This is a genomic window from Rhizobium sp. EC-SD404, assembly GCF_902498825.1.
In the GTDB taxonomy this organism is placed as follows: Bacteria; Pseudomonadota; Alphaproteobacteria; order Rhizobiales; family Rhizobiaceae; genus Georhizobium.
Map to the genome: position 1 here is coordinate 3,869,134 of NZ_LR701459.1, position 57,671 is coordinate 3,926,804.

Annotated in this window: 47 protein-coding genes, 1 tRNA gene and 1 riboswitch (1 of these 49 running past the window's edge); of the genes, 25 read left to right on the top strand and 23 right to left on the bottom strand. The window is 63.0% G+C overall.

What is annotated here, in order from left to right; genetic code table 11:
• A protein-coding gene (gene mscL, locus GC125_RS19480) for a large conductance mechanosensitive channel protein MscL (RefSeq protein ID WP_151987279.1) crosses the window boundary here: on the bottom strand, positions 1-69 show its 5' portion. Its footprint begins 345 nt before the window's first position; only the first 69 of its 414 coding nucleotides appear in the window; its start codon is at positions 67-69; its stop codon lies off the left edge, out of view.
• 230 nt (positions 70-299) lie between these two features.
• Between mscL and GC125_RS19485 the strand changes: the two genes are divergently transcribed.
• Positions 300-3,806 carry a PAS domain-containing hybrid sensor histidine kinase/response regulator gene (locus GC125_RS19485; RefSeq protein ID WP_151987281.1) on the top strand — a complete coding sequence of 1,169 codons (3,507 nt, stop codon included), beginning with the start codon at positions 300-302 and terminating at the stop codon, positions 3,804-3,806.
• A 4-nt stretch (positions 3,807-3,810) separates the two neighbouring features.
• Here the strand turns inward: GC125_RS19485 and GC125_RS19490 are convergent, their stop codons facing one another.
• Both GC125_RS19490 and GC125_RS19495 read right to left on the bottom strand, forming a co-directional pair.
• Entirely contained in the window at positions 3,811-4,488 is a 678-nt protein-coding gene (locus GC125_RS19490; RefSeq protein WP_151987283.1) for a response regulator transcription factor, read from the bottom strand.
• An 83-nt stretch (positions 4,489-4,571) separates the two neighbouring features.
• A complete protein-coding gene (locus tag GC125_RS19495; RefSeq protein WP_151987285.1) occupies positions 4,572-4,907 on the bottom strand; it encodes a hypothetical protein in 336 nt (111 codons plus the stop codon).
• A gap of 95 nt (positions 4,908-5,002) precedes the next feature.
• On the opposite strand from GC125_RS19495, the gene GC125_RS19500 reads away from it, so the two are divergent.
• Positions 5,003-5,989, top strand: a complete 987-nt coding sequence (locus tag GC125_RS19500; protein ID WP_151987287.1) for an alpha/beta hydrolase — start codon at positions 5,003-5,005, stop codon at positions 5,987-5,989.
• Positions 5,990-5,993: 4 nt separating this feature from the next.
• On the opposite strand, the gene GC125_RS19505 is transcribed toward GC125_RS19500, so the two are convergent.
• Entirely contained in the window at positions 5,994-6,398 is a 405-nt protein-coding gene (locus GC125_RS19505) for a hypothetical protein (protein ID WP_151987289.1), read from the bottom strand.
• Between the two features lie 91 nt (positions 6,399-6,489).
• Here GC125_RS19505 and GC125_RS19510 point away from each other — a divergent pair, with 91 nt between their 5' ends.
• Together GC125_RS19510 and GC125_RS19515 are read left to right on the top strand one after the other, a co-directional pair.
• Complete coding sequence (locus GC125_RS19510) at positions 6,490-6,837, top strand: DUF952 domain-containing protein (protein WP_151987291.1); 348 nt, start codon at positions 6,490-6,492, stop codon at positions 6,835-6,837.
• Positions 6,837-7,931, top strand: a complete 1,095-nt coding sequence (locus GC125_RS19515) for a quinone-dependent dihydroorotate dehydrogenase (protein WP_151987293.1) — start codon at positions 6,837-6,839, stop codon at positions 7,929-7,931. Before GC125_RS19510 ends, GC125_RS19515 begins: the two co-directional genes overlap by 1 nt.
• On the opposite strand, the gene GC125_RS19520 is transcribed toward GC125_RS19515, so the two are convergent.
• The gene (locus GC125_RS19520; RefSeq protein WP_151988101.1) at positions 7,921-9,186 is read right to left on the bottom strand and encodes an MATE family efflux transporter; all 1,266 of its coding nucleotides are present in this window, start codon (positions 9,184-9,186) and stop codon (positions 7,921-7,923) included. The two genes, GC125_RS19515 and GC125_RS19520, sit on opposite strands and share 11 nt — an antisense overlap.
• Before the next feature lie 235 nt (positions 9,187-9,421).
• On the opposite strand from GC125_RS19520, the gene GC125_RS19525 reads away from it, so the two are divergent.
• Both GC125_RS19525 and GC125_RS19530 read left to right on the top strand, forming a co-directional pair.
• A complete protein-coding gene (locus GC125_RS19525; RefSeq protein ID WP_151987295.1) occupies positions 9,422-10,321 on the top strand; it encodes a histone deacetylase family protein in 900 nt (299 codons plus the stop codon).
• 23 nt (positions 10,322-10,344) lie between these two features.
• The gene (locus tag GC125_RS19530; protein ID WP_151987297.1) at positions 10,345-11,619 is read left to right on the top strand and encodes a hypothetical protein; all 1,275 of its coding nucleotides are present in this window, start codon (positions 10,345-10,347) and stop codon (positions 11,617-11,619) included.
• A gap of 15 nt (positions 11,620-11,634) precedes the next feature.
• Here GC125_RS19530 and GC125_RS19535 read toward each other — a convergent pair whose 3' ends face one another.
• The 5 genes from GC125_RS19535 to GC125_RS19555 form a co-directional block, all read right to left on the bottom strand.
• Positions 11,635-12,120, bottom strand: a complete 486-nt coding sequence (locus GC125_RS19535) for a CAP domain-containing protein (protein WP_151987299.1) — start codon at positions 12,118-12,120, stop codon at positions 11,635-11,637.
• A 7-nt stretch (positions 12,121-12,127) separates the two neighbouring features.
• Complete coding sequence (locus GC125_RS19540) at positions 12,128-12,394, bottom strand: DUF6460 domain-containing protein (RefSeq protein WP_151987301.1); 267 nt, start codon at positions 12,392-12,394, stop codon at positions 12,128-12,130.
• 78 nt (positions 12,395-12,472) lie between these two features.
• Positions 12,473-14,107: a cisplatin damage response ATP-dependent DNA ligase gene (locus tag GC125_RS19545; protein ID WP_151987303.1), complete on the bottom strand. Its 1,635-nt coding sequence runs from the start codon at positions 14,105-14,107 to the stop codon at positions 12,473-12,475.
• Between the two features lie 4 nt (positions 14,108-14,111).
• Positions 14,112-14,978: a hypothetical protein gene (locus tag GC125_RS19550; protein ID WP_151987305.1), complete on the bottom strand. Its 867-nt coding sequence runs from the start codon at positions 14,976-14,978 to the stop codon at positions 14,112-14,114.
• Entirely contained in the window at positions 14,978-15,988 is a 1,011-nt protein-coding gene (locus GC125_RS19555) for a ligase-associated DNA damage response exonuclease (protein ID WP_151987307.1), read from the bottom strand. The genes GC125_RS19550 and GC125_RS19555 overlap by 1 nt, the downstream gene beginning before the upstream one ends.
• A gap of 100 nt (positions 15,989-16,088) precedes the next feature.
• Here GC125_RS19555 and GC125_RS19560 point away from each other — a divergent pair, with 100 nt between their 5' ends.
• From GC125_RS19560 to pdeM, 3 genes are read left to right on the top strand one after another with little or no spacing between them, the layout of a single operon-like run.
• Complete coding sequence (locus GC125_RS19560; protein WP_151987309.1) at positions 16,089-17,102, top strand: class I SAM-dependent DNA methyltransferase; 1,014 nt, start codon at positions 16,089-16,091, stop codon at positions 17,100-17,102.
• A 48-nt stretch (positions 17,103-17,150) separates the two neighbouring features.
• Entirely contained in the window at positions 17,151-19,712 is a 2,562-nt protein-coding gene (locus tag GC125_RS19565; protein ID WP_151987311.1) for a ligase-associated DNA damage response DEXH box helicase, read from the top strand.
• Positions 19,713-19,742: 30 nt separating this feature from the next.
• Positions 19,743-20,480 (top strand): ligase-associated DNA damage response endonuclease PdeM, encoded by a 738-nt coding sequence (gene pdeM, locus GC125_RS19570; RefSeq protein WP_199864656.1) that lies wholly within the window; start codon positions 19,743-19,745, stop codon positions 20,478-20,480.
• 62 nt (positions 20,481-20,542) lie between these two features.
• Here pdeM and GC125_RS19575 read toward each other — a convergent pair whose 3' ends face one another.
• From GC125_RS19575 to GC125_RS19585, 3 genes are all read right to left on the bottom strand, one after another.
• Entirely contained in the window at positions 20,543-21,328 is a 786-nt protein-coding gene (locus GC125_RS19575; RefSeq protein ID WP_151987313.1) for a TIGR02186 family protein, read from the bottom strand.
• The gene (locus GC125_RS19580; RefSeq protein ID WP_151987315.1) at positions 21,329-22,255 is read right to left on the bottom strand and encodes a sulfite exporter TauE/SafE family protein; all 927 of its coding nucleotides are present in this window, start codon (positions 22,253-22,255) and stop codon (positions 21,329-21,331) included.
• Positions 22,256-22,576: 321 nt separating this feature from the next.
• Positions 22,577-26,380, bottom strand: a complete 3,804-nt coding sequence (locus GC125_RS19585; protein ID WP_151987317.1) for a peptidoglycan-binding protein — start codon at positions 26,378-26,380, stop codon at positions 22,577-22,579.
• A 352-nt stretch (positions 26,381-26,732) separates the two neighbouring features.
• On the opposite strand from GC125_RS19585, the gene GC125_RS19590 reads away from it, so the two are divergent.
• The 9 genes from GC125_RS19590 to GC125_RS19630 all read left to right on the top strand — a co-directional run bounded on the left by GC125_RS19590 (position 26,733) and on the right by GC125_RS19630 (position 36,580).
• Positions 26,733-27,197, top strand: a complete 465-nt coding sequence (locus GC125_RS19590; protein ID WP_502706078.1) for a MerR family transcriptional regulator — start codon at positions 26,733-26,735, stop codon at positions 27,195-27,197.
• 121 nt (positions 27,198-27,318) lie between these two features.
• Positions 27,319-29,115: an acyl-CoA dehydrogenase C-terminal domain-containing protein gene (locus GC125_RS19595; RefSeq protein WP_151987319.1), complete on the top strand. Its 1,797-nt coding sequence runs from the start codon at positions 27,319-27,321 to the stop codon at positions 29,113-29,115.
• 91 nt (positions 29,116-29,206) lie between these two features.
• Complete coding sequence (locus GC125_RS19600; RefSeq protein ID WP_151987321.1) at positions 29,207-30,376, top strand: acyl-CoA dehydrogenase family protein; 1,170 nt, start codon at positions 29,207-29,209, stop codon at positions 30,374-30,376.
• 39 nt (positions 30,377-30,415) lie between these two features.
• Positions 30,416-31,624 carry an acetyl-CoA C-acetyltransferase gene (locus tag GC125_RS19605; protein ID WP_151987323.1) on the top strand — a complete coding sequence of 403 codons (1,209 nt, stop codon included), beginning with the start codon at positions 30,416-30,418 and terminating at the stop codon, positions 31,622-31,624.
• 21 nt (positions 31,625-31,645) lie between these two features.
• Complete coding sequence (locus tag GC125_RS19610; RefSeq protein WP_151987325.1) at positions 31,646-33,859, top strand: 3-hydroxyacyl-CoA dehydrogenase NAD-binding domain-containing protein; 2,214 nt, start codon at positions 31,646-31,648, stop codon at positions 33,857-33,859.
• Positions 33,860-33,951: 92 nt separating this feature from the next.
• Positions 33,952-34,407 carry a CopD family protein gene (locus GC125_RS19615; protein ID WP_151987327.1) on the top strand — a complete coding sequence of 152 codons (456 nt, stop codon included), beginning with the start codon at positions 33,952-33,954 and terminating at the stop codon, positions 34,405-34,407.
• 25 nt (positions 34,408-34,432) lie between these two features.
• The gene (locus GC125_RS19620) at positions 34,433-35,056 is read left to right on the top strand and encodes a 2-hydroxychromene-2-carboxylate isomerase (protein WP_151987329.1); all 624 of its coding nucleotides are present in this window, start codon (positions 34,433-34,435) and stop codon (positions 35,054-35,056) included.
• 169 nt (positions 35,057-35,225) lie between these two features.
• On the top strand, positions 35,226-35,882 hold the full coding sequence (locus tag GC125_RS19625) for a S24 family peptidase (RefSeq protein WP_151987331.1): 657 nt from the start codon (positions 35,226-35,228) through the stop codon (positions 35,880-35,882).
• On the top strand, positions 35,849-36,580 hold the full coding sequence (locus GC125_RS19630) for a thermonuclease family protein (RefSeq protein WP_151987333.1): 732 nt from the start codon (positions 35,849-35,851) through the stop codon (positions 36,578-36,580). The genes GC125_RS19625 and GC125_RS19630 overlap by 34 nt, the downstream gene beginning before the upstream one ends.
• Before the next feature lie 18 nt (positions 36,581-36,598).
• On the opposite strand, the gene GC125_RS19635 is transcribed toward GC125_RS19630, so the two are convergent.
• The gene (locus tag GC125_RS19635) at positions 36,599-38,278 is read right to left on the bottom strand and encodes a lysine--tRNA ligase (RefSeq protein WP_151987335.1); all 1,680 of its coding nucleotides are present in this window, start codon (positions 38,276-38,278) and stop codon (positions 36,599-36,601) included.
• A 202-nt stretch (positions 38,279-38,480) separates the two neighbouring features.
• Between GC125_RS19635 and GC125_RS19640 the strand changes: the two genes are divergently transcribed.
• Positions 38,481-39,308 carry a sterol desaturase family protein gene (locus GC125_RS19640; RefSeq protein WP_151987337.1) on the top strand — a complete coding sequence of 276 codons (828 nt, stop codon included), beginning with the start codon at positions 38,481-38,483 and terminating at the stop codon, positions 39,306-39,308.
• Here the strand turns inward: GC125_RS19640 and GC125_RS19645 are convergent.
• Positions 39,302-40,033, bottom strand: coding sequence for a transporter substrate-binding domain-containing protein (locus tag GC125_RS19645; protein WP_286165583.1), 732 nt, complete (start codon positions 40,031-40,033; stop codon positions 39,302-39,304). The two genes, GC125_RS19640 and GC125_RS19645, sit on opposite strands and share 7 nt — an antisense overlap.
• 232 nt (positions 40,034-40,265) lie before the next feature.
• Between GC125_RS19645 and GC125_RS19650 the strand changes: the two genes are divergently transcribed.
• On the top strand, positions 40,266-42,266 hold the full coding sequence (locus GC125_RS19650; RefSeq protein WP_199864657.1) for a glycosyltransferase: 2,001 nt from the start codon (positions 40,266-40,268) through the stop codon (positions 42,264-42,266).
• A 38-nt stretch (positions 42,267-42,304) separates the two neighbouring features.
• On the opposite strand, the gene GC125_RS19655 is transcribed toward GC125_RS19650, so the two are convergent.
• A tRNA-Gly gene (locus GC125_RS19655) sits at positions 42,305-42,378 on the bottom strand.
• A gap of 186 nt (positions 42,379-42,564) precedes the next feature.
• Between GC125_RS19655 and GC125_RS19660 the strand changes: the two genes are divergently transcribed.
• Together GC125_RS19660 and GC125_RS19665 are read left to right on the top strand one after the other, a co-directional pair.
• Positions 42,565-42,999 (top strand): hypothetical protein, encoded by a 435-nt coding sequence (locus GC125_RS19660; RefSeq protein ID WP_151987343.1) that lies wholly within the window; start codon positions 42,565-42,567, stop codon positions 42,997-42,999.
• A gap of 130 nt (positions 43,000-43,129) precedes the next feature.
• Positions 43,130-43,939 (top strand): ion transporter, encoded by an 810-nt coding sequence (locus GC125_RS19665; protein ID WP_151987345.1) that lies wholly within the window; start codon positions 43,130-43,132, stop codon positions 43,937-43,939.
• Here the strand turns inward: GC125_RS19665 and GC125_RS19670 are convergent.
• Positions 43,936-45,027, bottom strand: coding sequence for a 2'-deoxycytidine 5'-triphosphate deaminase (locus GC125_RS19670; RefSeq protein ID WP_151987347.1), 1,092 nt, complete (start codon positions 45,025-45,027; stop codon positions 43,936-43,938). The genes GC125_RS19665 and GC125_RS19670 overlap by 4 nt on opposite strands.
• Before the next feature lie 82 nt (positions 45,028-45,109).
• A riboswitch (SAM riboswitch) is annotated at positions 45,110-45,188 on the top strand.
• 60 nt (positions 45,189-45,248) lie between these two features.
• Between GC125_RS19670 and GC125_RS19675 the strand changes: the two genes are divergently transcribed.
• The gene (locus GC125_RS19675; protein ID WP_151987349.1) at positions 45,249-46,430 is read left to right on the top strand and encodes an O-succinylhomoserine sulfhydrylase; all 1,182 of its coding nucleotides are present in this window, start codon (positions 45,249-45,251) and stop codon (positions 46,428-46,430) included.
• A gap of 6 nt (positions 46,431-46,436) precedes the next feature.
• Here the strand turns inward: GC125_RS19675 and GC125_RS19680 are convergent, their stop codons facing one another.
• Positions 46,437-47,042, bottom strand: coding sequence for a CDP-alcohol phosphatidyltransferase family protein (locus GC125_RS19680; RefSeq protein WP_151987351.1), 606 nt, complete (start codon positions 47,040-47,042; stop codon positions 46,437-46,439).
• 190 nt (positions 47,043-47,232) lie between these two features.
• Between GC125_RS19680 and apaG the strand changes: the two genes are divergently transcribed.
• Both apaG and GC125_RS19690 read left to right on the top strand, forming a co-directional pair.
• Positions 47,233-47,625 (top strand): Co2+/Mg2+ efflux facilitator ApaG/CorD, encoded by a 393-nt coding sequence (gene apaG, locus GC125_RS19685; RefSeq protein WP_151987353.1) that lies wholly within the window; start codon positions 47,233-47,235, stop codon positions 47,623-47,625.
• Complete coding sequence (locus GC125_RS19690; RefSeq protein ID WP_286165584.1) at positions 47,622-49,079, top strand: TrkH family potassium uptake protein; 1,458 nt, start codon at positions 47,622-47,624, stop codon at positions 49,077-49,079. The genes apaG and GC125_RS19690 overlap by 4 nt, the downstream gene beginning before the upstream one ends.
• Before the next feature lie 7 nt (positions 49,080-49,086).
• On the opposite strand, the gene GC125_RS19695 is transcribed toward GC125_RS19690, so the two are convergent.
• The 5 genes from GC125_RS19695 to GC125_RS19715 form a co-directional block, all read right to left on the bottom strand.
• The gene (locus tag GC125_RS19695; protein ID WP_286165585.1) at positions 49,087-52,509 is read right to left on the bottom strand and encodes an efflux RND transporter permease subunit; all 3,423 of its coding nucleotides are present in this window, start codon (positions 52,507-52,509) and stop codon (positions 49,087-49,089) included.
• Between the two features lie 2 nt (positions 52,510-52,511).
• The gene (locus tag GC125_RS19700) at positions 52,512-53,942 is read right to left on the bottom strand and encodes an efflux RND transporter periplasmic adaptor subunit (RefSeq protein ID WP_151987356.1); all 1,431 of its coding nucleotides are present in this window, start codon (positions 53,940-53,942) and stop codon (positions 52,512-52,514) included.
• Between the two features lie 237 nt (positions 53,943-54,179).
• Positions 54,180-55,202 (bottom strand): Hsp33 family molecular chaperone, encoded by a 1,023-nt coding sequence (locus GC125_RS19705; RefSeq protein WP_151987358.1) that lies wholly within the window; start codon positions 55,200-55,202, stop codon positions 54,180-54,182.
• Positions 55,203-55,271: 69 nt separating this feature from the next.
• A complete protein-coding gene (argF, locus tag GC125_RS19710; RefSeq protein ID WP_151987360.1) occupies positions 55,272-56,195 on the bottom strand; it encodes an ornithine carbamoyltransferase in 924 nt (307 codons plus the stop codon).
• Between the two features lie 29 nt (positions 56,196-56,224).
• Positions 56,225-57,424 carry an aspartate aminotransferase family protein gene (locus GC125_RS19715; protein WP_151987362.1) on the bottom strand — a complete coding sequence of 400 codons (1,200 nt, stop codon included), beginning with the start codon at positions 57,422-57,424 and terminating at the stop codon, positions 56,225-56,227.
• Positions 57,425-57,671: the final 247 nt, after the last annotated feature.

The following is a 57,671-nucleotide window of genomic DNA, read 5'->3' on the forward strand; positions in this document are numbered from 1 at the left end:
GATGATGACACCGACTGCCAGGTCCATGACGTTGCCACGGGCAATAAACTCCTTGAACTCGTTCAGCATTGACTACCCTCCGTTGGCGGTCGGAAACCCTTCGACCAGGCCGGCGTGCTGGAACCGGCCTCGCGCAGAATTATCACAAGCAATGGTGCACCACGATACGGTTTCGCGCATGCGGTATGAGTTGCGCACCGTCTTTCGCATGATTTGCGCGAAGTCCGGATCGCGATATGCTTTCTTGTAGTCATCGACGGTATGTCTGTCTATGACGACAGGGCGATTGGGGAGGTTGAATGGTCGCCGGCTGGGTCATTTTCTGTTCGGCGCTGTTTTACATGCTGCTGCTTTTCGCCATTGCGACCTATGGCGACAAGATCGGCATGCGCCCCAAGCGGCGGCTTGCCGGCCGGCCCGTCATTTTTGCGCTGAGCCTCGCGATCTACTGCACGTCCTGGACCTATTTCGGCTCCGTGGGGCTCGCAACGGAGCGCGGCCTTGAATTTCTCGGGATCTATATCGGCCCGATCCTGATGTTCACGATCGGCTTTCCCGTCATCCGGCGCATCGTGCGCCTCGCCAAGGCGGAAAAGATCACCTCCATCGCCGATTTTATAGCGGCGCGCTACGGCAAGAACCCGCTGGTTGCCGGCATCGTCGCCTTGATCGCCGTTATCAGCGCCGTCCCCTACATCGCCCTGCAGCTCAAGGCCGTTTCCAGCAGCGTGACGGCCATCGTCAATGCAAATGGCGCCGGCGGCATTCGCGAGTCCTTCCTCGTCACCGAAATATCGCTGGTCGTCGCCGGAATGCTCGCCGTCTTCGCCGTGATCTTCGGCACCCGCCATACGGACGCGACCGAGCACCAGGATGGCCTGATCCTCGCCATCGCCATGGAATCGGTCGTCAAGCTCATCGCTTTCACCATGGTCGGCCTCTTCGTCGTCTATTGGATCTTCGATTCCCCCGGGGCGCTGTTCGAAGCCGCACAGATGAACGCCCAGGCCGTCGAAGCCATGGCCTACGAAACCTCGCTCGGCCGTTGGATCCTGCTGACCGTGCTGTCGGCCTTCGCGATCATCCTCCTGCCGCGCCAGTTCCATGTGACCGTCGTGGAAAACCGCACCCACGACGAACTGAAGACCGCAGCCTTCCTGTTCCCGGCCTATCTGATCGCCATCAATCTCTTCGTGTTGCCGGTCGCGCTCGCCGGCCTCATCGTCTTCGACGGCGGCGGAGACGTCGATTTGTATCTGCTTTCCCTGCCGCTCGCTTTCGATGTCCCGGAGCTTACGCTCATCACCTTCATCGGCGGGTTTTCGGCAGCGACTGCGATGGTCATCGTCGCCTCGGTCGCGATTTCGATCATGATCTCCAACGACATCGTCATGCCGGTGCTGTTGCGCCAGAGTTCGTTCCGCCGCTCGATCGCCGGCCGCGATGCCTCCCTGACGATCCTGCGCATCCGTCGAACAGCCATCTTCTTCACCGTGTTCCTCGGCTACTGCTATTTCCGCGCTTCCGATGTCAGCGGTGGATTGGCGTCCATCGGCCTTCTGTCCTTCGCCGCGATCGCCCAACTCGCGCCAGCGCTTTTCGGTGGCCTCATCTGGCGCGGCGCGAATGCTCGCGGTGTCGTGGCTGGCCTGATCGGCGGGACGCTTGTCTGGTTCTATCTCCTGTTCATCCCGAGCCTCGGCGGGCCGGAGCAGACCGTCCTGTCGGCCCAGATCCTGAGTTTCCTGCTTCCGGGAATGGACGCCACTTCGCCGGCCATGGCCGATCCGCTATTGAACGCAACCGTCTTGAGCCTCGGCCTCAATATCCTGCTCTATGTCGCCGGATCCCTGTCGCGTGATCTCAAGCCGCTCGAGCGGCTGCAGGCGAACGTCTTCATTCCCCAGCGCTCGCTGGCGAACCCCGCCTCCGGCCGCTGGTCCACCAAGGTGACCGTCAAGGATCTGAAGACCACCATCGCGCGTTATCTGGGCGAGCGGCGCACGGAACGTTCCTTCCATACCTACGAGACGACGACCGGCCGCTGGCTGGAACCCCAGTCGGCGGTGGACATGGGCCTGGTGCGGTTTGCCGAACAGCTGCTAGGCAGCGCCATCGGCTCCGCATCCTCGCGCCTGGTGTTGTCTCTGCTGTTCCAGAAGCACGATGACACCTCAGCCGCCACGGCGAGGCTTCTCGACGAGGCGTCGGAAGCGCTGCAATACAATCGCGACCTGTTGCAGACGGCGCTCGGCCAGATGGACCAAGGCATCACGGTCTTCGACCATCTCAGCCGGCTGACCGTGTGGAACACGCGCTTTCGCGATCTGCTCGGATTGCCCGAAGCCGTCGGACAGGTCGGGTTTCCTCTGCGCGAAATCATCGCGATCATGAAGGAGCGCGGCGATATCGAGCCGAAACAGGCCGACAAGGTGCTGGCCGACTTCATGGTGATGGACAAGGCCTTCGCGCTCGAGCTCGAAAGCCTCGGCCGCATCATCGAAATCCGGTCAAACCCGATGCCGGACAAGGGCATCGTCACCACCTACGCCGACATCACGCAGCGCGTGAAGGCCGATATCGCCCTCAAGCAGATCAACGAAACGCTGGAGCAGCGCGTCGCCGAGCGCACCTTCGAGCTGACGCAAGTGAACGAGCAATTGGCGGAAGCACGAGCAACTGCAGAAGAGGCCAACATCGGCAAGACCCGCTTCCTCGCAGCAGCCGGCCACGACATTCTCCAGCCGCTCAATGCCGCCCGGCTCTATTCGTCCGCCCTGGTCGAACGCCTCGACGATACGGCGAACCGGGACCTCGCCACCAACATCGATTCCTCACTCGATTCCGTGGAATCGATTCTCGGCGCCGTGCTGGATATCTCCCGTCTTGATACCGGAGCGATGAAGCCACGGTTCTCCGTCGTGGCCCTCGATGAACTCTTCCGTCGCATTGAAACGGACTTCGCGCCGGTGGCGACCGCCGGCAATCTGCGTTTCAAGGTGATGAAGACGTCGCTCGTCGTGAGAACCGACCCCAACCTGCTGCGCCGCCTGATCCAGAATCTCGTCTCGAACGCACTCAAATACACCAAGAGCGGTGGCGTCGTCGTCGGCGCGCGTCGCCGGGGCAAAGACGTCGAGATCCAGGTGATCGATACGGGCATCGGCATCCCGTCCTCCAAATTCCGCACCGTCTTCAAGGAATTCGCCCGGCTCGAAGAAGGCATACGCACCGCCAGCGGCCTCGGTCTCGGCCTCTCCATCGTCGATCGCATGGCGCGCGTGCTCAATCACCGCGTCAGCCTCAGCTCCGTGTCAGGACGCGGCACCGATTTCCGTGTCACGGTCCCGGTTGAGAAGACCAGCCGCGTGGCGACCGCGGAGAAGATCGGTGGCCAAGACATGCGGCCGATGACGAGCCTCGGTGGCTTGCGCGTTCTCGTGCTGGACAACGAAAAGCGGATCACCGAAGGCATGATCACCTTGCTCTCGGGTTGGGGCTGCTCAGTCTCGGGGTTGCATTCGATCGCCGATATCGATGCGCTCTCGCCCACTCATCCGGTGCCAGAAGCGCTGATCGTCGATTATCATCTGGATGATGGCGATGGCATCGGGGCGGTCATCCGCCTGCGCAAGCATTTCGCGGCCGATTTGCCGGCGCTGATGGTCACCGCAGATCGAACGGTCGAGGTGCGGACCATGGCGGACGCCGAGGGCATCGCCATCCAGAACAAGCCGGTGCGTCCCGCGGCGCTGCGTGCCTTCCTGACCCGGATCGCCGCTTCGCGTCGTCAGGCGGCGGAATAGCGCGTCAGTGCGTCGAAGCGCTTTCGGGAAGCGCGTTCAATCCGCCCATACCGATGCGCGACAGCTGGATGACCGCCTGTGTGCGGCTGTCGACGCCGAGCTTCTGTAAAACCGCTGACACATGGGCCTTGATCGTGGCTTCCGAAACGCTGAGTTCGTAGGCGATCTGCTTGTTCAGCAGGCCTTCGGCCAGCATGCCGAGCACTCGGCTCTGCTGGGGAGTGAGCGTTTGCAGGCGGCGGATGAGATCCTGGACTTCGGTGTCCGCTTCCTCGGCCACATCGATCGATGCTGGAACCCAGACTTCGCCATCCAGCACAGCGCGCACGGCAGCGCGGATGTCTTCGATGCTGGCGGATTTCGGGATGAAGCCAGATGCACCGAGATCGAGCACGCGCCGGATCGTCGCGCCATCGTCCGAAGCCGACACGATCACGACCGGGAGGCTGACGAACTCCGCACGCAGGGATATGAGCCCCGAAAGGCCGCTTACGCCCGGCATGGCGAGATCGAGCAGCATGATGTCGGCATCGGGATTGTCGAGAACCGCCTGCCGCGTCGCGTCGAAATCGCCAGACTCGACGATCTCGACGGCGTCACCCAATCCATTGAGCGCCTGCCGCAATGCGCCGCGAAACAGCGGGTGGTCATCGGCGATGATGATTGTCGTGTTCGAAGTCAAATGCCCCTCCCGACGGCGCTTCGGTTAGACCTCCGCCCGGGCGCCGACACTGGACGCTAATGCTAGACGCGAACGCCCTGCGTTCAAAGCGCTTTCTGGCCTTGTCCACGAACGGACGCAATCGCATGGCCGGCCCACTCCCGGATTTTGCGCCAACGCACCACGAACCAGAGGGCGGTCCAGAGATTCCCGAGAAATGGAAGCGGCACGCACCAAAGAAGAACGAGCAGCGGTCGCCGCTCGACGAGCGCGATGATCACACCGAAAAGAAAGAGGCCCAGATAGAGATCCACGAGTGAGACGATCCCCCAGGGATCGGAGGTGAGAAAGCTGCCCGTCGCCCAGAAATCGCCCGTGAGGCTCGCCCAGACGATGAGCAGCCCGAATGCCAGCCCGAACAATCCAATTATGATCCGCATTTCCGACTCTCCCCGTTCGTACGATCCATTGCCATCCGTGAATGCAGCCATATGGTGCGGAGCGACGAGAGCGACAGTGCGGGATGAGGTGTGTGATGAGATCGATGGATTGGCCGGGCCCCGAAATTTTCGCGCCCGAAAGCATCGATGAGGAAACACGCGCGCTGAATGAGAGCATCCTGGCGCGGCTGGCCGCGGCGCCCGACATCTGGTCGTTCAGCCTGCCGGAGATCAGAAAGGCGCGCGCTGCCGGACGCGGGTCCTTTCCACTGCCGCCGCCCGACAGCCACACGATCGAACTGACGATCGAGGGGGACGACGGAAATCCGATCGGACTGCGCGTCATGCATCCGCTGACGCGGGCCCCGCGCGGCACCTATCTGCATTTCCACGGCGGTGGATGGGTGATGGGAACGGCGCGCGAGAACGACGTTCGTTTGCGGCGCCTGGTCGAAGTGACAGGCTTGTCGGCGATCTCGGTCGACTACCGGCTTGCGCCCGAACACCCCTTTCCCGCTGCCATCGACGATTGCCTGACGGCTGCCCTGTGGCTCAACGGCGAAGGCGGAGCGGATTTCGAGCGGTCCGTTCTCGTGATCGGCGGTGAATCGGCCGGCGCGCATCTCGCCGTGGCGGTTCTGATCGCGCTGCGTGATCGCTACCGTCTGACGCCGTTCGCAGCCGCCAATCTGACGGCGGGTTGCTTCGATCTGTCTCTGACACCGAGCGTGCGCAACTGGGGAACCGACAAGCTTATCCTCAACACCAGGGACGTCGAGAAATTCGTCGAGCATTTCGTGCCGACGACGGTCGACCGGCGCGATCCGGCAGTGTCCCCGCTTTACGCGGATCTGACCGACATGCCGCCTGCGCTGTTTTCCTGCGGCACCGCCGATCTCCTCATCGACGACACGCTGTTCATGGCGTCCCGCTGGCTGGCTGCCGGCAACTTGACCGAGATCGATATCGCTCCGGGCGGATGCCACGTCTTCCAGAGCTTCGAGACACGCTTGGCCGAAGCCAGTCACGCTCGGATCGAGACCTTCATCAACAGCCGGATCGACGCGGTCTTGTCGAGGTAAGCGATCAGGTGCGGGTTCCGTCTTCGGTGGTGCCCAGCTCCTGCTGGAATTCCTGAATCATGCCGAAGAAGCGGCGCATGAAGCTTTCCATGATGCCCATGGCGCGGTCGATCTCTTCGTCTGGAGGCAAATCGGCCGAGGACATCTGTCCGATCCGCTCCTCCAGCGCCGTGACGCGATCCGACAATGCGTCGAGGTCCGTCTCAAAGGCCTGACGATCGTCGGCCGCCAGACGGCACACGAGATCCTCTCCCTGCTCGCGGCAGACGGAGACCTCGCCGGTCTGCCGATCCATGCGCACGAACCCGTCTTCGGTACGCTCCATCGAGTAGCGCCCGTCTTCCTGCGCGACGGCAGGACCGGCCAAAACGCCGACGATCAGTGCGGCGGCGGGAAATTTGTGCAACATCGTCGCCTCCAATTGCTTAATCTCGGCCACTATGCCCATTGAAACGCGTCCGAAATAGGATATCCGGATCGTTACACGCGAAGGGACCCGCATGACAGCACCGATCTACAAGATCGCGCCGCGCCCGCTTTGGGAAGCAGCTGAAGCGGCCGGCAAATTCGTCGGTGCGCCGATCGATCTCATCGATGGCTATATCCATTTTTCGACAGCCGATCAGGTACGCGAGACGGCAGCCAAGCATTTTCATGGCCAGGACGACCTGGTGCTCGTTGCCATCGACCCTGCGCAGCTTGGCGATCAGTTGCTCTACGAACCGTCCCGCGGCGGGCAGCTCTTTCCACATCTCTACACGCCGCTGGAACTGTCCGCTGTCCTGTGGGTCAAGCCGTTGCCGCTCGGGTCCGACGGCGCCCACGTTTTTCCGGTACTGGACGCCTGATGTCTTTCACCGCCGATATCGGCCGTCAGCTTCTGTTCCTGTTGCAGCCGGAAACGGCGCACGGGCTTGCCATCAAAGCGCTGTCGGCAGGCCTGGTGCCGTCGCCTCCCCCGATGCGCGACAAGCGGCTCGAGACCCGCGTCGCCAATCTTGTCCTTCCGAACCCGATCGGCATGGCCGCCGGCTTCGACAAGGATGCGGAAGTCCCGAATGCCCTTCTGAAGCTCGGCTTCGGCTTCGTCGAGATCGGCACCGTGACCCCGAAGCCGCAGGCTGGCAATCCGCAGCCCCGCATCTTCCGGCTGCCGGAGGACGAAGCCGTGATCAACCGGCTCGGCTTCAACAATCAGGGGCATGAAGCTGCGTTAGCCAGGCTCAAGAAGCGCTCGCGGCGGGCCGGCATCGTTGGCGTGAACATCGGCGCCAACAAGGACAGCGACGATCGCGTCGCCGACTACGCCGCCGGCATCAAGACCTTCGCCACCGTCGCCGACTACTTCACGATCAATGTCTCGTCACCGAACACACCCGGCCTGCGCGACCTGCAGGCGCGCGAAAGCCTGGCCGAACTGCTGAAATCGGTGACCGCTGCACGCGAGGCTGCCGCCAGCATCACGGGCAAGCGTCTGTCGGTGTTCCTCAAGATCGCGCCGGATCTGGACGAAGCCGCGCTCGACGATGTCGCGGAAATGGCGCTGGCCCATGCCATCGAAGGCGTCATCGTGTCCAACACGACCCTGTCGCGCGATGGACTGACCGAGAGCGACAAGGCACGCGAGACGGGCGGTCTTTCCGGTCGCCCGCTATTTGAGCGCTCCACCATCATGCTGGCCCGGCTGCGTCGGCGTGTCGGAACGAGCCTCGTTCTCATCGGCGTCGGCGGCGTCGATTCTGCAGAAGCGGCCCTGACGAAGATCAAGGCAGGTGCCGATCTGGTGCAACTCTACACAGGCCTCATCTATCGCGGCCCGGCGATCGCGCACGACATCACCAAAGGCCTGGTGGAACGCCTCGATGCCGACGGCGTCGCCGTCATCGCCGATTACCGCGATACCGAAGTGGATGCCTGGGCGGATCTCGCGCTCACCGCCTGAAGGTCGCCGATGCGCGCCTTGGCACCAGCAGATAGAGCGAAATGCCGCGCAGCCCAAGGAACAGGTTGAACGCGGCCCAAAGCCCGTGATTGCCCGCCAACGGCACGACGAACCAGACCATCGCGACGAAAGCAATCAGCGACAGAACCATCATGTTGCGCATATCGCGCGACCATGTCGCTCCGATGAAGACACCGTCCATCTGAAATGCCAGCACGCCGGCAAGCCCGGTCAGCGCCGCCCATGGAAGATAGATTCGAGCGGCCTCGCGCACGTCCGACGCGGTGGTGACGATGTCGATCAGCGCCGGCCCGGCCAGCAGAAAGAACGCGGCTGCAATGGCCGAAAGGGCAAAGCCCCACATCACCGTCAGTCGGATGGCTTTGTCGAAAGCCGGCCGATGCATCGCGCCGATCGAGCGACCGACGATCTGCTCGGACGCCGTCGCCAAGCCATCGAGATAAAACCCGGCGATCATGAAAAAGTTGAGCAGGACGGCATTGGCTGCCAGCGTGACCGGTCCGAATTGGGCTCCGGTGCGCGTGAACAGCGCGAAAGCGATGAGAAGCGACAGCGAACGGATCATGATGTCGCGATTGAGCGCCATCAGCGCAGCGAGCGCCTTCCGATCGAAAAGCGACAGCCAGCCGGGCCGTGCGTGACGTGAAAAGCGCCCGACGATGATCGCAAAGCCACAAATCGCGCCAATGCATTCGGCCGCAACCGTTCCCCAGGCGACGCCTGCAATGCCCCAATCCAGCACCACGCCGAGATGGAGCGACAGGGCGATGCTGGCGCCGTTGATCACCACCTGCAAACCGAGCCCGATCTTGGCTTCGCCGCGACCGAGGACAAATCCCAGGATCGCGTAGTTCGCGAGCGCCGCCGGGGCCGAGAGAAACCGGATCGCCATATAGGTTTCGGCAGCGGCGCGCACATCAGCGCTCGGCTCCATGAAGGCCAGCCCCGCGCCGGTGATCCACGGCGCGAGCAGCACGAAGATGATGCCGATTCCGAGCGCGAGGATCAGCGCGCGCCAAAAGATCGTCTGTTCCTCGCCGACATCGCCGCGCCCTGCCGATTGCGCGACCAGCCCGGTGGTTGCCGCGCGCAGGAAATTGCAGCTGACGAACACGAAATCAAAGATGATGGCCCCGATCGCAAGGCCGCCAAGCGGCGCGGCCTCTCCCGACTGGCCGACGATCGCCGTATCGGTCAGTCCGATCAGCGGCGTCGTCATGAAAGCAAGCGTCATCGGCAGCGCGATCGCGAGTACCGATCGGCTGGTCACCTCGAACGGCCGGGTATCGGACACATTGGAAATCGGTGGGTTGGGCGACAAGAAAGCGACCTTGAGCGAAGCGAATGTCGCACCTCCCCTAGATCGTTTCAGGGAAAGAGAGAAGCGGCTGCGGGCCTATGCCGCTCAAGCGCATTGAAGGCTCGCCAGCACTTCACCTGCAGCCAGCTTCCACTATATCGGGTCTCTGATGGTGCTTCCGATCGTCCACACGCCCGACTACGATGCGCGGTTTCCTGCCGACCATCGCTTTCCCATGGGCAAATACACCCGGCTGATCGAGATTCTGAGACGCGATGGCCTCCTCGAACAGGGCCATGAGGTGCCCGGGATCGAACCGCAGGAGGTCTTCGCGCTCGCTCACGACCCGGCCTATGTGGCGCAGGTTTTTGCCGTTGCCGTGCCCGAACCCATTGAGAAAGCCATCGGCTTTCCGGTCAACGAGCGCGTATCGCGGCGTGCGCGGGCCGCAACGTCCGGCACGCTTCTGGCAGCACGCATTGCGCTCGAAACCGGCCTCGCCTGCAACACCGCCGGCGGCAGCCACCACGCACGGCGCGCCCATGGCGCCGGCTTCTGCACCTTCAACGATGTCGGCGTCGCGGCCTCGAAGCTTCTCGAAGAAGGAGCGATCCGCCGAGCCATGGTGATCGATCTAGACGTGCACCAGGGCGACGGAACTGCCGACATCTTTCGCGACGAGCCCCGTGTTTTCACGGTGTCGGTCCATGCCGAGCGGAACTACCCGAACGACAAGGTGCCCTCGGACATGGATGTCGCGCTGCCCGACAAGGTCCGCGACGATGCCTATCTGGAAATCGTGGAGGATACGCTGGCGCGCGCATTTCTTGGACCACGACCCGATATCGTGTTCTACAACGCAGGCGTCGATCCCCACGCCGACGACAGGCTCGGCCGGCTGTCCTTGACCGACGGGGGCCTGAAGCGGCGCGATCGCGCTGTGATCGGCTTCTTCCGGCAACGCGGCGTGCCCGTCTGCGGCGTCATCGGCGGCGGCTACGGCAAGGATGTCGATGCGGTCGCCGAACGCCACGCGACACTCTTTCGCGTCGCCCGTGAATTCGTCTGAGACTGCAGGAGCGGCATAACCCTATGACCGGAGACACTCAATTCACGCGCCGCACGCTCCTCGGGTCAGGCGCCGGCGCGGCGACAGCTCTGCTGCTCGGCACGCCACACGTCTGGGCCCAACGCGCTCCCGAACGTCAGACTGCCACCTTTCCCGGCTGGACGGCGCCCGAAAACTTTGGCGCCGTGGGCGACGGCGTGGCCGACGATACGGATGCCGTTCGCCGTGCCTTGCATTCGGGGTTTGGCGTGGCGCTGGTCGGCACCTACCGGCTAACTGAACCGATCGTCTTCGGCACTGGCTTCACCGAGCAGCCGAGCATGCTGCAGGGCCTTGGCCGCGACCATTTCATCGTCGATCACGCCGAAGGCGACGCGCTGCACTTCGACTGCGGCGAGATCGGCATTTCGACCGGCAACGCGCTGACTGCGCGCGATTTCGGGCTGCTGTCAGGGGTTGCCGGGACGCCGCATGGTGCGCTCACCGTGACGGCGAGCGGCGGAACCGGCTCGGTCTATCGCACCTTCGACATCACCAACGTGCACACGAGCGCGACCGATCAAGATCGCGGCTTTCGCACCGGTATTCGCCTCGTCAATCAGCGGCACGGTGTGGTGCGCGGCTGCATCCACAACGGCGTCCGCAACGTCGTTCCCGGCGAGCGCCAAGGGAGCGCGATCGCTGCCGAGGGTGACGGGGAGAGCCATCCGGTCGATTTCACCATTGAGAATTGCCAGGCCTATTTCGCCGGCTGCGGGGTCCACCTTATCGGGACCCATGAAGGCATCACCATCGACAAGCACTCCGCCGTCGGCTGCGACGAAGGCGTGCTCGTCGAGGCGGACGAACACCCGCTGGACGGCGGCAATGCCGGCAAGCCGCTCTTCTGGATCACCAACGGCCACTTCCAGACCTTCAGGACAGGCATGCGCCTCATGCGCGCCCGAGACTTCATCGTGACGGGCAACGATCTCCTGGTGGAGCAGCCGAATACGAGCTGGACCGGCCTGATCGCGGAAGTCGGCGACGCTGCCTCGCAATACGGCTGGATCGACGGCAACAAGTTTCAGGATGCGAGCCGCGTCGGCAATTCCGATGGAACGACCACCGGGATCATGCTGAACGGCGCGGCGGACGGCGTGCTCGACACGAGGATCGGGGTCAATCGCTACGTCAATCTTTCGGTCGGCATGCATCTCGAAGAAAATGCGCGCCGCGTGTTTTACGCCGATGCGAGCCTCTACGCCGCGGTGGCGACGCCGATCGTCGACCAAGGGTCCGGCAACGCCAGTTACTGAGTGCTGTAGAAACGCTCAGCCGCCAGACAGAACCATCGCCCAATAGGGATCTCCGCCATTCTCCGTATCCTGCGCCATGGCGACGCCAAGCCCGGTGAAGCGGGGATCGAGCGTATTGGCACGGTGGCTTGCCGAGACTTCCCAGGCGAGCAGCGCGCGATCGACATTCGCCTGCCCCGTCGCGATGTTTTCCGCGGCCGGCAGGGCCACGTCCTGCCCCTTCATGCGCTGCACGAAATCCGCGCCGACACCGATATTGTGCGCCATCCGGCGGTTCTCGGCCATCGTCCGGGCGTGGGAAAGCGCCGCTTCCGAAGCGCGCGCATCGTGGCGCAGCGGTGTGCGGCCGTTGGCAACACGAAAGGCATTCACCCGCTCGATTGCGTCCATGGTGACGACGCGGCCCGGGATCGAACTGCGGTTGCCGAGTGTCGAGCACCCTGCAATCAGCGCAAGCCCGGTCGCGCCGCTTCCGAGAAGCACGAAACGTCTGGTCTGCATGGAAAGATCAGTTCCGGTAGCTGACGATACGCAGGATGATGAAGACGGGGATGACCACCATAGCGCCGAGGATCAGGTAGTTGCCGACGCTGCCGAAGGCATCGAAACCAAGATCCCAGAGATAGAGCGCGAAATCACGGATGAAGTAGTAGATATCCTGCGGATACCAGCCCATCACGTTCATCACGACGCCAACGATGAAGGAGACGACGAGAAGCTTGACCAGCGTCCGCCCCGGCGTGTCGCCCAAAAACCGTGTCACCCTGCCCGACATTGGTGCCTTTCCAAAGCTGTCAGCTCGTCCCACTGCTGGCGAGGTATGAAGCCTTTGCGGCTTTGGCAAGGCGCTTCCTCAGTCCAGCATGCGTTCCAGCGTTTCCAGGCGATCGGCCTCGCGCGCCGGCTTGTCCCAGCGCAGCCGCGATATGCGCGGAAAGCGCATCGCCACGCCCGATTTGTGCCGAGCGGAGCGGTTCAGCCCCTCGAACGCGATCTCCAGAACCAGCCCCACCTCGGGCGTCGCTTTCACCGAGCGCACCGGCCCGTAGCGATCGATCGTGTTGTCGCGTACGAATTTGTCGATCAGCTTCAATTCATCGTCCGTAAAGCCGAAATAGGCCTTGCCGACAGGCACGAGCTCGCCGGTTTCCGGCGTATCGCCCTTCCAGACACCGAACGTGTAATCGGAATAGAAGCTCGACCGCTTTCCATGACCGCGCTGCGCATACATCAGCACGGCATCGATGGTGAACGGTTCGCGCTTCCATTTGAACCAGGGCCCGCGGGGGCGGCCCGGAACATAGGCGCTATCCCACCGCTTCAGCATAAGCCCTTCGATGATCGGGTGCGGGGGCTCGGTGCGAAAATCGACGATCTGCTGCCATTCGGTGAATTCGACGAGCGGCGAAATATCGAACCGCGTGGGATCGAGCCCCAGCACGAAGGCTTCGAGACGTGCCCGCCGCTCGCGAAACGGGGCCGCCCGAAGATCTTCGCTGCCGTCCTGCATCAGATCGTAGGCGCGGATGAAGGCCGGATAGGCTTCCATCGTCTTCGTGGTGACGGCTTTTCGGTTCAATCGCTGCTGCAGGTCGCCGAAGGTGCCGATTTCGACCGGGCCCTGCTTGCCCGCTGCCAGGTCGGGGCTGTGGCCGACGAGCAGTTCGCCGTCCATCGCGCCTTCGAAATCGAGCGCCTCGAGAATATCGGGAAATGTGCCGGAGATGTCGTCGCCGGTGCGCGTATAAAGCCGGCGCACGCCGCGCTCCGATGTCGCCTGTACCCGGATGCCGTCCCACTTCCATTCGGCCGCGTAATCGGCAGGGTTCAGCTTGTCGAGGTCCCCATCCTCGATGGCAGTGGCAAGCATCACCGGCCGGAAGGGAGCGGCGGCGAGGCTTTCGGGCTTTGGCGCATGGCCCTCAAGCCACGCAAAAAGCTCCAGATAAGGCAGCGTCAACCCGTGCCAGAGTTCCTCGATCTCGACCACGTCGACCTTGCCGAAATCCGCGAGCGCCTGTTTGGCGAGCCGCGACGACACGCCGATGCGCAAGCCCCCGGTCGCCAGCTTGATCAACGCATAACGGCCCGAAGCGTCGAGGCGATCAAGCCAGTCCGCCATCACGGCCGGAGCCTTCGCCCGGCTCGTCGCATCCAGCGTCTGCACCACTTCCGAAAGTGTCGGCACATCGTTTCGCCGGTCAAGCGCGCTCGCCTCGGTCGGCCAGATGAGCGCGATCGTCTCGGCCAGATCGCCGACATAATCATAGGAATAGCCGAACAGGATCGGATCGATCCGCTCCTCGACCAGCGCCCGCAGCATCGCCGGCTTCACCGAGGCGATCGACAGGTCGCGCGTGATCGCGGCAAGAGCCAGTCCCCGCTCAGGGTCCGGCACCGACTTGAAATAGTCGACGAGCAGCGTGAGCTTGCCGTTGCGCGACGGGGTCAGAAGCAAGCGATCGAGAAGTTCGGCAAAGCGCTTCATCGGATCACGGCGCGGGCGTCAGGGCGATGATTTCAAAAAAAGTATCGTCCTTGGGCTGCATTCCGCGCGCCTGCGTCGAAATCAGGTAGACGCTTTCGCCCAATTGCGCCGCGAGGCCCACCTTGTTGCCGAAATTGGAATTGCCGGCATTGGCGGGGTTGGTCGCGTCGTAAGCGTTTTCGCTCTGGCCTTCGAGAAACGTGCGGCCGACATAGACCGTTCGGTCGCCATCTGCCACGAGATTGGCGGCGAGGCGCTCACCCGAAATCTTCTCGACGATTGTCCCGATCTCGACTTCGGTGACCCGGCAGCGATGGTCGCCAACCCGGCGCGCGCCCTGGTCCAAGAAACCGTACCAATAAACCGTGCACGCATAGGCCCCTGGGGACAGCGCGATGGCCGAAAACGTGTCGTTGAGTCCCGTTAACGCGTTTTCAGCAGCGTCCATGGCGCCGGCGTCAAGCGGCTCGCCGCTCGATACGATCTCGGCCAATGTCCGGTCCGCAGCCGCCCGCATCGTGTCGAGGTCGGCCCGATCCTCGCTCGCCAGAAATCCGAGAGCGGCGCTCGTTGCCGCAGTCGCCGGCAATTCGCCGCCAAGTTCGGCCTCCTCGCTCCGCTTGTCCATCACGCAGATGCGCTCGACAGCCGCTTCGCCAACCCGACCGGAAACGATCGCCAGACCGTAGGTCTCGCTGCCGAACGGATCGACCCTAACGGTTTCGATCTCCATCTCGCTCTCGGCCACCGCCCGGCACTTCTGTTCCACCGTCTCGGCAAAAGCGGCCCAGGCATCCGGCGAAGCCGCCGACACCGGTTGCAGGCAAGCCGTGAGCAGAACGGCGCTCGTTCTTAAAAGTCTGCCAATCATCACTCAGCCTCGTCTTCGTATCCGACCAGATGTAACGGGCGAGCGCGAATACCGTTCAACTCGCACCAGCGAACCAGCGCCTCTTCGCGCCCATGCGTCACCCAAACTTCCGACGGCGAGATGGCGGTGATCGTCTCGATCAATTCGTCCCAGTCGGCGTGGTCGGAAAGTATGATGGGGAGCTCCACGCCGCGTTGTTTGGCGCGCTGGCGCACGCGCATCCAGCCCGAGGCGAAGCAGGACACCGGATCGGGAAAGCGCCGCGCCCAGCGATCGGCAAAGGCCGATGGCGGACCGACGACGATCGCCCCGGCGAAATCACCCTTCTTGCCGTTGTCGACGGTGGCCGGTGCGAGCGATCCGAGCGCAATGCCTTGGGATTCGTAATAGTCGCAGAGCGTCTTCAGTGCGCCGTGGATGTAGATGGTTTCATCATAGCCCGCGTCGCGGATCAGGCGGATCACCCGCTGCGCCTTGCCGAGCGCATAGGCGCCGACGAGATGCGAGCGCTCGGGGAACTGTCGCACGGACTTCAGGAGCTTCGCGATCTCCTCGCGGTCGTCGGGGTGCCGGAACACCGGCAGCGCGAAGGTCGCTTCGGTGATGAAGACATCGCAGAGCACCGGTTCGAAGGCTGCGCAGGTCGGGTCGGGTCGGGGCTTGTAATCCCCGGACGCAACGATCCGGAGCCCGTCCTTTTCGACGCAGATCTGGGCCGATCCCAACACATGGCCGGCGGGATGGAACGAGACTGAGACCCCGTTGATCGTCAGCGTTTCCCCGATTTTCGCTTCCTGCCGGCTTGCCGCAAAGCCTTCGCCGTAGCGGATCGCCATGATGTCCAGCGTCTGCCGGGTGGCGAGCACGTTCTGATTGCCCGGTCGGGCGTGATCGGCATGGCCGTGCGTGACCAGCGCGCGCTCCACAGGGCGCACCGGATCGATGTAGAAATCTCCTGGCGGGCAATAGAGCCCCTCGGGGCGCGGCTTGAGCAGATCATCGGGGCGCATGGTGCTTAGATAAGGCGCTCATGGTGTGGCGAAAAGGCGCTTGCCAAATCATCGCCGTGCGCGCATAGCCCGCGCCGTCCTCCTTTGGCGCTTGATCATCATGACACAACTGTCGTTTTCCTCCGGCGATCTCGTCGCCGATCGGCGCGCCGATTATGCGCGCATGCTCGCCGATGGCGGCGACTTCGCGGCCGCTGCCGATCTCATGCGCCAGGCGCTCGAACTCGTGCCTTCATGGCCGGCAGGCCATTTCACCCTCGGCGTGCTTGAAGAAAAGTCAGGACGTCTCGAAGCCGCGAGCGATGCCTTCCGCGAGGTTCTGCGTCTTGCACCGACGGACATCTACGGCGCCGGGCTGAAGCTCGCGGCGCTGGGCCAGGCACAGGCGCCGAGCCAGCCCCCGGCCGCCTATGTCGAGCGGCTGTTCGACGACTACGCCGAACGCTTCGATGCGGCGCTCGTCGAGGGCCTGTCCTATTCGATCCCCGAGAAGCTGACCGCGCTGATCGTTGCCAACGCGCCCGACCGCTTCAAGACTGCAGTCGATCTCGGCTGCGGAACCGGGCTTCTCGGCGAACGCCTGCGCAGCCGCGTCTCGTTCCTGAAGGGCTACGACATCTCGAAGGGCATGCTGGCAAAGGCTGCGGAAAAGGCGGTCTATGATCAGCTCGCAACCGCAGACCTCGCAAGCGGCCCTAGCGATGGTGGCGTGCCACTGCCGGAAAATGAAGCGCTGAAGGCCGATCTCGTCACCGCCGCCGACGTCTTCATGTATTTCGGCGATCTGGAGCCGGTCTTCGCGACGGCGGCCGCGATCATTGCGACCAACGGCTATTTCTCCTTTTCGGTCGAGGACGGCGCAGCCGACGTCGACTGGCAATTGCAGCCATCCTTGCGTTACAGGCACGGCGAACCGTATCTGCGCGCCCTTCTCGAGCGGCACGGCTTCGACATCGTCGCGACCGAGCGCGGGCCGATCCGCCGCGACGGGACGAACACGATCATTGGCCTTCTGATCGTTGCGCGTCGGCGTTCGGTAGCGGACATGACACTGGCCGATCTGCCGTTGATCGAGGTCTCATCCGATATTGCGCCGACGGAAGTGCTGCACTGAGCGTCTGCGCCTTGGCGATCGACCATGCCGGGCCTACCTTAAAGGGTCATGGAGCATGACCCGCGACTGGCAGCACAACTCGAGGTGAACGGCGAAGGGCCTGGATTTGCCCTGCCTGCCCAATTCATCGACTGGTTCGCCTCGCGCGGATGGCAGCCCCGCGCCCATCAACTGGAATTGCTCGCAACGGTCCGATCTGGCAAATCGGTTCTCCTCATCGCGCCTACGGGAGCGGGCAAGACGCTCGCCGGATTTCTCCCGAGCCTCACCGATCTTGCCGATCGCGGTCCCGCAAAGCCGGGCGCCGCGAAAAGCGGCATCCACACGCTCTACATCTCGCCCCTCAAGGCCCTCGCCGTCGACATCGAACGGAACCTGTCGCGCCCTGTCGACGAAATGAAACTGCCGATCCGGACCGAAACGCGAACCGGCGACACCTCGCAGACCAAGCGCACGCGCCAGAAGACCAATCCACCCGACATTCTGCTGACGACCCCGGAGCAGCTGGCGCTTCTCCTCGCCTCGCCGGATGCCGATCGGTTCTTTTCCAACCTGAAGAACGTCATCTTCGACGAGTTGCATTCGCTTGTGACCTCGAAGCGCGGCCATCTCCTGGCACTCGGCCTTGCGCGGCTTCGGCGCCTGCGCCCAGATCTCGTGACGATCGGTCTCTCGGCCACCGTCGCGGAGCCGGAAGAACTGCAGGGCTGGCTTGTGGCGCAGGATGGCGGTGAGCGCCGGCTGGCTGAACGCATCGTCGTCAGCGGCGGTGCGAAGCCCTTGATCAGCATCCTGCAGTCGGATGAGCGCGTGCCCTGGGCCGGCCATTCGGCCCGTTACGCGATCCCGGATGTCTACAAGGCCATCAAGGACCATCAGACGACCCTGCTCTTCGTCAACACGCGCAGCCAGGCGGAAATGCTGTTCCGCGAGCTCTGGCACGTCAACGACGACAATCTCCCGATCGCCCTGCATCACGGCTCGCTGGATGTCAGCCAGCGAAGGCGCGTGGAAGCCGCGATGGCCGACAACGCGCTCCGCGCCGTCGTTGCGACCTCCACGCTCGATCTCGGCATCGATTGGGGCGACGTGGATCTCGTCATCCATGTGGGGGCGCCGAAGGGCGCAAGCCGGCTCGCCCAGCGGATCGGGCGTGCCAATCACCGCATGGACGAGCCGAGCCGCGCGATCCTCGTTCCGGCCAATCGCTTCGAGGTGATGGAGTGCCAGGCGGCGCTTGACGCCAACTATCTCGGTGCCCAGGACACGCCCCCGATTGGTGCGGGCGCACTCGACGTTCTGGCCCAGCACATCCTCGGAATGGCCTGCTCGGCACCCTTCGATGCGGATGAGCTCTTTGCGGAAGTCACCTCCGCCTCGCCCTATCAGGAGGTCGGACGCGACACGTTCGACCGGGTGCTGGAGTTCGTCGCGACCGGCGGCTATGCGCTGAAGACCTATGATCGCTATGCCAAGATCCGCCTGACCGCCGACGGTCTGTGGCGCGTCTCCCATCCCCGCATCGCCCAGCAATACCGCCTCAATGTCGGGACGATCGTGGAGGCCCCGGCGCTCAACGTCCGGCTCGTAAAGCGCGGAAAGGCCGGCGTGACGGCAGCGCGGGGCGGCCCGACGCTCGGGAAGATCGAGGAATACTTTCTCGAGACGATGGTCTCGGGCGACACGTTCCTGTTCTCCGGCCGCGTCCTGCGTTTCGAAGGTATCCGCGAGAACGAATGCATCGTGTCGCTGTCACCCAGCACCGACGCGAAGATTCCGACCTATGCCGGCGGCAAGTTTCCGCTCTCGACCTATCTGGCGGAGCAAGTGCGCGCCATGCTGGCCGACCCCACCCAATGGGGGGCGCTGCCAGATCAGGTCGGCGACTGGCTGCGGATCCAGAAGGAAAAATCGATCCTGCCGTCGCGCGACGAGCTGCTGATCGAGACCTTTCCGAGGGGGCGGCGGCACTACATGGTCGCCTATTCCTTCGAAGGCCGCCTCGCCCACCAGACGCTCGGGATGCTCCTGACGCGTCGCCTGGAGCGGGCACGTGCCAAGCCGCTCGGTTTCGTGGCCACCGACTATGCCTTGGCGATCTGGGCACTGTCGGACATGGGCGAACTTTTCGACAAACGCCGGCCGGCCCTGTCCGATCTTTTCGACGAGGACATGCTGGGCGACGACCTCGAAGCATGGCTTGCGGAATCCTGGCTGCTCAAGCGGACCTTCAGGCAGTGCGCCGTGATCTCAGGACTGATCGAGCGCCGGCACCCGGGCCAGGAAAAGACCGGCCGTCAGGTCACCGTCTCATCCGACCTTATCTACGATGTTCTGCGCAGCCATGAGCCGGACCACATCCTCCTGCAGGCGACCCACGCGGACGCGGCGGCGGGGCTTCTCGACATCCGGCGCCTGTCCGACATGCTCGCACGCATCAAGGGGCACATCGTGCTGAAGCGGCTATCGCATATCTCGCCGCTCGCTGTGCCGATCATGCTCGAAGTCGGCAAGGAATCGGTTGCCGGCGAGGCCAATGACGCCATCCTCGAAGAGGCGTCAGAAGATTTGATTGCTGAAGCCATGGGCGAATCGGGTATCGGTCTGTGACGAACAAGCCGAGAACGATCAGACCCCACCATGAACCACCATGCCGCCTTGCGGCTCTCCTCCGCCGATTCTGACATGCCGGGCCGCACGATCGCCATCGAGATCGCGGGTGTCGAGGTCGTGTGCGACGCGCTCGGCGTGGCCTATCTGGAAAAAAGCGGCACCTTGATCGTGTCCGACCTGCACCTGGAAAAAGGCGCGGCCTTCGCCCGGCGCGGCATGATGCTGCCGCCCTACGATACGGCCGCGACCCTCGACCTCTTGGAAGCGGCCATCCGGCGCTACGAGCCGAAGGCCGTGATCAGCCTTGGCGACAGTTTCCATGACCGCGTCGGCGCCGCCCACATGCCTGCCATCTATGAGGAGCGACTGCGCCACGCCATGACGGGTCGGCAATGGTTCTGGATTTCCGGCAACCACGATCCGGAGCGACCGGCCAATTTGCCGGGCGAGGCGACCGATGCGCTTTATGTCGACGGCTTGTGTTTCCGCCACGAACCCACGGCACGCCGCGCCGAATGCCGCGGCGAAATCGCCGGTCATCTGCATCCCTCCGCGCGCGTCGTGCGCCGGGGTCGTGCGGTGCGCCGCCCGTGCTTCGCCTCCGACGGCACCCGCTTGGTCATGCCGGCCTTCGGCGTGACCACCGGCGGGCTCGACCTGCGCCATCGCGCCATGCAGGGCCTGTTCGACCGCGCGACGCTGTCGGCCCATCTTCTCGGCCGCGAACGCCTCTATTCGGTGCGCTTCGCCAATCTGATCGGATAGGCATGAGCGTTTCCAGGTGAAGTGGATACCGGTTCACCGTTCGGAAACGCGACAAGTCAGACTCAGTTCTTGCGGAAGATGATGCTGCCGAGCCAGCCGGTCAGCATGGCGAGCGCCACGCAGACGATGCCGTACAGCAACGAGTCCTCGTAGGCCGCGGAATAGATGAACTGCTCCAGCCCCGTTTTCACGACGCGCAGTGGAAGATCGCGCTCCATCACGAAATTGCCGCTCTTGAACAAATAGGCGCGGATCGTGTGGTCGCCGAGCGGCACGTTGGCCGGCAGGCGGATGGATGCGCGAAACAGGCTCGAACTGACGAAATCGACGCCGTGCGGTGCGGCTTCATAAAGCCCGCTCGTCTGCTTCAGGCGTCGGAGCGCATCGCGAAACACTGCGATATTGCTGCCGTCGCCGATGGCTCCGGTCGGGACCAGCCGGATGTTGCTGGACCCGATTTCATAACGATCGAGCACGATCGCATCGGTGATCCGCTCCACCGGGCGAGTGCTCGACAGTGAATAGGATGCCGCGACCGGTTCGAACTCCATCGAGCGACGGTTCACCCAGATGCCGAGAACGCGCTCTTTGCGCCACACGGTCGTCTGGCGCTGCGGGCCGACCAACGCAACGACGATGTCGTATTCGCCGAGCTCCAGCAAAAACGGGTCGGCACTGTCCAGCGCCCCGAACACGGTGATGTCTGCCCCCGTAAAATCGGAGGTGATCGCGATCTCGTTGGTCGAAACGCCGATGTCCAGTCGTTCGGTGGGCTCACGTTGCTGGGCAAGCGCTTGCCCTGCAAACAAGCAGAAGATGATCCCGAAAAATGTTGCGAGCCGCGTCATCTAGAACGCCGCCTCTTCCAGGATCACCGAATACACTTCGTCGGGCGGCAGCAAGAGGTCGAGGCCGAGACGCATGCCGACCGCGAGCACAAGCAGAGCCAGAAGCGCCCGCAACTGCTCGCCGCGCAGCTTCTGCCCGACCCGCACACCGTATTGCGCACCGATGACGCCTGCCACCATCAGAAGAAACGCCAGAACGATATCGACCGAATAGTTGGTCGTCGCCTGCATGATGGTGGTGAAGGCCGTGACGAAGATGATCTGGAACAGCGACGTCCCGATGACGACATTGGTCGGGATGCGCAGGAGATAGATCATCGCCGGAACCATGATGAAACCGCCGCCGACGCCCATCACTGACGTAAGAACGCCGATGGCGAAACCGAGCGCGATGACCGGGATGACGCTGAGATAGAGCTTCGATTTCTTGAAGCGCATCTTCATTGGAAGCCGGTGCACCCAGATGTGCTGGCCGGGCTTGCGAAGCGCCACGGTTTCCTTGCGCGCCGCACGGCGGAGGGAAATGATGCTTTCCCAAAGCATCAGGCCTCCGACGACCGACAAGAACAGCACGTACATCAGCGAGACGATCAGATCGAGCTGACCTAGCCGCCGCAGAAGCGTGAATATCCAGATTCCGAGCCCCGCCCCGGCAATGCCGCCGATCAGCAGCACGACCCCAAGCTTGATATCGAGCGAGCCGCGCTTGAAATGCCAGAGCGAGCCGGAAAAGGACGACGCGACAACCTGGTTTGCGCCGGTGGCGACGGCGACCGCGGGAGGAATGTTGTAGAAGATCAAAAGCGGTGTGATGAGAAAGCCGCCGCCGATGCCGAACATGCCCGACAGGAATCCGACCGCAGCGCCCATGCCGAGGATGACGAAGATGTTGACCGATAATTCTGCGATCGGCAGGTAGATGGTCACGTCTTGCCCCTGAACGCTCAGCACGGATCTCGAGCGTTTCCAGATGACGTGGGAACCGGTTCACACCGTCCGAAAACGCGGTCGTACAACCACCTTGAGCAACCGGTCGCTTATCGAAAAGCGAAATTGCTCCAGGCATCGGCCGAACGCCAATAGGCCGGCTGTGCGACGTCAGCCGGAATGTTGGCAGCACAGGGTTTATTCGCCGTTAAGACGAAGCCGGGCGCAGCGCCCAACTCCCAACCGCGACCGATTGTGGAACGATCATCTGCGCGTTTCGGAACGCCCTGTCAATTCAAGGCGTCCTTGGGACCAAATTGCTCAGCCAGCGTCCGTCTGGGCAAGCAGCGCTTCGACGAGCGGCGCATCGATCCGGCCGGTCGGCTCGAGCTCGTTGGCTTCCTGGAAGGCGCGGATCGCTGCCGTCGTTTTTGCGCCGATGACGCCATCCGGGGAGCCCGCATCGAAGCCGCGATCGTTGAGAATGCGCTGGATGTTGCGCACAGCGTCGGCCATGTCGATTGTCGCAGTGCGGGTCTGGGAAACGCCCCACTCTTCCGGCAGCTCGACGGCATTGGAAGCAGGGTCGACTGCCTGCGGTTCCCAAAGTTCGACCTCGGCGCGGGCCCGTTCCAGCGCTTCCGGGGTCATGGCATTTGCCACTTCGTCGCGCTTGTTGGCCGCGTCCGCATCACCCTGATCGGCGGCGATGGCAAACCATTTGTAGGACTGGCCGAGATCCTGTTCGACGCCGCTGCCACGGGCATAGAGTACCGCCAGGTTGAATTGGCTGTCGGAGACGCCGTGTTCCGCAGCCATGGCGAACCAGCGTGCAGCCTCGTCGAAATCCGAATTGCCGTCGACGCCGCCGGAAGCGTGCAGTACCGCAAGATTGTGCATGGCGCTGACATTGCCGCCCAGCGCCGCTTCGCGGTACCAGCGGGCAGCTTCTGCAGGATCGCGTTCGACGCCGGTGCCGCGCTCGTAGAAATTGCCGATCCGGTACTGCGCCGGGGCGAGCCCCTGCCGCGCGGCATCGAGATACCATTGTGCTGCCTGGTCGACGCTTTCTTCGACGCCGCGACCTTCCATGTAGCGCGATGCGATTTCGAACAGCGCCCGGCCTTCGCCGGCTTCGGCGGCAGCAAGCAGTGCAGCCGTTCCGGCACCGTCCGGCAGAGCGGCGATACGGGCCGACCGTTCGGCAGGGTCCGTCTGCGCCGCCGTTTCCGGCGTCATTTCAGCCGGCGCATCGGCACTGGGGCCCTCGGTGGTCGGCGCTGTCGCCTCATCGGTCACCGCCGGCGCATTGGCGTCGCTCGATGGCGTATCGAGACTGGACGGCGTCACCGGCGCGGAATTGTCGCGATCCAGGCTGGACGTCGTCATGGCGGCCTCGTCATCCGTCGACGGAGCGAAAGCCTGCTGCGAAAGACCTGCCGTGCGTCCGGGTGACGGCTCAGCGATTGTGGGCGTTTCAGCGACCGGTGCCTGCACTGGCTCGACGGTTTCGGCGGCAATTTCAGGTGCAGCTTCGGAGCCCGTTTCCGCGCCCGAGGAGACAGCGGCGCTGTCCGTCTCGGCTGGAGCGACCGACTGAACCGCGACAGGCACATCGTTCTGGGAAGCGTCGCCGCCCATCATGTCGGCAATCAAAGGATAAGACATCACCGCAAGCAGGATGGCGCCAACCGCGATCAGGATGGGACGGCGGCGCGACGATGATCCACCGTCAGTCCGCTTGTCGTCACTTTTGGTCGCCAACTGCTTGCGGCCGGTATTCTCGACATCGGCAGCGGCGGCCTGAGCGGCACGGCGAGCGGCAGCGATGAAATCCGCGCGGTCGTCTTCGCTGTAGACGCTGTTGCCGACGCGCGATCCGCTGGTCTGCTGATCACGCACGCGCTGCAGAATGCGGTTGAGGTCCGGCGTTCCCGAGCCAGGCTCCAGCGGCTCGTTCGCAATCCCCGCATCGATCTGCTGGCTCGGGTCGATGGGCGGCGTCGGCTCGACGGTTTCGCGGACTTCGGAAGGCGAGGCTGCAAGTTCAGCGCTCGACACGATTTCCGCTTCAGCGGGCTGGCGGCGAGGACGGACCTTGTCGGCGATGCGGCCGATCAGCGAGCGCGGCGTTTGCGCCTCGGCAGATGCCGCCGACGCGGTTGCAGCCGCCATGACGGCGGTTGTGCTGACCGTCTTGCCAAGCGCCGTCTGGTCGGCCTTGACCACATTGGCTGCCTTGGCGGACAGCGGTTCCTGTGCTTCGATTTCCGGCTCGGCAGCATGTGCGGCGAAAGCGGGCGCCGCAAAGGCGGCAGCCGCGACAGGCATCTCGCGTGAAACATTCAGTCCGCGGTCAAGGCTTTCGAGACGCTCGGCGATCTTCATGAGCGTGTCGTGGACGGCATCGAAGGCGCGCGCGCTGCGATCGTTGCTCATCCGGGTCAGCTTCTCGAGCGCCCGGAGATCTTCCGCAAGACCGGTCACTGCCGTGAGATCGTCGGCGCTGCCCTCATACTCGTCCGCGCCGCTTTCGAGGAAGGCGGCAACCGCCTGTTCGGCAGCACGACTTGCTGCTTCGATCACGTCCTGGCGGCCATGCGTCATATGCGTTTCGATCGCGGCAAGGCGCGGCTCGAGACCGGCAAGACCCGAGCGATCGGAAAGATGCTCCGAGAGGCTGAGAATCTGTGCTTCCAGCGAGCGCATCGCATCGTCGCTTGCCGGAGCAGACGTCTCGGCGTTGCGATCGAGGCGGCTCGTGATCTCGTCCAGTTGCCGGTGCAGGCTTTCCAGTCCGGCAACAGGCAGCGGATCCGAAAGCCGCGCTTCGGCACGATCGACCAAGGCTTCGAGCCGGTCGAAATCGACGCTCGCCTGGGCAACAGCCAGGGTCTCGATCTGCTCGGAAATGTGCTCGAGGTGTCGCACCACCTCCTGCGGCGGCTCCTGATTGGCGCCGTTGGAGAGCGCGGCCACCTGATGCGAGAGCGCATCGAGCCGGCTCATCACTTCGCTGTCCGTACCGCCCTCGCCCAGCCGTTCGATCTGGTCGGCCAGAAGCGCCAGGTGAGGCGTCAATGCGGCAGCGATACCACCGGCGACGGCTTCGTCTTGAGACCCAAGGTCGGCCAGAAGAGCTTCGATGCGCTCCAGCCGAGCATTGTCGATTGCCATGTCGGCCTTGTCGGAAACCGTAAGGATCGCCTGGGAAATCTCGTCCAGCCGCAAATTCACACGGTCGAGTTCCCGGCCGACGCCTTCCATGTCCGAGCCTTGCCCGGCGATCATCTCGACGGCACCGGCGATCGTGCGCATTTCGGCGCCGATCTGACGTGTCCAGCCACCGTCGGGCAGGCCGTTCATCAGAACCTGCATCTCGTCCAGCCGCTTGACCATGACGGCGATCTCGTCGCGCATGGTGGCTGGATCGATCTCGCTGATCAGGTCGCAGATTTCGCTCCAGCGATTGTCCAGGCCGCGCACGGTCTCATCCTTGGCGAGACCATCGACGATTGCTGAGATGCTGCGGACTTCCGCGCGCAATTCCACCAAGGCGTCGCCGCCGTCGCTTTCGCTAAGTGCGCTGAGCTTCTGTTCGATCGAAACCAGCCCGGCATGAAGCTCGGATGGCAGGCTTTCGAGCTGCTCGAGCGTCTTCAGCTGCATGAGGTCGCCGCGCAGCGAACCGAGATGGCGCGCGACGTCTTCGCCGAGATCGCGGCGCATGTCATCACGCAGGTTTCGGCCGAAATTATCCAGCAGGCTTTCCATCTGGGCGCCGCCCGCCTGGGGCATGTGCGCAGCTGCAGCCGGTTCGACCGGGGGCCGGGCGACAAGAGCCTCACGGCGCTCGGCGGCTTTCGAGCGGAAGGCGTCGAGGCGGCGCTGGCGCTCCTTGATCTGCGCAACCGCCTCATTCTGGAGATTGGCAGCCGGTGTCTCCTGGACACTGATCGGTTCGACACGCGTTGAACTCGGCGTCAAGGTACCCGGCGCACGCTGGCTTTTCGACGCCATGATTCCGTCCAAGCGGCTCTCGAGCGCTTCGAGCGTCTTATTCAACGCATCGAAAGGCGAGGATCCTTGCGACTGGCTGCGGGTATCGCGTGAGGTATCGTTCATTGCGAAGCTCATCTCGGTTCGCCTCACCATCGCGGTGAAGCCGGGTTTTGCCGCCGGATGCTGGTGCCCGCACATCGATGCGGACGGAAGCTACCGGAAGCGCGTCAGGCAATCCGAAGAGACGCAATACTGTTGTCGGGATTCACCTCTAGTTGCCGCACAATCCACCAAACGTGGTAAACAAGCCGTTAAGCTTTTGGATCTAGCCCCACATCCGGCACAGGAAATAGACATGGACCTCGCCGGCTGCGCTTGTATCATCGGGCGTCGCAGGAACGGTGTTTCCGAAATCAATACAATTCAGAGTAGTGCAATTTTTGATTTCTCTTAATGGTTGAAAATGGAGTGAAGCTTGCGTAGTCGCCAGCAAGCCCCGATCGCCGAAATCGACCGCATTGCAAGCCACGCTGCGGAGACCGACGACGGCGCGTTCGGGCCGGAAGACCAGCTGTTTCGCATTGGCGATCTCGCCGCCGAGTTCGGCGTGACGCTGAGGACCCTTCGTTTCTATGAGGACAAGGATCTTCTGCAACCGCGCCGCATCGGCGTGACACGGCTCTATTCGCGCCGGGATCGTGCAAGGCTGAAGCTCATCCTGCTCGGCAAGCGTCTCGGCTTCTCGCTGGAAGAAGTGCGGCGGATGATCGAGCTTTACGATCCGGAAGGCCGCAACAAGACGCAGCTGAAAGTCGCGCTGGACAAGGGCGGTGAGCAGCTGCAACGCCTGAAGGATCAGCGCATGGAGATCGATACGGCCATCCGCGAACTGGAACAGACGATGGCCGTCGTGCGCGAGATGCTGTCGTCTTCGACGTGAATCGATCGACACATATGAACACTCGCGCGATAAAATTGACGTTTACGCAAACGTCAATTTTTGCTATGGCGTCTCCAACCAAACGCTCCCGCTGTATTCGCGCTTCAATGAGGAGGCATTCATGCCCGTGTACAAGGCCCCGGTCGACGATACCCTGTTCATCCTGAACGATGTGCTGGGCTTCGAGCGGTACAACAATCTCGCCGGGTTTTCCGACGCATCGTCCGACATCGTGGAAGCCGTGCTGCAGGAGGGCGGCAAGTTCGCCGAAGAGGTCCTGTTTCCACTGAACCAGGTCGGTGACCGCGAAGGCTGCGAGCGCCTGGCCGACGGCCAGGTGAAGACGCCGACAGGCTTCAAGCAGGCCTTCGAGCAATACCGCGAAGGCGGCTGGCTCGGCCTCGCCGCAGATCCAGAATATGGCGGCCAGGGCCTGCCCTACGCGCTGCACACCGCCGTTGGCGAGTTCATGTCGTCGGCGAACATGGCACTGATGATGTATCCCGGCCTGACCCAGGGCGCGATTGCCGCGATCCAGGTCCACGGCTCGGACGAGCAGAAGCAGGCCTATCTGCCGAAGATGATCGACGGCACCTGGACCGGCACCATGAATCTGACGGAGCCCCATTGCGGCACCGATCTTGGCCTGCTGCGCACAAAGGCCGTGCCGAATGGCGACGGCTCCTACAAGATTTCCGGTCAGAAGATCTTCATCTCAGCCGGCGATCACGACATGGCCGAGAACATCGTCCATTTGGTGCTCGCCCGCATCGAAGGCGCGCCGGAAGGCACCAAGGGCATCTCGCTCTTCATCGTGCCGAAGTTCAAGCTGGATGGCGGCGGCGCTCCGGGCGAGACGAACGGCGTCTCCTGCGGCTCCATCGAAGAGAAGATGGGCATCCACGGCAACGCAACCTGCGTCATGAACTATGACGAAGCGGAAGGTTACCTGGTCGGCACCGAGAATCGTGGCCTGAACGCCATGTTCGTGATGATGAACGAAGCCCGTCTCGCCGTCGGCCTGCAGGGTCACGCGATCGCCGAAGTCGCCTACCAGAATGCGGCCAACTACGCCCGCGAGCGCATCCAGGGCCGCGCCCTGTCCGGTGCCAAGGCGCCTGAGAAGAAGGCCGACCCGATCATCGTCCATCCGGATGTGCGCCGCACGCTGATGACGATCCGCGCCTTCAACGAAGCCGGCCGTGCGCTGCTTCTCTGGACTGCGCTGAAATCCGATATCGCGCACCGTTCCGACGACGAGAAGGAAAAGCAGGCCGCCGACGACGTGCTCGGCCTGATGACCCCGATCATCAAGGGTGTTTTGACCGACAAGGGCTTCGACCACGCCGTCGCCGCGCAGCAGATGTATGGCGGTCACGGCTACATCGAAGAATGGGGCATGAGTCAGTTCGTGCGCGATGCCCGCATCGCCATGATCTACGAAGGTGCCAACGGCATCCAGGCGCTCGATCTCGTCGGCCGCAAGCTCGGCCTCAATGGCGGCCGCGCCGTCATGGCTTTCTTCAAGGAGGTCGAGGATTTCTGCGCCGAGAACCGCGAGAACGAAAAGCTTTCCTTCTTCACCAAGCACCTGAAGAAGGGCCTGGGCGACCTGCAGGCATCGACCATGTGGTTCATGAGCAACGCCATGGCGAAGCCCGACAATGCCGGTGCCGGTTCCACCGACTACATGCACCTCTTCGGTCTCGTCGCGCTCGGCTACATGTGGGCGCAGATGGCGAAAGCCGCATCCGAGAAGCTCGCCGCCGGCGCCAATGGCCAGTCGACCTATCTCGAGAACAAGCTGATCACCGCCAAATTCTACATGGAGAAGGTCATGCCCGAAACCGCGCTGCGCCGCTCGCGCATCGAGACCGGTGCGGATTCCATGATGGAACTGGCCGCAGAGGCGTTCTAAAACGAGAGGCTGCGCACGGCGCTCGAGGGATCGCTTTGGGGAGAGCGATCCCGCTCATTGGGTGTCGTGCACCGGTGGAGGATTGGCATTCATGACGCTCGCATCCGAAGTAATCGGCACACCCCTGCCCGCCTGGCGCTCCGACGACGTCGCCATGTTGGAAGACATGGCGATGCGGTGGCTGACCGACGAGATCGCGCCGCATTACGAGCGGTTCGAAAAGCAGGAGATGGTCGACCGCGAAAGCTGGACGAAGGCCGGAGAAGCAGGCCTGCTCTGCGCCTCCATGCCGGAGGAATACGGCGGGTCGGGCGGCTCCTACGCCCATGAGGCGGTGATCATCGAAGCGCTCGGTCGCACCGGCACGGACGGCTTCGGCATCGCGCTCCACAATGCGATCGTCGCGCCCTACATCCTGCATTACGGCTCCGAGGAGCAGAAGCAGAGATGGCTGCCGCGCATGGCCACGGGCGAGCTTGTCGGCGCGATCGCCATGACCGAGCCCGGTGCCGGCTCCGACCTTCAGGGCGTCAAGACGACTGCGAAGAAGGACGGCAACCACTATCTGATCAACGGTTCCAAGACCTTCATCACCAACGGCCAGCACGCCAACCTGATCATTGTCGTCGCCAAGACCGATCCGGCGAAGGGAGCCAAGGGCACCTCGCTGATGGTGGTGGAAACCGATGAGGTCGAAGGGTTCGAGCGCGGCCGCAACCTCGACAAGATCGGGCTAAAGGCCAACGACACGTCCGAGCTTTTCTTCAACGATGTCCGCATCCCGACGTCGAACATGCTCGGCACCGAAGAGGGCCAGGGCTTCATCCAGCTGATGGAGCAACTGCCGCAGGAGCGCCTTTTGATCGCCAATCAGGCGATCGCTATGATCGAGCGGGCGCTTGCCGTCACCATCGACTACGTCAAGGAACGGAAAGCCTTCGGCAAGGCCGTGATCGAGTTCCAGAACACGCAGTTCAAGCTTGCCGAACTGAAATCCGAAGCGACGATGGCACGCGTCTTCGTCGATCATTGCGTCGATCAGCACCTTAAGGGCGAGCTGACGACGACCACGGCGTCCATGGCCAAGTACCTCTTGAGCGACCTGCAGTGCCGGGTTGCCGACGAATGCCTGCAGCTCTTCGGCGGATATGGCTACATGAACGAATACCCCATCGCCCGCATGTTCCGCGACGCCCGCGTCCAGCGGATCTACGGCGGCACCAACGAAATCATGAAGCTTCTGATCGCCCGCTCGCTTTGAGCAGGTGGCCAAAGCTTCGAATCTAGGGAGACCTGACGAATGGCCGATGTCTATGTTTACGATCACGTCCGCACCCCGCGCGGCCGCGGCAAGAAGGACGGCTCGCTGCACGAGGTGCCGTCGGTGCGCCTCGGCGCCCATGTGCTGAAGGAAGTGCGCGACCGCAACGGCCTCGATACCGCAACCGTCGACGACATCATCTTCGGCTGCGTCGACGCGGTCGGTGAAGCCGGCGGCGACATCGCCAAGGCATCGTCTTTCGAGGCCGGCTACAAGACGCAGGCGCCCGGCATCCAGATCAACCGGTTCTGCGCCTCAGGCCTCGACGCCATCAATTTCGGTGCCGCCAAGATCGCGCAAGGCGCTGACGACATCGTCATCGCGGGCGGTGTGGAATCCATGTCGCGCATCGGCCTCGGCATGGCCGGCGGCGCCTGGTTCATGGATCCGTCCGTCGCTTTCCCGGCATATTTCATGCCGCAGGGCGTTTCGGCCGATTTGATCGCTACGAAATACGGCTTCTCGCGCGACGACGTCGATGCCTATGCGGTTGAAAGCCAGAAGCGCGCCGCCAAGGCTTGGGATAAGGGCTACTTCAGACAAGCCGTCGCCCCGGTCAAGGACATCAACGGCATGACGATCCTCGACCATGACGAGCACATGCGCCCGTCGACCGACATGCAGGGTCTCGCAAGCCTCAATGCCTCCTTCGTCATGCCTGGCGAAATGGGCGGCTTCAACGCCGTCGGCATCCAGGCACATCCGGAGATCGAGGCGGTCAACCACGTCCACCACGCCGGCAATTCCTCCGGCATCGTGGATGGCGCCGGCGTCGTGTTGCTCGGCTCAAAGAAGGGTGGCAAGTCCATGGGGCTGAAGCCCCGCGCCCGCATCAAGGCCTTCGCCAATATCGGCTCCGACCCGGCGCTGATGCTGACCGGCCCGGTCGACGTCACCGAAAAGCTCCTCAAGCGCGCCAAGATGAAACTCGAGGACATCGATCTCTTCGAGCTCAACGAAGCCTTTGCGGCCGTCGTCCTGCGCTACATGCAGGCCTTCGACATTTCGCACGACAAGATGAACGTCAATGGCGGTGCCATCGCCATGGGCCACCCGCTCGGCGCCACCGGCGCCATGATTCTCGGCACCGTGCTCGACGAGCTGGAACGCCGCGACCTCAACACTGCGCTGGTCACGCTCTGCATCGGCGCCGGCATGGGCACGGCGACGATCATCGAGCGCGTCTGAGAACCGGGGAGATTTAAAACCATGGCTTACAAGAACTTCACCGTCGAAACCGACAATGACGGCATCGCTCTCGTCACCTGGGACATGCCCGACAAGTCGATGAACGTCTTCACCATGGACGTGATGGACGAGATCGAGGCGATCTGCGACGCGACGACAGCCGACGACAAGGTCAAGGGCGTCGTCTTCACCTCCGGCAAGAAGACCTTCTCCGGCGGCGCCGACCTCACCATGCTCAAGGGCATGTTCGCGATGATGGCCGAGGAAAAGGCCAAGGACGCCGACAACGCCACGAAGAAGCTCTTCGATGCGGCCGGCCGCATGAGCTGGCTGTGGCGCAAGATCGAGACCTGCGGCAAGCCGTGGGTATCGGCGATCAACGGCACCTGCATGGGCGGCGCGCTGGAACTCTCGCTCGCCTGCCACGGCCGCGTCGCGGCAGACGACAAATCAGTCAAGATGGGCCTGCCGGAAGTCAAGGTCGGCATCTTCCCCGGCGCCGGTGGCACCCAGCGCGTTCCCCGTCTCACCAATGCGCAGGACGCCCTGCAGATGATGACGACCGGGTCGTCGCTGTCGCCGCAGCGCGCCAAGGCCATGGGCCTGATCCACGAGATCGCAGAGCCGAAAAAGCTCGTCGCGACCGCCAAGAAGATGATCAAGGATGGCCTCAAGCCGGTCCAGCCTTGGGATGAGAAGGGCTTCAAGGCACCCGGCGGCGCCGTCTGGTCACCGCAGGGCGCACAGCTCTGGCCTGCCGCTTCGGGCATTCTGCGCCGCGAGACCAACGGCAACTACCCGGGCGCGCTGGCCATCCTCAAATGCGTCTTCGAAGGCCTGCAGTTGCCGTTCGATACGGCGCTCAAGGTCGAGCAGCGCTATTTCACACACGTCCTGCAGACGCCGGAAGCCTTCGGCATGATCCGCTCGCTCTTCGTCTCCATGCAGGAGCTGAACAAGGGCGCGCGCCGTCCGGCAGACGTGAAGCCGACCAAGTTCAAGAAGATCGGTGTCGTTGGCGCCGGCTTCATGGGTGCGGGCATCGCCTATGTGACCGCTAAGGCCGGTATCCCGGTCGTGCTCGTCGACCGCGACATGGAAGCCGCCGAGAAGGGCAAGGCACACTCCGCCGACATCGTGAAAAAGGGCGTTCAGAAGGGTAAGACCACTCAAGGTGAAGGCGATGCGCTCCTCTCGCTGATCACGCCGTCTTCCGATTACGCCGATCTCGATGGCGCCGATCTCGTGATCGAGGCGGTCTTCGAAGATCGCGATATCAAGAAGACCGTCACCGAGGCGGTCGAGGATGTGCTGAAGCCGGCTTCGGTCTTCGCATCCAACACCTCGACGCTGCCGATCAGCGGCCTTGCCAAGAACTCCAAGCGTCCGAAGAACTTCATCGGCATCCACTTCTTCTCGCCCGTCGACAAGATGATGCTGGTCGAGATCATCCTCGGCAAGAAGACGGGCGACAAGGCGCTGGCCATGGCGCTCGACTACGTCGCCGCGATCAAGAAGACGCCGATCGTCGTCAACGACACGCGCGGCTTCTACGTCAATCGCTGCGTGCTCGGCTACATGAACGAAGCCTACAACATGCTGATCGAGGGCGTTCCGCCGACGATGATCGAGAACGCCGCCAAGATGGCCGGCATGCCGGTCGGCCCGCTTTCGCTCAACGACGAAGTGGCGCTCGACCTGTCGCAGAAGATCCTCAAGGCTGCCATCGCCGATCTCGGCGAGAAGGCCGTCGATCCGCGCCACATGGACCTCGTCAACACGATGGTCGACAAGCATGGGCGCTTCGGCCGCAAGAACGGCAAGGGCTTCTACGATTACCCGGCGAAGCCGGCGAAGAAGCACATCTGGCCGGAGCTCAAGACGCTCTTCCCCCAGCAGAAAGCCGATGACGTCGATGTCGAGGTCCTGAAGCAGCGCTTCCTCGTCGGCATCGCGCTTGAAGCAACGCGGACCATGGAAGAAGGCATCGTGACCGATCCGCGCGAAGCCGATGTCGGCTCCATCCTCGGCTTCGGTTTCGCTCCCTATACGGGCGGCGCCATCTCCTACATCGACGCCATGGGCGCGGCGAAGTTCGAGGAACTCTGCAAGACGCTCGCGAAAAGCTACGGCAAGCACTTCAAGCCGACCCGCATCGTCCAGGAACTCGCCAAGTCCGGCGAGACCTTCTACCAGCGCTTCGGCCAGGAAGAAGCCGTCAAACAGGCGGCCTGATCCGGCCCATTCGCACCAACAGCGACCCGGCGGCCTCCGCCGGGTTTTTTTATGCCATTGCCGCAGCATCGAGGGCGCGATAGGGAACGGGCATGACCATTCTCCTCCTCGCCATCCATGTCCTTGCCACCGTCTTCTGGGTCGGCGGCATGGCGTTCGCCTATCTCGTCCTGCGCCCCGCCGCAGCCCCGCTCGATCCGGCCGCCCGGTTGACGCTTTGGCGCAACGTCTTCGCCAAGTTTCTGCCCGCCGTCGGCTGGGCCGTAATCGCGCTCCTCGTTACGGGATTCGCGATGATCTTCGTCACCTTCGGCGGTTTTGCCGGCGCACCCGTTTCCGTCCACATCATGACGCTGACCGGCATCCTGATGATGCTGCTTTTCTTCCACATCGTCGCGGCGCCATGGAAACGGTTCCGCGTGGCGGTGGATACCGGCGACTTCGCGCAAGGCGCGCGCAACCTCGACAAGATCCGCCGCTTCGTCGGCATCAATCTCGTGCTCGGCCTGTTGACGGTAGTGATCGCCACCACCGGGCGTTATTGGTAACAGGCAAACGTCAGGGAGCAGCCCGATGGCTACGATCGACTATTATTTCTTCGGCGCCTCGCCCTTCGTCTATCTCGGCCACAAGGCCATCGAAGAGGTTGCCGCCAAGCATGGCTGCGGCATCGCCTACAAGCCGGTCGATATCGTTGCCCTTTTCGCCAATTCAGGCGCCAAGCCGCTCAAGGAGCGGCCGCTTGCCCGCCAGCGCTACCGGCTCCTGGAACTGCAACGCGCAGCCGACCGCCGCGGCCTGCCCATCAATCTCGCGCCGCGGCATTTCCCGGTTGATGCGACACTTGCCGACCAGGTCGTAATCGCGCTCCTCGACGAGAAGCAGGACCCGTCCGCCTACATGTTCGAGATCTTCTCCGCCGTTTGGGCGCGCGAGGAGAACATCTCCGATCCAGCCGTCATCACGCGCTACCTGAATGCCTGCGGCTTCGATGGCGATGCCATATTGAGCGCGGCACAGGACGAAGGCGTCGCCGCGCGCCGTCGCCAGAACACCGAGGAGGCGATCGCCGCCGATGCCGTCGGCCTGCCGGCTTATGTGCTGAACGGTGAAGTCTTTTGGGGCCAGGATCGCATCGACGATCTGGACCGCGCGCTTGCATCCGGCCGCGCGCCGTTCAGCGCTGCAATGTCCTGAAGCTTTCCAGGTGAACTGAGAACCGGTTCACGACGACGGGAAACGAATTTTTCCTAGGTCATTCTACGGATTTTATTCCTACCTCTCTTTACGCGCCGCCATGCTGGCGGTAGAAAGATCATGACGCAGCCGTAACCCTTGGCCGCCCTGATCGAGCGGGATTCAGACCATGCTTTCCCATGACCGCATATGGGCAGCGATCGATGCCCTGGCGGAGCGCCACCAGCTCTCGCCATCGGGCCTCGCGCGGCGTGCCGGGCTCGACCCTACTTCTTTCAACAAATCCAAGCGCCAGGCGTCAGACGGCCGGTCCCGCTGGCCTTCTACGGAATCCGTGTCGAAGGTTCTCGATGCGACTGGCTCGTCGCTGGAAGAATTCATGGCAATGGTGCGCGGCCAGGCTGGAACCGCCGGCTCGGATCGCGCCGCGCCTGGACCCACTGCGATCCCCTTGCTCGGCTTTGCCCAGGCCGGCGCCGGCGGCTATTTCGACGACGGGGGATTTCCGGCCGGCCAGGGCTGGGAGATGGTCGATTTCCCCACCGCGCCCGGCGGCAAGGGCGTCTATGCGCTTGAAGTCCAAGGGGACTCCATGCAACCGCTCTACCGCGATGGCGACGTGCTGATCGTCGAGCCCCATGCGCAGGTGCGCCGGGGTGATCGCGTGGTGGTCAAGACGCGCGAAGGCGAGGTCATGGCCAAGATCCTGCACCGCCAGACGGCGCGCACGATCGAGGTGTCGTCGCTGAACATCGAACATGAAAACCGGGTCTTCGACATGGCCGACGTCGAATGGGTAGCCCGCATCATCTGGGCGAGCCAGTGATCAAGCGCTTCCTGCGCGGCCTGATCCTGCCGGTGACCCTGATCGCAACGCTGCTGCTGGGGCTCTTCACCGCCATGGATTATTTTGCCGCGCTGGAAGAGGTGGAGCGACCGCCGGAGCGCACGGCGGAAGCTCCCAGCACTCCCGCACCTGCACCGTCCAGCCAGACGCAGACGACACAGCCGCCCGCAGAAACGGGCATCGCCCGGCCGGTCAATCCAGGCCTGTTCGGCCAGCCATTCACGGTGAATCCCGCCGAATTGGAGCGTGTCGAGCCGCGCGAGCCCATCTCGGATCCTCTCCCCCCGCCGGAAGAACCGAAGCCGCTTCTCTACAGGCCGCTCGCCCTGTCTGCTGGGCTGGTCTCGATTTCCGGTCGCAATCTCGCGCTCGAAGGCATCGTACCGACACCGGCGGACCGGTTCTGTCCCGATGAAAGCGGCCAGCGCTGGCCATGCGGCATGATGGCCCGCACCGCCTTTCGCAATTTCCTGCGCGGCCGCGCTCTCGCCTGTGATCTCGACGACACCAATTGGGAAGGAACGGCGACGGCCAATTGCACACGCGGCGAATTGGATATCGCCGCCTGGCTCGTCACCAATGGCTGGGTCGATGCCGAGCCCGGATCGGCCTATGCGGAGCTTGCCGATACGGCACGCGAGGCCCGCATCGGCATTCACGGTTCCGATCCGCGCTGACCCGAGAGGAAATACCGGTCAGGCTGCCGTCAAGCGGCCCGCAAGGGCATGGTCGATCAGCGCCTGCGTTTCCGCGATCCCGTAGAGAGCGGCGAACGAGCCGAAACGCGGCCCCCGTTCCTGCCCGAGAAGCACCTCGTAGATCATCTGGAAGAAGGCGATGGAAACGCCGGGCCCGCCCGACGGGCTCTTCTTGGCGTGATCCTGGTAACGCTCGATGGCACGCGCCACGTCGAGCGCCGCATCCTGGATGACCGCACCGTCCGCATCCGCAGGCAGCGTGCCGAGCTTTTCCGAAAGCGCCGAGAGCGCCTCCCGCTCGACCGCATCCGGCGCGCGGAACCGCTTCGCCGGCTTCACGAAGTCGTCGAAATACCGGATCGCATAGCCGACGAGCCGATCGAGCTCGGGATGCGTTTCCGCCGTCACGCCCGGCGCGTAGCGCGAGATGAAGCCCCAAAGCACCGCCTTGTCATGCGCATTCGACGCGCTGACGAGGTTCAGGAGCAGCGCAAACGGCACCGGCAGATCGATGAGCGGCGGCGCGCCGTCATGCATGTGCCAAACGGGGTTGGACAGCCGCGCCGTCCAATCCTGCTTCTCGTAAGCGCCGAGGAACTGATAATACTCGTCGACCGCGCGCGGGATGACATCGAAATGCAGCCGCTTCGCCGTCTTCGGCTTCTGGAACATGTAGAGCGACAGGCTCTCGCTTGGCGCATAGGCCAGCCATTCGTCGATCGTCAGCCCGTTGCCCTTGGACTTCGAGATCTTCTGCCCCTTGTCGTCCAGGAACAGCTCGTAGTTGAAGCCTTCCGGCGGCGTTCCGCCGAGCGCCCGGCAAATCTTGGAGGACAGCATGACGCTGTCGATCAGATCCTTACCCGCCATCTCGTAATCGACGCCAAGCGCGAACCAGCGAAGCGCCCAGTCGGCCTTCCACTGGCACTTCACGCGCCCGCCGGTCACCGGCGTCACCATGCGCTCGCCCGTCTCCGGATCGAGATAGGTGACGGTTCCAGCCGCCACGTCGCGGTCGATCATCGGCACCTGCAGCACGACGCCCGTGCGCGGGCAGATCGGCAGGAAGGGCGAATAGGTCGCGCGGCGCTCTTCGCCGAGCGTCGGCAGGATGATCGCCATCACGTCATCATAGACGACCAGCATGCGCAGCAGCGCCTCGTCGAACCGGCCGGACGTGTAAAAATCGGTCGCAGAGATGAATTCGTAGTCGAACCCGAAGCGATCGAGAAACGAGCGCAGCCGGGCATTATTTGCGGCAGCGAAAGAGGGATGCGCATCGGAAAATGGGTCCGGTACGCGGCTCAGCGGCTTACCGAGATACGTCGCCATCATCTCCTGGTTCGGGACGTTGTCGGGTACCTTGCGCAGTCCGTCCATGTCGTCGGAAAAACAGATCAGCTTGGTCGGCACCCGATCGCCTGTCAGGACGCGAAAAGCGTGGCGAACCATCGAGGTGCGCGCCACTTCACCGAATGTGCCGATATGCGGCAGTCCTGATGGGCCGTATCCGGTCTCGAACAGCACCAAATCGGGATAGCCGCTTTTCTCGTAGCGTTTGACGAGCTTGCGCGCCTCCTCGAATGGCCACGCCTTTCCGGCCTGAGCCGCCTCGATCACATCCGGATCGAAACTCTCGTGATGGGACAGGCTCGCGCCTCGCTCGGGATCGCTCATCGTCTCAAATGTCCGTGCTTGTCAAAAGGGCCGGCGCTTGAAGCACCAGCAAGGCCAATCCTTGGGGCTGGCTGGCCGCAGCTATGCCGTGCCGACCCTTGCGCGTCAACATTTCGCGCCTTCGTGAACGCAGTTTGCGTTGCAGCGACCGGTGCTCAGCGCCATATCGGAGTAAAGTGGCAACCGAGGAGCGAACTGTCCGATGGAACTGTTCGGCATCAGCGAACCGGTCGTGCGCATGAGCGTCTTCCTCGCCATCTTCGCGGCAATGGCACTGCTGGAGCTGGCAGCGCCACGGTTGGAGCGGCCCGAGATGGTGGGCGCCTGGCGCTCGCGGCGATGGGTTACCAATGTCTCCATGGTCGTCCTGTCGTCGGTCTGCCTGCGCGTCGTGTTTCCACTCGCTGCCGTCGGCACGGCGCTTTGGGCGGAAAGTCGCGGCATCGGCCTCTTCAATGTGCTCGACATTCCCGTCTGGCTCGCCGGCCTCGTCGCCTTCATCGTGCTGGACTTCGCCATCTGGCTCGAACACTGGGCCAGCCATCGGTTCCCGCTATTATGGCGCATCCACCGTATGCACCACGCCGACAACGGCTTCGATTTCACCACCGCCTTGCGCTTTCATCCGCTGGAGATCGTGCTGTCCATGGTCTGGAAGGCGGCGATCGTCATCCTGCTCGGTGCGCCGGCACTCGCGGTTCTGATCTTCGAGATCGTGCTCAACGGCGCATCGATGTTCAATCACGCCAATCTGCGGCTGCCGAAATGGCTCGATGCGCCGCTGCGCCTCGTGGTCGTGACGCCCGACATGCACCGTGTCCATCACTCGACCGATATGCGCGAAACCAATTCCAATTACGGGTTCAACTTTCCCTTCTGGGATCGCCTGTTCGGCACCTATGTGGCCCAGCCGCGGCGCGGCCATGACGACATGGAAATCGGCCTGGAGCATTATCGCGGCCAGGAGACGGCAAGACTTGGCTGGGCGCTTGCCCTGCCCTTCCGCAAGCTCGACAACGAGGCTCAGTAGAGCCCGTTGGGGAAATAGCGCAGATAGAGCTCGGCGAAGCGGCCGCTCTTGTTGAGCGACATCAGCGCGTAATCGAAACCTTCCGCGAGCTGCGGCAGATCGTTTCGCACAGCGATCGAGAGCCCGTTGCCGAGAAACTCGCGTGATAGGAAGGGCCCATCGAGAAACCCGCAGCACTCTGCAGACGCCGGACTGCCCAGCCAGAAGGACAGTTGCAAGCCATCGGCATAGATGCCGTCGACCCAGCCGCCCTGGACGGCGCGGTAGAGCATAGTCGGGCTCGCAAACGGAACCGGCGTCAAATCCGGAAAGAAGCGCTGAAGCATCGCCGCATGGGCGGAGCGTTGGATGACACCGATCCGGGCACCCGGTTCGAAATGATCGGCTGCCACCCGGTCGGTTCCGGCCTCAGCGGCCTTCACGACGAAACGCGCCGGCAAGTCCATGATCGTGCGGGTGAAAAGATAGCGCTCGCGGCTTTCCTCGCTCACCTGCAAACCGGCCATGATCACTTCGCCCTCGCCGGCCGCGAGCGCCGGCTCCAGCTCGTTCCAGGGCAGCGCCTGAACCTGGCAGCGGGGCTCGATGTCGAGTTCCCCGCAGAGCGCGCGCGCCAGATCGACATGGAAGCCGGCAAGTCGCCCGCTCTGGTCGAGAAAACTGAATGGCGGAAAATCGGTCGTCATCAGGAAGCGCACGCGTCCCACTCCAGACAGGTCTGGCAAGGCCAGCCGCTCCCGTGGATCAAAAACATTCGGGACTTTTACGGTCTGGCCCCAAGCAGAACCGCTCGGCAAGCCGATCAAACAGAGTAAAAAAAGGATTAACCCATAGAAAGCCAGGGATGTTTTATTTTGTCGTCTCGCTAGCATGCTAGACCTTGAGCAGAGTGGGGCAGGCATCGCCTGGGGCTGTGTGACACAAGACCAATACACGTCCGCGGCGGCGCGGCGAAGTATGCTTTTGACTTCCGTTCCGACTTCCGACGCCAACGGCCTCGGCCGCGCCATCGCACGTGCTAGTCTGTCGCTTCCCACAACAGCAACGGAAAAACGCCGGTATCCATCAGACATTCTGTCCCGCGTTCTGAAGCGGCTAAACCTCACCGACGAGCAACTGAAAGCGGCGGGGGACCGCGCGTCACGGCATTCCACCGCTATCGACCGCGAACTGCTGGCAGCCCGAACTGTAAGCGAGACCGCCTATTACCAGGCGGTTGCCGCAGAACTTGGACTTGCCTTCATCGAAACGATCGATCCACATTTCGTCGTCGTCACGCCGTTGATCGACGCGCTTTTGATCATGCCGCACAGACCCATCGCCATCGATCAACGCGGGCGAACGCGCAAACTGATTGCGCCGGATCTGCCGGGGCTTGTGAGCCTTGCGGAAAAGCTCTCCCGGCACGGCGGTCTCCGTCCCTCATTCGCGATCACGACACCATCGGCCGTCAAGCAAGCAGTATGGGCTGTCCGCAGTCGCGAGCGCGTGGCGGAGACGGTCGGACATCTGTTCGATACCCAGCAGCCGGCCAGTGCGCGGATCGTGGCGACCGGCAGCCAGGGCTTCGCCTTCGGTACGCTCCTGACGGGACTGGCGGCCCTGTTCATCGCCTTTCCCGTTCTCATGCTGATTGCAGGGCACCTGTTCCTGACGACCTTGTTCGCCACCCTTCTGTGGCTGCGGGCAACCGCCTTGATCGATGGCTTCCGTTTCGACCCGGAGATCGAGCCAGCCGAAGCCGACGATCCAACGCTCCCGGTCTATACGGTGATGGTGGCGCTTTACCGCGAGCAGGCGATGGCGGGGCAACTGGTGCGCGCCTTGGACGCTATCGACTGGCCGCGCGCCAAACTCGACATAAAATTCGTCTGCGAGGCAAACGATCCGGAGACCATCGCCGCCTTGCGTGCGCAGCTTCTCGGCCCCGAATATGAGATCGTGGTCGTGCCGCGGGTACTTCCATACACCAAGCCCAAGGCGCTGAATTACGCCATGGCCGGCGCGCGGGGCGAACATCTCGTGATATACGATGCGGAAGACCGCCCGCATCCGGCGCAACTGCTCCAGGCGCTGGCGCGCTTCAGGGCCGGCGGCCCAAGGCTTGGCTGTGTCCAGGCGCCTCTGGTCATCGCCAATCCGCGCCGCTCCTGGATCACGGCACTCTTTGCGCTTGAATATGCAGCTCTCTTTCGAGGGCTCCTGCCGTTCCTCGCCCGCAGCGACCTGCCGCTGCCGCTTGGCGGAACATCCAATCACTTTCGAACGGCAACGCTGCGCGACGTCGGCGCGTGGGATCCCTTCAACGTGACGGAAGACGCCGATCTCGGCTTTCGGCTTGCCACACATGGGCATCGCCTGGGTGTGATCTCGCTGCCAACGCTTGAATCGGCCCCCACCGACATCCGCACCTGGCGCAACCAGCGCACGCGCTGGTTCAAGGGCTGGATGCAGACCTGGCTTGTGATGCTGCGTCGACCACGGGGTGGACCGAACGCGCTTGGCTTCGTGCGCTCGGCCACCTTCCAGATCATGACGATCGGGCTCCTGGTTGCAGCATTGCTCAGCCCCGCAATGGTCTATTTCTCCAGCGCCTCGCTGATTTCCGCTTTATCGGAACGCAACGCCGGTCGTACGAATTTCGAAACCATTCTGTTCTTCGCAGACATTACGATTCTGACTGCGACCTTTGCTTGTTTCGTGCTGCTCGGTCACCGCGCGATGTCGCCATTGGAACGTGTGCGCGTGGGATGGCGCTGGCTGCTTCTGCCCGTCTACTGGGCGCTGATGACATGGGCTGCGTGGACCGCACTGTTCGAACTTCTCCGCAGGCCGCACCACTGGGAAAAGACCCCGCACCGCCCGACGCGAGCGGCGACGGATGCTACTATCGATCACAGCGTAACGGCCGTCTGCCCGATGGATCCACGAGGAATCATTTCACCGGAAGCAAGCTGACCGGCCCCAGATTTCGCCACATTGTCGGAAGGTTTTTCTGGAGCGGGTGAAGGGAATCGAACCCTCGTATGCAGCTTGGGAAGCTGCCGTTCTACCATTGAACTACACCCGCTCGATGCCGCTAAACCTATCTGTGCAAAGGCCTTTCAGCAAGTCGAAAAAGCGCGTGAGCGCTTTCGACGCATCAGACAGACGCCGCGTCGAAGACGGATTGCCGCAGGCAATTTTTGATAGTTTGACAAGCCCGCCCACCATCTTCACACTCCGTAACAGTTGGAAACAAATCCGGAGGGAAAAGATGGGCATTTCCGAAAAGTGGAACGCATACGAGCCGACCAAAGGCACTCTCGGCTGGGTCGCCGCCGGCTCGGCCGTAGCAACGGTCGTCCTTGGCTTCACGCTCGGCGGCTGGGTCACGGGTGGCACGGCCCACGAAATGGCGCGTGATGCCGGCAACGCGTCGCGCGCCGAATTGGCCGCTTCGGTCTGCGTCGACAATTTCCGTGGCGTGGACACGGCCCGTGCGGACTTCGAAGAATTGACCGGCATGCGGCCCTATCAGCAACGTGGCTTCGTCGAAAAGGCCGCATGGGCGCAGATTCCAGGCGTTGACCGTCTCGGACGGGATGCAGCGTCGCGGTGTGCCGAAATGATCGTCGCGCTTGATCCCTCAGAGCTTCCCACGCCGATCGCAGAAGTCGTGGATGATGAACCGGAAACTGCAATTCAGTAGATCCGGCCTCCAGTCAAAGGGCGGCGTCGTCCCTGCCTCCGCCCTTTGACCTTTAGATGTTTCAGACAGCTTGACTTGCAGGGCCCCGCAATCCACCTAACGGCCGCCCTTCCCTGCTGCAGGCCGTTCCATGAATTCGCTGAAGTCCCTGATTGAATCACGCCGTTTCGAATGGTTCATCACCGCCTTGGTGGTGATCAATGCCATCACGCTCGGCCTTGAGACCATGCCTGCAGTCATGGAGCGCGCAGGCGGCTTCCTGAAGGTGCTCGACCGCACGATCCTCGCCATTTTCGTCGTGGAACTGATCGGCCGCTTTGCGGTCTACCGGCTGGCTTTCTTCCGCGATCCGTGGCGCGTCTTCGATCTTCTCGTCGTCTCGATTGCAGTCCTGCCCTCGACAGGCAATCTTTCCGTACTCCGCGCACTGCGCATCCTGCGCGTGCTGCGCCTCATCAGCGTTGTGCCGTCCTTGCGCCGCGTCGTCGGAGGCCTGATCAACGCACTGCCGGGCATGGGCTCGATCGTCTTCCTGCTCGGCCTCGTTTTCTATGTCTTCTCTGTCATGGCGACCAATCTCTACGCGCAAAGCTTTCCCGAATGGTTCGGCTCCATCGGCGAATCCGCCTACACGCTGTTCCAGGTCATGACGCTCGAAAGCTGGTCCATGGGCATCGTCCGGCCGGTCATGGAGACCTACCCGCTGTCATGGTTGTTCTTCATTCCGTTCATCGTCGCGACGTCCTTCACCGTCCTCAACCTCTTTATCGGTATCATCGTGTCGGCGATGCAGGAGGAGCACGAAGCGAGCGCCGCGGACGAGCGCGACGACATGAAGGAGAACCAGCGCAAGATTCTGGCGGAACTGTCCGCACTCAAGGCAGAGGTCGCCCGGTTGAACCGTGAACCGGCGGGCCGGGCGGAAAACAGCCCGTCCTAGTCTCTCGAGCGGAAATGCTTTGAGAGCTTCAGGCCCTGCGCCTGATAGTTGGACGAGAGATCGGTGCCGTAAAGCGCCTTCGGCCGCTCCGCCATATGTTCGTAGACCAGGCGCCCGACGATCTGCCCGTGTTCCAGGATGAACGGCACTTCGTGGCTTCGAACTTCGAGTACAGCCCGACTGCCGGCGCCGCCGGCTGGATCGTGCCCGAAGCCCGGATCGAAGAAGCCGGCATAATGCACCCGGAACTCACCAACGAGTGGATCGAACGGGGTCATCTCCGCGGCAAAGAGCGGCGGAACATGCACCGCCTCGCGCGAAACGAGGATATAAAACTCATTGGGATCGAGAACCATCTCGGCCGCCCGGCGCCGATAGATCGGCTCCCAGAAATCAAGAACGTCGTGTGCGGCTTTGCGATCGACGTCGATGACACCTGTATGGCGCTTGCCGCGATACCCGATCAGGCCCTGGTCGTCGCCCTCAAGATCTATGGAAAGCGCGATGCCGCCGCCGGAGATATTGGCGTCGCCCGTGCTGACGAGGCGCTCCGAAACGTGCAGATCGGCGAGCTGCTCCTCGTTCAGGAGCGCATTGCCGCTGCGGAACCGGATTTGCGACAGGCGCGAACCGGCACGTACGATGATCGGGAACGTGCGCGGACTGATCTCGATATAGAGCTCGCCGTGATAGCCGGCCGGAACCTTGTCGAACTCCTGGCCGCCATCCACCATCACGCGGGTGAAGATGTCGAGCCGACCCGTCGAGCTCTTGGGATTGGTGGAAGCGCTTAAGCCTGCAGGCAGCGCCAGCCTCTCCATCAGGGGCACGATATAGACGCAGCCCGTTTCCAGAACCGCGCCTTCGCTCAGATCCACCTCATGCAATTTCAGGCGATCGAGCTTGGTCCGCACCGGCGTTTCCCGCCCTGGCAGGAAGCTCGCCCGCACGCGGAATGCGCGCGCGCCGAGGCGAAGATCGAGGCTCGCCGGCTGAATCTGATCGCCGTCCAGCGGGCGCTCGGCGACAAGCGCTCCCGTTTCGAACAGCGCCGCAATCGCGGCATCGGCCAATATGCCGGGTGTCACAATCGTTCCCTCGCCAGCGTCTCAAGGCCGCATCATTCGCAGCCACGCAGAATTGACGCAAGATTGGAGTGCCGCTATAGCCTCCTTATCCCGTGGTGATTTGGCCGGCCGGCTTGCAGCCACGTTAAAGAAGTAGCTAAAATGGTCGGGTGTCACGAACCGGCCAGCTATGCGGCCGGTTTTTTTGTGACCGCGTTGCGGTCTAGAACGGACAAGGCACGATGACATCCAAAACTTGGCGCACGGCAACCACGCTCGTTCACGGCGGCACCACGAGGTCCCAGCACGGCGAGACCTCCGAAGCCCTCTTCCTCACGCAAGGCTACGTCTACGAAAGCGCCGAAGCTGCCGAAGCGCGCTTCAAGGGCGAAGCGGAAGGCTTTATCTATTCCCGCTACGCCAACCCGACCGTCGACATGTTCGAAAAGCGCATGTGCGCGCTGGAAGGCGCTGAAGACGCCCGGGCGACCGCAACGGGCATGGCCGCCGTTTCCGCAGCGCTTCTGTGCCAAGTGAAGGCCGGCGACCATGTCGTGGCCGCGCGCGCGCTCTTCGGGTCCTGTCGCTGGGTCGTTGAAAAGCTGATGGCGCGCTACGGCGTCGAGACCACGTTGGTCGACGGCCGCGACATCGAGAACTGGAAGAAGGCCGTTCGCCCCAACACGAAAGTCTTCTTCCTCGAAAGCCCGACCAACCCGACGCTGGAAGTCATCGACATCGCCGCAGTCGCGACGCTCGCCAACGAGATCGGTGCCCGCGTGGTCGTCGACAACGTCTTCGCAACGCCGCTCTTCCAGAAGCCGCTGGAGCTCGGCGCGCATATCGTCGTCTATTCGACCACCAAGCACATCGATGGCCAGGGCCGTTGTCTTGGCGGCGTGATCCTGTCCGACAAGGAATGGATCGACGAGAACCTGCACGACTATTTCCGCCATACCGGCCCGTCCATGTCGCCCTTCAATGCCTGGACGATGCTGAAGGGCCTGGAGACGCTTCCCCTGCGCGTCCGTCAGCAGACGGAAAGCGCGACCCGCATCGCCGACGCGCTCGATGACCGCAAGGGCGTCAACCGCGTCATCTATCCGGGCCGGGCCGACCATCCGCAGGCCGACATCATCGCCAAGCAGATGACCGGTGGCTCCACCCTGATCGCCATCGACGTGGACGGCGGCAAGGAGGCTTCATTCGCATTCCAGAACGCGCTCGAGATCATCCGCATCTCCAACAATCTCGGCGATGCCAAGAGCCTGATCACCCATCCGGCCACGACGACGCATAAGAACCTCGCCGAAGAGGACCGTCTGGAACTCGGCATCGGCGCCGGCACTTTGCGCCTGTCCGTCGGGCTCGAGGACACGGATGATCTGATCGAGGATATCGACCGGGCGCTTTCCGCGATGTGACCGCGGTCAGCGGAACAGGTCGCTCGCCTCAACGATCCGCGACAGCGCCGTATAGAAGCAGAGGATCGCGAAGAAGATCGCGATCCAAGCAAAATATCCGGGCAAAAGACAAAAGGCGAGGAAGACCAGCAGCGTCTCCGACGCCTCCGCCAGGCCCGTCGTGAAATAGAAGGATTTCACGCCGCGCGCTTCGGTCGAGAGCCCACGCTTTTGCGCAATGGTGGCAAAGGCAAGAAAGCTCGCACCGTTCACGTAGAAGGACAGAAGCAGCAGCCCTCCGGCGATGCCGTTCTGCTGGGGATCTTGGATGATGAAGGCTAGCGGAATGAAGCCGTAGAAAGCGAAGTCGAGAACGATATCGAGAAACCCGCCGAAATCGCTCGGCGCCGTCGCCCGCGCCACTGCGCCATCCAGGCCATCGAGCGCGCGGCTTGCCAGGATCAGGACGACCGCTGCGATAAACTGTTCCCAGATGATCGCGGCACCGGCGAAAACGCCGATCAGTAGCCCGGCGATCGTGACATGATCGGCTCTGATGCCCCAGCCGGCAAGCACTCGGCCAATTCGATCGAGGGTCGGCTGGATGATGGATTTGGCTGCCCCGTCCAGCACTGCTTCTGCCCCCGACGACGATATGTCACGCCGCTTTAGCGTCCTATCAGGCTTGTGGCCAGCGCCGCCGCGTCACGCTGCCGTGAGGAAGCCGTTAACACTACTGAAACTATGATTCTTGACGCGCCGTAGCCGCTGTAGAATATCAGCGGGAAAGCGAGGTCGCCTTTGCGACCCGGAAGGAATGACCATGTATCGCGCATTGACCCGCGACATCGAAGTAACGGTCGAGCCCTTCTACCTGGACGACCAATCGGACCCGGATGACAGCCGTTATGTCTGGGGCTATCGCATCGTGATTGCCAACAAGTCCGACACGGTCGTTCAACTGAAGAGCCGCTATTGGCACATCACCGACGAGCAGGGCCGTGTCGATGAGGTTCGCGGCCCGGGCGTCGTTGGCGAGCAACCAATTCTGCGCCCTGGCGACAGCTATGAATACCAGTCGGGCTGCCCGCTCGATACCCCGTCGGGCGTGATGTACGGCCTCTACGAGATGCAGTCGGAAAACGGGGAGAGCTTCGAGGTGGTCATCCCCGCATTTTCGCTGGATCGCCCAGGAGCGATGAGAACCCTCAATTGAGCGATGCGCTCGATTTCCGGCCGGTTTTCCTCGTCACAGGCACACTCCTTGCCGCTCTCGGGCTGGCCATGCTGGTTCCCGCGCTGGTTGGGTTCGCCGGTGGAGACCGGGACTGGTCTGTCTTCGTCGTCTGCTCGTTGATCACGACCCTCGTCGGAACATCGCTCTTTGCCGCTACGCGTGGAACGGCACAGGGACTGTCGCGCCGCCAGGCGCTGCTGATGACCGTGGTTTCGTGGCTGGCGCTCGTCTTCTTCGCATCCCTGCCCTTCGTCTGGACCGGCGTTTTGCCGAGCTACACCGACGCATTCTTCGAGAGCATGTCGGGACTGACGACGACAGGCGCGACCGTGATCATCGGGCTCGATACCACGTCTGTCGGCGTGCTGTTCTGGCGCGGCCTGCTACAATGGCTCGGCGGCCTCGGCATCATCGTCATGGCGATCGCTGTTCTGCCCATGCTGCAGATCGGCGGCATGCAATTGTTCAAGGCGGAAGCTTTCGACACGGCCGAAAAGATCCTGCCGCGCGCGCGCCAGATCTCAAGCTCCATCACGCTCGTATTCATCGGCATAACGCTGATCTGCGCCATGTGCTACGCTGCCGCCGGCATGGGCATGACCGATGCCGTCATCCATGCCATGACGACGGTCGCCACCGGCGGCTTCTCCACCAAGGATAGCTCCTTCGGATATTTCGACAGCGCCTCGATGGAGTGGATCGCGGTCTTTTTCATGATCGCCGGGTCGATTCCCTTCCTCCTCTACGTTCAACTGTTGCAGGGGCGGGCTCGCTCGCTCTTTGACGACGACCAGGTGCGGGCGTTCCTCTTGTTCGTTCTCGCCGCTTCGCTGATCGCCTGGGGAATCGCCGATCGAAGCGGCTACCACCAGGGCCACGATGCGCTTCGACATGCGGCGTTCAACGTGATCTCCGTCGTCACCGGCACCGGCTATGCGTCGACGGATTACGGGCTGTGGGGCTCGCACGCCGTTGCCTTCTTCTTCGTCATCATGTTCGCCGGCGGATGTGCGGGATCGACGTCGTGCGGCATCAAGATCTTTCGCTTCATCGTCCTGTTCGAAGCGGTGCGGGAGCACATCTACCGCGTGCTCTATCCGCACGGCATCTTTCGGCCGAAGTTCAATGGGCGACCGATCGAAGCCTCTGTCATCACATCCGTGATGAGTTTCTTCTTTCTGTTCATCATGGCATTCGCATTTCTATCGCTTGCCTTGATGATGACGGGTCTCGATATGACGACGGCCGTATCCGGCGCGGGTTCGGCGCTCTCCAATGTCGGTCCGGGCCTCGGCACCGTGATCGGGCCAGCCGGCAACTATGCCAGCCTCAACGACACCGCCAAATGGCTGCTGGCAGCGGGCATGTTTCTCGGCCGCCTGGAACTGTTCACCATCCTCGTGCTCTTCCTGCCCCGGTTCTGGCGGACCTGATCCGCCTTCAGAGAGACGCAGGCGACACGGCTGCACGGCGACCGTAGATCGCCGACAGCGCGTTGCGAATATCGTAGCCGATCCCGATGAATGCCGGCACAAGCATAAGGACCAGCACCGTCGAGATACCGAGGCCGAACACGATCGTCACGGCCATGGGGATCAGGAACTGCGCCTGGATACTGGTTTCGAAGATGAGCGGACCGAGCCCGCCGATCGTCGTCAGAGATGTGAGAAGGACGGCCCGAAAACGATCGCGGCTGGCACCGATGGCGGCATCGTCCACGGGATCGCCCGCTTTCAGTCGCTCATCCAAGCGGTCGACCAGGATGATGGAATCGTTGACGAGAATCCCGCCAAGGCCGAGCAGGCCGATCAGCGACATGATCGTCAACGGAAATCCCATGAGCCAATGGCCAAAGATCGCACCGGCAAGACCGAAGGGAATGATCAGCATCACCGCGATGGGACGCCAATAGCTGCCGAAGACCCAGGCAAGGATGATGTAGATCACCGTCAGCGCAGCCATGGTCGCAATCGTCAGGTCCGAGAATGCCTCCTCCTGCTCCTCCGCGCGCCCGCCGAAATTGAATTCGACGCCGTGCTCGGCGGCGATCAGATCAAGGCCACCGCCGCCCCTCACCTGCGCAAGAACCGCATCCGGCGTCGTTTGTGCCAGATCAACGTCGCCGGTCACCGACAGGGTCGATTGACCGTCCCGACGGCGGATCGAGGAAAAGCCCTGCCGCTCCGAAAGCGACACGACCTCGGTCAGCGGAACGTAGCTTCCGTCCGCCGTGCGCAGCTCGAAATTGCGGATCGCGCCGGACCCCTGCTGCCTCATCGTCTGACTGATGCGCACGGTCACTTCGTCGTCGCCGCGTGCGAAGCGGAACGGGATCGCGCCCTGGAAGGCATTGCGGATCTGCCGGCCAACTTCGTCGGTTGTGAAACCGAGCAGCGCGCCCCTCGTCGTCAGCTCCATCACCAGCTCGGGCTTGCCGTAGGGAAGGTCGTCCTCGACGCCGGAAACGCCGGGGATCGTGGCAAGCAACGCGATCACATCGTCCGACGCTGCCTTCAGCGAGCCGATACGGTCGCCCTGAAGCCGGATTTCGACGTCCCGCCCGGGTGGCCCAAGGCGCGCCTGAAAGATGGAGAAGCGTCGAACGCCGGCGATGTCCGGCGCGGCTTCCTCCCACGCGGCAACGATCTCAGGCGTGCGGATGGTTCGGGTCTCAGACGTTGTCAGCTGCACATTGATCCGCGCTGTCGTATCGCCGCTGCGGCCCGACGTGCCGAGGGTCGTGAACGTAGCGGCGATGAGTGCGCCTTCGCCGGCAAGGTCTCGTTCCGCCTCCCTCAGGGCGTTTTCGATGCGCCCGATCGCGGCGACGGCTTCGTCTTCCGGCAGGCCCGCATTGAAGACGATGCTACCCGAGATCGTTTCGGCCTCGGGAGATTCGAAAAAGACGAAGGGCACATGCTGGCCGCGCAGGAGCCCGACGCTGACGATCATCATCACGCCGACCGACAGCGCCACGGTCACATAGCGCCAATGAAACGCCACGGAGACGACCCGGTCGAACGGCCCGTCGCGAAAGGCCTCGAAACGACGGTCGAAGCCTTCGCGGAAGCGGCTTTTCTGCGAGCCGGTCGATCCGGCGTCACGGCGCTGCAACTTTTGGATAGCGAATTCCAGCAATCCCGCGATGAGCAGCGCCACCGCCCCGATGATCGCCGCTTGGAATGCAGGCGCCAGACTAGCCAGCGCGAGTGAGGTCCGGCCAAGGAACGAGGCACTCTCTTCCGTCAGGCCCGATTGGCGCGACAGGAAGACGGCCGCCGCAAGGGTCAGCATCAGCGCGATGGCGAGATGGCGCCAATAGGACCAGCCGACCCGCCGCTTGCGCCCGAGCGAATGCGCCAGATGTCCCGGGAGCACGAAAAAGCATTCGACGAGGCTTGCCACCAAAACGGCAATGACAACGAGCGGCAAGGCGCTCATCATCTGGCCGATCGGTCCACCGAGGATCACGATAGGGGCGAATGCGGCCAGCGTCGTCGCCATGGCCGCGATCACCGGCGTCATGACCATGCCGACGCCATTCTCCGCTGCCGTCAGCGGGTCGTCGCCCATTTCCAGCCGCGTGTTGGTCTGTTCACCGACGACGATCGCATCGTCGACGATGATGCCGAGCATCATGATCAGCGCGAAGATAGAGATCATGTTGATCGACTGACCCGACACGTACATGAGCCCGATCGTGGCCATGACCGCGACCGGAATGCCGGCGGCGACCCAGAGCGCGATCCGGAAGTCGAGGAACAGGAACAGCACCACGATGACGACAAGCAACCCGCCGATGCCGTTCTCGATCAGCAACCACACCCGTTCTTCGAGCGCGTCGGACGCCACATCGTAAGTCTGAATCTCGACATTGGCGGGCAGCTGCGGCGTGAGGCTCGCGAGGTAGGTGTTGAGGATCGATGCGGTCTGCAGCGTATCGGCGTTGGCGGCGCGCTGGATGTCCAGTTCGATCGCCGGCGTGCCATCCGAGAAGCCGCGCTGCTCGTCGGGATCGTATCCACCATCGATGCGCGCAACGTCGCCGAGCGTCACGCGCTCGCCGGTCGGCAGGGTTTTGATCTCCATGCTGGCAAGGCGGGCAGGCGTTTCCCGCTCCGCAATCAGCCGCACCTGGCGCTCGACCGAACCTTCCACGTTCCCCGAAGGCACGTCCCGGCTGTTTGCCGAAATCGCCTGCGATACTTCCTCGATGGTCATCCCGAGTCGACGAAGCTCCCGCTCGTCGATATCGACGACGATCTCGGGGCTGCGCAGTCCGGTGAATTCGATCCGGTCGATCCCGCGGGCGACAAGATCGTCGCGGATACGCTTGGCCCAATTTCGCTTCACGTCTTCGGATGCCGACCCGGTCACGGCGAGCTTGGCGACACCCTCGAAGAACTGCGCGCGAGTGACCCGCGGCGTCTCCACATCGGTCGGCAGGTTGGACACGCCGCGCACGGCGCTTTCCACTTCCGCCAGCGCGCGCTGCATGTCCGTGCCTTCGGCGAAGTCGAGCCGGATCGAGCCCGATCCCTCGCTCGCCGTGGACGACATGTCGTCGACGCCGTCGATATAACGCACCGCCGGCTCGACCAGCGCCAACACGTTGCGCTCGACGTCTTCGGCACTCGAACCGGGCCAGGCAAGGGACACCGAAATGCTCGGCTGCTCGACAGGCGGGAAGAACTGGGTGTTGATCCGCGCCAGGCTGAAGAGCCCGAAGATGATCATCAGCGCCATCAGCATGTTGGCGGCATTGGGATGGCGCACGAACGTGCGAAGGATGCCGCCGCCTGCGGCGCGTCCGGCACGCTGGCGGGCTTCGACCATCGATTGGCGAATGGGAGAGCGGGCCATCGTCAGCCTCCGAACGCGCGCATCGCGCCCCGGCCGCCGGGTCGTCTACCGCCGCTGCGTTCACCGGCAGGCTCGACAGCCTCGGCGGCCGGCACCGCCTCTGCTTCTTCACCGGCGATGCGTACGGCTAGGCCGTCGTCGGCCTCCGTCAGCCGCGTCGTCAGCACGCGCTCGCCCGGTTGCAGATCGCCCCGGAGCAACACCGTATCGCCCTGATAGGCCAAAACGGTCACCTCGCGGCGCTGAAGCACGCCCTCTTCGACGACATAGGCATGGCCGGGATCGTAAACCGCGCTCTCTGGCAGCTCGATAGTCTCGGCATAAAGCCGATCAGGTACGGACAGCGCGACGAAGGCGCCCGGCCGCAACTGCACGGCGTGGTCGCCCGGGGCCAGTCGCGCGAAGACCTCAACGCCACCGCGGTCGGACGCTACCGTGGCGCCCAAGCGGTCGATCGTGCCTTCATAACGGTAGGTCTCCGTGCCGACGACCCAGGACGCCTCGATGACGCGCCCGATAAGCGGCTCACCATCGGACGAGATCCGGCCGTATTGCGCATCGGTGAGCGTGAAGCGGGCTTCGAGCAACTGGTCGTCGTAAATTGAGGCGATAATGTCGGCGCTGCCGGCGATACGCCCCGGCTCCGCGATGGCTTCGGAGATCACACCGGCGAACGGCGCCGTCAGCGTCGTATTGGAAAGCGCGCGTTCGGCTTGGCGCACCAGCCATTCCTGACGCTCGATCTCCGCCTGCTGCTGATTGCGGCGCGCCTCCTCGACGATGAGGGCATTGCGGCTCTGGCTGACGGCTTGATTGCGCTGCGAGACGACGAGGCGGCGTTCATCCAGTTGCTGCTGCGTGCCGGCCCCACGGTCGGAAAGCGATTGCGCACGAAGCAGATCGCTTTCAGCGATCTCAAGCTGCAGTTCTGCGCTCTCCTGCTGATCGCGCTCGGCGGCAATGCGCGCATCGATCTCGCTCAGGACCGCCTGCGCCTGCGCCAGGCTCGCGCGTGCCTCGGTCAGCTGTCCTTCATAGGCGAAGGGGTCGATACGGGCGAGAAAATCGCCCTGCTCGATCCGCTGGCCGGCTCGCAACTGCGGGTTCACTTCGATGATCTCGCCCGTCACCTGGGCGCGCAGATCGACCGTGCGCTGCGCGACGACGTCGCCATAGGCAAGGATATCGGGCCGATGGTCTTCAATCACGACGTCCTGTGCCGCCACCGCATAGATCGTCGGCGTGATCGGGCTCGGCACCCGCTCTGGACGCGCCGCGATGACCATCGTCATGACCACGTAGGATCCGACAAGGATCGCCAGCATCAGCGCGAACTGGAGCATGAAACGACCGGTACGCCGCATCGTCGAGCCGGACGCGGCATCGTTGACGCCATCGGTCAACACGGACTCGTCATGGGGAGAGATCAGCATAAGCGTGCTCCGTCACAATCATCGTCTGGGATAGTCGCGGGCTCGGCACTTTGGCCTTTTTGTCCCGCGAGAACCGCCATCCGACCGACGTCCCCGGCGCACGGCTTTCATATCTGTTCAAGCTAGATGCCGAACGGATGAAGACAAGGCAAATTAAAGTTTTGTCATGTGTTCGGTGCTCGAAGCCGCGAGAGCTCGTGGCGAACGAATTGAGCCGCATGAAGCGGCTCAAGATTGCTAGTGAATGCGGCTTTCGCTTTCCGCACCGCTTTCACCGAGTTCCTCGGGTTCGAACCGATACTCGGTCGAGCAGAACTCGCAGGTAACGGCGATCACGCCATCCTCGGTGCTATCGGCGATTTCATCGCTGGTGAAATTGTCGAGCACCGACTTGATCTTGTCGCGCGAACACGTGCACCGGTCGAGGACAGGCGCCGGTTCGAAAACCCGCACCCCGCGCTCATGGAACAGCCGGAACAGAAGACGCTCCGACCCGACAAGCGGATCGGTGAGCTCGTCGGCGTCGATGCTTTCCACCATGGCTACGGCTTCGACCCAGGCATCGTCGTGATCGATGCCTGTCGACTCGAAATCGTCCGGCGCATCACCGCCCGGAAGGTCCCCTTGGCGCATGCGCTCCGGTGCATCGGGCAGGAACTGCACGATGACGCCACCGGCCCGCCACTGGTGCCTCGGCTGCCCGTCTTGATCACGGTCATAAAGCTGCGCCACCGAAAGCCGAACTTTCGTCGGTATCTGCTCCGACTGCCGGAAATATGCGCCTGCAATCTCCTCCAGGGTCGCGCCATCGAGTTCGACGATACCCTGGTAGCGCTGCATGTATTCGCCCTGGTCGATCGTGAACGCCAGGATGCCCTTGCCGAGCAGCTCATGCGGCTCGAGCCGGTTTGCGGCGACAGCTTCGGCGAGCGCCTGCTCGTTGAAACGCGCATAGGCGCGCACGGCATCGGGCGTCGTGAAGTCTGCCACCAGCAGATCGACGGGCCCGTCACCTTGCGTCTGCACCATGAATTTGCCATCGAATTTCAGCGACGTGCCGATCAGCACCGTCAGCGTGATCGCCTCGGCGAGCAGGCGGGCGACTGGCTCGGGATAATCGTGCCGTGCCATGATCTTGTCGAGCATCGGGCCGAGTTGAACGGCACGGCCGCGCGCATCGAGCGCCTCCACCTGGAAGGGCAGGACGTGATCGTCGCCGGCATAGTCAAACTCGCCCAATCTGGGGCTTTGGTCATTCATCGGGTTTCTCCGGGGAACAAGTGCCGGCAACAAGCGCTCGGCTGAACTATTTGCCGGATATTTAGGTACTCAAACGCCCATGCACCAGGCGATGATCGCCTTCTGCGCGTGCAGCCGGTTCTCCGCCTCGTCGAACACCACCGACTGGACACCATCGATGACGCCGTCGGTCACTTCCTCGCCTCGATGTGCCGGCAGGCAATGCATGAAGAGCGCTTCCGGGTTGGCTTCGGCCATCAGCGCCTCGTTCACCTGATAAGGATGGAACACGTTGTGGCCGCGCGCACGATGTTCCTGGCCCATGGAGAACCAGGTGTCGGTTACCACGCAATCGGCGCCGCGCACCGCATCCATCGGATCGTTCGTCACATTGACAACGCCGCCATTGGCGCGGGCCCAATCGACATAGCGTGCCTCCGGCTCGGAGCCTTCCGGCACGGCCACATTCATCGTGAAGCCGAAACGGGCCGACGCCTCGATCAGCGAATGCAGCACGTTGTTGCCGTCGCCCGACCATGCGATCGTCTTGCCCTTGATAGGGCCCCGATGCTCCTCGAAGGTCAGGATGTCGGCCATGATCTGGCAGGGGTGGGTGTCGTCCGTCAACGCGTTGATCACGGGCACGGTCGCGTGTTCGGCCAGTTCCAGTAGGCGATTGTGTTCCGTCGTGCGGATCATGATGATGTCGACATAGCGCGACAGCACCTTGGCCGTATCGGCGATCGTCTCGGCGCGCCCGAGCTGCATCTCCGTGCCGGAGAGAAACAGCGTTTCCCCGCCAAGCTGGCGCATGCCGACATCGAAGGACACGCGGGTCCGCGTCGACGGCTTCTCGAAGATCATGGCAAGCACTTTGCCAGCCAAGGGCTTATCGCCCCGGCCCGACTTCAAGGCATCCTTGGTGGTGCGCGCATTGTCGATGATGCCGCGAAGATCGTCCGCCGTGGTGGTCGACAGATCGATGAAATGGCGTGGCGTGCCGTTGGCGCCCATGGCGATGATCCCCGTGCCCCGGCCTGCTTTCAGGCGGAAATTGCCTGTTTGGATGAAGAAAGTTCGGAAGCGACCATGTCGATGCGCGACAGTCCTTCGCGCATTTCCTCGGCCGTGATGGTCAGAGGAGGGAGAAGGCGAACCACGTTGTCGCCCGCCGGTACCGACAGCATCTGATGTGCGCGAAGACCCGCGACCATCTCCGTGTTCGGCACGACGGTCTTCAGCCCGAGCATCAATCCGCGCCCACGGATTTCGGCGACCACATCGGGATAGCGGTCCTTGATCGCCTCGAGGCCCTGCTTTGCGACCAACGACAGGTCGCGCACGTGGTCCAAGAAGCCATCCGCCAGAATGACGTCGAGAACGGCGTTGCCGACCGCCATGGCGAGCGGATTGCCTCCATAAGTCGTGCCGTGGGTTCCTGGCACCATACCCGCTGCCGCTTCGGACGTTGCCAGACAGACGCCGAGCGGGAACCCTCCGCCGATGCCTTTGGCGACGGCCATGATGTCCGGCGAAATTCCCGACCATTCATGCGCGAAGAGCTTGCCCGTGCGGCCGACCCCTGACTGCACTTCGTCGAAGATCAGAAGCGTGCCGGTCTCGTCGCACAGCTCCCGCAACTGGCGCAGCCGCTCGTCGGAAACCGGCCTGACGCCGCCCTCGCCTTGCACGGGTTCGATGAGGATCGCTGCGGTGTCTTCCGTGACAGCCGCCTCGAGAGCCGCCCAATCATCGAATGGCACCTGGTCGAACCCTTCGACCTTGGGACCAAAGCCTTCGAGATATTTCGGCTGGCCGCCGGCTGCGATCGTCGCCAGCGTACGTCCGTGGAAGGCCCCCTCGAAGGTGACGATCCGGAACCGCTCGCTCTGCCCGCGGGAATGATGATAGCGGCGCGCAGTCTTGATGGCGCATTCCAGCGCCTCTGCGCCGGAATTCGTGAAGAACGCCCGATCCGCGAAGGTGGCGTCCGTCAGACGACGGGCGAGCCGCTCCTGACCCGGGATCTCATAGAGATTGGACAGGTGCCACAATTTGTCGGCCTGCTCCTTGAGCGCGGCGACGAGATGGGGGTGCGAGTGTCCGAGCGAATTCACGGCGATGCCGGCTGCAAAATCCAGATATCGCTTGCCGTCTTCGCTCGTCAGCCAGACGCCGTCGCCACGCTCGAAACGGAGCGGAGCGCGGTTGTAGGTCTCGAAAAGCGGCGACGCCGGTGCCATCTGGCGCAAACTCCCACTCAAGGCCGCATCCGCAAAGGTTCGGACGGTTCGCGTCGCAAACCTCAAGGACTGCGTCCTGAAAATTGAAAAGCCGCCCTGCGGCGGCCCGACGCACTATCTTCATTTCGTCTGGCGCTGTCAAGAAAACGCCCCTTGTCCGACCGACACAGCAATTCGCTCAAATGCCCCCAAGTTGGGGAAAACTCAAAAAAGCGAATCGCCTGATTCCCGGGACTCTTGTCACGGA

Excerpts from the sequence above, each read along its gene's own strand:
- GC125_RS19585 (WP_151987317.1), bottom strand. The coding sequence starts at position 26,380 with ATGAACGATACCTCACGCGATACCCGCAGCCAGTCGCAAGGATCCTCG.
- GC125_RS19620 (WP_151987329.1), top strand. The coding sequence starts at position 34,433 with ATGGCTACGATCGACTATTATTTCTTCGGCGCCTCGCCCTTCGTCTAT.
- GC125_RS19530 (WP_151987297.1), top strand. The coding sequence starts at position 10,345 with ATGACCGGAGACACTCAATTCACGCGCCGCACGCTCCTCGGGTCAGGC.
- GC125_RS19500 (WP_151987287.1), top strand. The coding sequence starts at position 5,003 with ATGAGATCGATGGATTGGCCGGGCCCCGAAATTTTCGCGCCCGAAAGC.
- GC125_RS19605 (WP_151987323.1), top strand. The coding sequence starts at position 30,416 with ATGGCCGATGTCTATGTTTACGATCACGTCCGCACCCCGCGCGGCCGC.
- GC125_RS19675 (WP_151987349.1), top strand. The coding sequence starts at position 45,249 with ATGACATCCAAAACTTGGCGCACGGCAACCACGCTCGTTCACGGCGGC.
- GC125_RS19545 (WP_151987303.1), bottom strand. The coding sequence starts at position 14,107 with ATGAAGCGCTTTGCCGAACTTCTCGATCGCTTGCTTCTGACCCCGTCG.
- GC125_RS19700 (WP_151987356.1), bottom strand. The coding sequence starts at position 53,942 with ATGCTGATCTCTCCCCATGACGAGTCCGTGTTGACCGATGGCGTCAAC.
- GC125_RS19635 (WP_151987335.1), bottom strand. The coding sequence starts at position 38,278 with ATGAGCGATCCCGAGCGAGGCGCGAGCCTGTCCCATCACGAGAGTTTC.
- GC125_RS19510 (WP_151987291.1), top strand. The coding sequence starts at position 6,490 with ATGACAGCACCGATCTACAAGATCGCGCCGCGCCCGCTTTGGGAAGCA.
- GC125_RS19485 (WP_151987281.1), top strand. The coding sequence starts at position 300 with ATGGTCGCCGGCTGGGTCATTTTCTGTTCGGCGCTGTTTTACATGCTG.
- GC125_RS19600 (WP_151987321.1), top strand. The coding sequence starts at position 29,207 with ATGACGCTCGCATCCGAAGTAATCGGCACACCCCTGCCCGCCTGGCGC.
- GC125_RS19560 (WP_151987309.1), top strand. The coding sequence starts at position 16,089 with ATGACACAACTGTCGTTTTCCTCCGGCGATCTCGTCGCCGATCGGCGC.
- GC125_RS19555 (WP_151987307.1), bottom strand. The coding sequence starts at position 15,988 with ATGCGCCCCGATGATCTGCTCAAGCCGCGCCCCGAGGGGCTCTATTGC.
- GC125_RS19540 (WP_151987301.1), bottom strand. The coding sequence starts at position 12,394 with ATGTCGGGCAGGGTGACACGGTTTTTGGGCGACACGCCGGGGCGGACG.
- GC125_RS19650 (WP_199864657.1), top strand. The coding sequence starts at position 40,266 with ATGCTTTTGACTTCCGTTCCGACTTCCGACGCCAACGGCCTCGGCCGC.
- GC125_RS19525 (WP_151987295.1), top strand. The coding sequence starts at position 9,422 with ATGGTGCTTCCGATCGTCCACACGCCCGACTACGATGCGCGGTTTCCT.
- GC125_RS19495 (WP_151987285.1), bottom strand. The coding sequence starts at position 4,907 with ATGCGGATCATAATTGGATTGTTCGGGCTGGCATTCGGGCTGCTCATC.
- GC125_RS19695 (WP_286165585.1), bottom strand. The coding sequence starts at position 52,509 with ATGGCCCGCTCTCCCATTCGCCAATCGATGGTCGAAGCCCGCCAGCGT.
- GC125_RS19705 (WP_151987358.1), bottom strand. The coding sequence starts at position 55,202 with ATGAATGACCAAAGCCCCAGATTGGGCGAGTTTGACTATGCCGGCGAC.
- GC125_RS19630 (WP_151987333.1), top strand. The coding sequence starts at position 35,849 with ATGGGTAGCCCGCATCATCTGGGCGAGCCAGTGATCAAGCGCTTCCTG.
- GC125_RS19625 (WP_151987331.1), top strand. The coding sequence starts at position 35,226 with ATGCTTTCCCATGACCGCATATGGGCAGCGATCGATGCCCTGGCGGAG.
- GC125_RS19715 (WP_151987362.1), bottom strand. The coding sequence starts at position 57,424 with ATGGCACCGGCGTCGCCGCTTTTCGAGACCTACAACCGCGCTCCGCTC.
- GC125_RS19640 (WP_151987337.1), top strand. The coding sequence starts at position 38,481 with ATGGAACTGTTCGGCATCAGCGAACCGGTCGTGCGCATGAGCGTCTTC.
- GC125_RS19565 (WP_151987311.1), top strand. The coding sequence starts at position 17,151 with ATGGAGCATGACCCGCGACTGGCAGCACAACTCGAGGTGAACGGCGAA.
- GC125_RS19505 (WP_151987289.1), bottom strand. The coding sequence starts at position 6,398 with ATGTTGCACAAATTTCCCGCCGCCGCACTGATCGTCGGCGTTTTGGCC.
- argF (WP_151987360.1), bottom strand. The coding sequence starts at position 56,195 with ATGGGCGCCAACGGCACGCCACGCCATTTCATCGATCTGTCGACCACC.
- pdeM (WP_199864656.1), top strand. The coding sequence starts at position 19,743 with ATGAACCACCATGCCGCCTTGCGGCTCTCCTCCGCCGATTCTGACATG.
- GC125_RS19520 (WP_151988101.1), bottom strand. The coding sequence starts at position 9,186 with ATGACGCTTGCTTTCATGACGACGCCGCTGATCGGACTGACCGATACG.
- GC125_RS19610 (WP_151987325.1), top strand. The coding sequence starts at position 31,646 with ATGGCTTACAAGAACTTCACCGTCGAAACCGACAATGACGGCATCGCT.
- GC125_RS19595 (WP_151987319.1), top strand. The coding sequence starts at position 27,319 with ATGCCCGTGTACAAGGCCCCGGTCGACGATACCCTGTTCATCCTGAAC.
- GC125_RS19575 (WP_151987313.1), bottom strand. The coding sequence starts at position 21,328 with ATGACGCGGCTCGCAACATTTTTCGGGATCATCTTCTGCTTGTTTGCA.
- GC125_RS19615 (WP_151987327.1), top strand. The coding sequence starts at position 33,952 with ATGACCATTCTCCTCCTCGCCATCCATGTCCTTGCCACCGTCTTCTGG.
- GC125_RS19660 (WP_151987343.1), top strand. The coding sequence starts at position 42,565 with ATGGGCATTTCCGAAAAGTGGAACGCATACGAGCCGACCAAAGGCACT.
- GC125_RS19535 (WP_151987299.1), bottom strand. The coding sequence starts at position 12,120 with ATGCAGACCAGACGTTTCGTGCTTCTCGGAAGCGGCGCGACCGGGCTT.
- GC125_RS19665 (WP_151987345.1), top strand. The coding sequence starts at position 43,130 with ATGAATTCGCTGAAGTCCCTGATTGAATCACGCCGTTTCGAATGGTTC.
- GC125_RS19515 (WP_151987293.1), top strand. The coding sequence starts at position 6,837 with ATGTCTTTCACCGCCGATATCGGCCGTCAGCTTCTGTTCCTGTTGCAG.
- GC125_RS19550 (WP_151987305.1), bottom strand. The coding sequence starts at position 14,978 with ATGATTGGCAGACTTTTAAGAACGAGCGCCGTTCTGCTCACGGCTTGC.
- apaG (WP_151987353.1), top strand. The coding sequence starts at position 47,233 with ATGTATCGCGCATTGACCCGCGACATCGAAGTAACGGTCGAGCCCTTC.